Origin of the sequence: Flavobacterium sp. AJR (assembly GCF_002156885.1) — a bacterium.
Classification (GTDB): Bacteria; Bacteroidota; Bacteroidia; order Flavobacteriales; family Flavobacteriaceae; genus Flavobacterium.
In genome coordinates, this window is sequence record NZ_NCWQ01000042.1 from 1 (window position 1) to 57,671 (window position 57,671).

Below are 57,671 nucleotides of genomic sequence, written 5' to 3' on the forward strand. Positions count from 1 at the left end.
ATGATAAATAAAAATTATCAAACTAAAAACCTCCAAAGTCTATTGATTTTGGAGGTTTTAAAATTTACAGCCCTAAACAATCTGTTTATAAAGTCAAATATTTATTTACAATACATTTTCTTTTAAGCTGAAGTTTAGATAGAAAAAGAAATAAAATATCTTATTTTCGTACATACAAGTGGATGAAAAATTAGAATAATTATAGCGTTTCTATTTATCTATTTTCCTGTAAAGTAATTCATTTGAATAAGCTAAGTAGTCTTAGATTACTTTGAAACTAGGAGTAAAGCTTATGGTCTAATAAAAATTTAGAGAATTAAAAAATGAAAAAGCAACTTACTGAAATAATAAGGCAAGTTTATCATAAAAAAAATAGAAACTTATTTACATTTTTAACGGGTGCGGGAATTTCTGCCGATAGCGGTATACCTACATATAGAGGAGTAGATGGAATATGGGTAAAAGGAACTAAATTTCATAAACCGGAAGAATTTGGAACCTTTAAATATTTTAAAGAAAATCCCGAAGAAGTTTGGCAGTACTCCCTTTTTAGAAAAAAAATGTTCGAAAATGCCAAACCAAATGAAAGTCATCATGAAATAGTAGAAATTGAGAACCTTTTGCAAGATAAGTTTCATTTAATAACTCAAAACATAGACGATTTGCACAGACATGCAGGAACAAAGAAAATTTATGAAATACACGGAAAAACCAGAGAAATTAAATGTTCAAACGGTTGCAAAGAAATAGAATACCTTCCCACAGAAATTAAAGGCAAAGACATAGACGAAGATTTAACGGAAAAAGATATCGAATTACTTAAATGTAAAAATTGTGGTAGCTGGATGAGACCAAATATTTTATGGTTTGATGAGCGCTATGATGAAAAAACAAACAAAAAATTTAGTTCCTTAAAAATAGCTAAAAATTCAGGTATCCTTTTTATTGTTGGAACATCAGGAGCAACAAATTTACCAATGGCAATTGCAGAAACAACATTAAAATACGGAGGAACAATCGTTGATATTAATACAGAAGATAATTTATTTACCATGCTAATTAAAGACAAGAAAAATAAGATTATCATTCGCGAAACTTCAACCCAAACTCTAAAAACAATAAGAGAAGTATTGCAGAATATAATTACAGAATAAAGAATTCTATGTTGTTACATAACATTTAAACAACTATTTCTAATATAATACAGAAATTGATAATTAAATAGAAGATATCAGCTTGTTGGTATTAAAACCTATAACCTACATTTAGTGTGTTTTTAAGCAGATATAATTAGTTTTTTATTCAGCATGAAACATACTAGAAATCTCTGATATTTGTTTATTCAGAATGGCTTTTGTAAAAGTTAAATTTGCTTTTGAAGAATCGGCAATTAAGTAAATAAAGTAACTATTATTTTTCGAAATTTTTAAAAACTGATACTGATTCGTTAATGTTATAGTAATATCGTCTATGCTTTGATTCAGTTTTAGAAAATCATTAGCATTTAACTGAGCTCGAATCATTTCTAATGCAAATTTTGATGCTACTTCTATATTAAAGCTATCATTGATTTTTTTTGAATAATATAGATTTCCACTTTTCACATCAATAACACTCAAAGCTACAAATCCGGGCATTTCCCTAGATATATTTTCTCCGAATAATTTTAAAAAATCTGACATCTATAAAAATTTAAGAAGCAAATTTAATTTTTTTCTGCTTCAAATACTACAAAACCTTTTTTATTCTTCTAAATAGTTATTAATATAATAACTGAAAGGCTGAGTACATTAAACACATAAAAAACATAGTAAAATTACTTACAATTCACATCTTTGTTTTATTAATTTAAGAACGGCTTGAAATATAGTTAAATTCTTATGATTAATGTAATGCTGAAATTGTATTAAACTGTAAATCACATTAAGAGGTAAATTATATTTATCTAACATTAAAAAAAATCACTAACGAATTATATACTAAATAATTAAAGAAATATTCAGATGAAATCTTACATTTTATTCTTTAAAAATTGAGGTATGCTGATTTTTTTTTGTAGCTTCGCAGCCCAAAAACACTAGCAATTACGATGAAAGTGACATCCTAAAATTTGCTTTACAACTAACTTAAAAATCTTTCTTTTTTCATTCTCAAAAGATATGATATTTCTGCATTACTAAATCACTATAATAAATTACGGGATTTTAAATGTCAACCCGAGACAAATAAAACTTAACCTATGAAAAATCTAAAATTGTATTTTACACTATTTCTTTTATTTTTTATTACACCAATACTTTTTTCACAAGAAAATATTTTTGCTGGAATTGAAATTGGAAGTAAAGGAATTAAAATGTCAGTTATTGATGTTTACAACATTAAAAGAGGAGACTTCACTGTCAAATCATTTTGGACAGAAAATGTAGCTATAGCAAAAGGTATTTCTATAGATGGAAATATGGCACTAGTTGATATTGATAGAGCTATTGCAGTTATTACAGCTAACTACAACAAAATGAAGACGACTATGAAAGTCCCTGATGAAAACATTTTTATAGTAGGTTCTTCTGGAGTGGCTATGGCTCAAAACACTCAAATTCTTACCGATAAAGTAAAAGCTGCCACAGGTAAAGATCTTGAGTATATTGAAGTACAAATGGAAGGGAAAATGCTTCTAAAAGGTTGTATTCCTCCTGTTGATTATAAAAATTCTATAATACTAGACATAGGTGGAGGTAATACTAAAGGTGGTTATGTAGATGTTAGTAACAATAACACTTTTGTATTTTTCCCATTATCCCTTAATTACGGCAGTGTAACCCTTACAGAAAGTGTAAAAAAAATAGCTCGTAGTCAAGATATTGATGAATTCAACTCTAAATCATTCAGCTTCTTGCCAATCTTAAGAGAGCAGGTAAATGCGATGTACAAGTCTAGCCCTCAGGCTTTAGATAAAGATAAAGTCTATTTGTCTGGTGGAGCTGTTTGGGCATTTTATACTTTGTATAAAGGTGCTACTAAAGAAACATACAATCAGTTTAAACTTGAAGATGTTATAAACTATGATGCTATCTTAAAAAACAATTTCAAAAAATTTGAGGATCTGGCAAAAACAGATAATGAAGTCAAAAAAGTACTAGAAACATACTCGCAAAAATACTTAATTTCAGGTAGTAATATCTTATTGGTTAGCTTGGAAGCCTTTCCTGATATTAACAATAAAAAATTGTATTTTGCAAAAGAAGGACAAATAGCATGGTTAATATCTTATATTGCTGATCGTTCTAAAAGAGTAAAAAAAATCTACTAAATACAACGAACTCATATTTAATGAGTTATTTACTAAAACCCAAATAAATTGAAATTTTATGGATAAAATATGTCCAACCCCAATTGATAAAGAAGTTAAATGGGATACTACCAAAACTATTGTAAGTAAGGCAGACTTGTACGGAACTTTAGAGTACGTAAACGACACTTTTTCTAAAGTTTCAGGATATGATGAATCTGAATTGGTAGGTCAGCCACATAATATTATTCGTCATCCCGATATGCCTAAAGTGATCTTTAAAGTCTTATGGGATAATATTAAGATGGGAAGAAAGTTTCACGGTATCATTAAAAATTTAGCTAAATCTGGAGAATATTACTGGGTAATTACTGATTTTGATTATATAGTAAATGAAGATGCAAAAATCACGAAATATATTGCTCGCCGTAAAGCTATTTCGGCTGGAGTAGTAGAAAAAATCGAAGATTTGTATAAAAAACTATCTAAAATCGAACAAGTTAGCGGAATAGAGGCAAGTGAAAAATACTTAACTGGTTATCTTGAAGATCATAATCTTGATTATGTAGAATTGATTACAAAATTGATGATGGATGATTTAAATGAACAAATTAAATTAGAGTCATCTACTGAGGAAATTGAAGAAACTAAAAAAAGTTTCTTTGGTAGGTTCTTTGGAAATTAGTACTTCTTTAAAGTACTCAAAAAAATATATGCCCCAACTAAATATTTTTGAAAATGCTTAACCGTTATTTAGGGAATTTTAAAAATTTCCCAAGAGAAATATGGATTCTAGCCCTAATTACTCTGGTAAATAGAATAGGAGCTGTAGTAGTTCCTTTTTTATCTAAATATTTTAAAGACGAATTAAACTTAAGTTACTCAGAAATAGGTTGGGTTATGGTTTGTTTTGGAATAGGATCTTTATTCGGAACTTTCTTCAGTGGAAAATTATCTGATATTTTTGGGGCGTACAAGGTCATGGTTTTTAGTTTGTTTTCTAGTGGAATAATCCTTCTTTCACTGCAATTTGTAAAAACTTTTGAACTATTATGTCTTTCCATTTTTCTTTTAACGGCAATAGCAGATATGTACAGGCCTGCAATGATGGTAAGTCTAAATAGTTACGTAAATAACGATTCACGACTGCGAGCCTTATCATTATTAAGAATGGCAACCAATGTTGGTCTTGTCGTTGGTCCTGTTTTAGGAGGACTACTAATTATAAATTCAGAGTATAATACCTTGTTTATTGTAGATGGTTTAACTTCTATTATTTCTATAGTAATTTTTGTCATTTTTGTAAAAGAAAAGAAGCTATTATATAAACTTGAAATGAATACTGTAAATCAGGATAAATTTGCACCGCTAAAAGATTTTCCTTTTGTAATGAATTGGATAATTGCTTTAGTAACAGGATATCTCTATTTTCAGGTTTTTTCTATTGTACCCATTTATCATAAAGAAGCATATCATTTAACAGAATTTGATAGCGGAATGTTCCTTGGTTTTAGCGGAGTTATATTTGTCTTATTTGAAATGGTGGTGGTAAATTTTGTTCAAAAGAATAAAATCACTGATCTGGTTGCTATAATGATAGGATTACTATTAATAGGAACTTCATATCTCATGCTGTTCTTAGTACATCAGGCATGGGTATTTTGGATCTTTATGTTTTTAATGTCTTTTGGAAACATGCTAACTTTTGCTTTTGCTAGTGGTTTTGTTATGAATAGAAGCCATAAAAACCTAGAAGGGATATTTATGTCAACTTTTCAAATGAGTTATGGTTTTGCTCATGTATTTAGCTCTAAAACAGGTTTAACAATTATTCAAAATTACGATTACAATACAAATTGGATGTTTAATTATATACTTGCATTTGCTACAGCTTTTATTACTTATTTAATTTATTTAGTGGTTAAAAAAGAGCAAAAAAAGGTAAAAGAAGACATTGTGGTTTCTTTTTTTAAGTAATAAATTTTCTGGATTTTGCAATCCATTAAATTAAATGGAATTTAAAAATTTATAAGGAACATTTTACAAAACACGTAAAACTACGCGTACAACTTTGGTTTTAATTATTTTAATTTACTTATGTGTAGTAATGTAAAATACTTTAAAATGAAAAAAGAAATAATATTAGTATTACTGTTAATCACGACTTTAATAAGTTGTAAAAAAGAAGTTGAAAATCCAGCAGACCTTATTTATTTTGGCGGTGATATAATCACAATGGAAGGAGATCAGGCTCAATACGTAGAAGCAATCGCTGTAAAAAGTGGGAAGATTTTATTTGTTGGTTCTAAAGCTGAAGCTGAAAAATTAAAAGGAAGCAATACTGAAATGAGAGATTTGAAAGGTAAAACATTATTGCCTGGATTTATTGATCCGCACAGTCATTTTATGAGCTCTCTGGCCATGAATTCCCAAGCTAATTGTCAACCAGCTCCTGCAGGAGAAGCAAATAGTGTGGAAGGGATTATTAAGGCATTAAAAAAACTGAAAGAGGATAAAAAAATCCCTGATGGTGAAACAATAATTGGTTATGGTTATGATGATAATGCTATGCCTAATGGAAGATTATTGAATAGAGATGATCTAGATAATGCATTTCCAAATAACCCAGTGATGGTAATTCATGTTTCTATGCATGGTGTAGTATTGAATTCTAAATCGATGGCTATATATAATATAAATGACAAAACGCCAACTGTTCCTGGAGGTATAATCGTTAGAAAACCAGGCACAAATGAGCCTTATGGGCTGATTATGGAAATGTCATATCTCCCTATTTTTGCGGCAATGCCAAAACCATCTATAGAAACACAGCTTTCTCAATTAAAAGAAGGACAAATGTTTTATGCAGCCGCGGGAATAACAACAGCGCAAGAAGGAGCCACACACATGGACGAGGTTACAATGTTAGATCGAGGTGCCAAAGAAGGTAAATTGTTTATTGATGTTATTTCATATCCGTTGTTTACAGAAATGGATACTTTATTTAAAGTGTATCCGCCTAAAGTCTTTGGGAAATATAATAACCATTTTAAATTAGGTGGTATAAAAATTACGATTGATGGTTCGCCACAAGGGAGAACAGCATATTTTACAACTCCATATTTAACAGGAGGTCCGGGAGGAGAGACAAATTGGTGTGGACAACCCTCATTTAATCAGGATGAAGGTAATAAACTATTAAAACGTATTTATGATGCAGGTTTGCAATCAGGATTTCATGCCAATGGAGATGCGGCAATTGATATGTGTATTAAAGCTCATGAATTTGCTTCGGCTGGAAATCCAACAAAAGAGCGAAGAACAATTATTGTCCATGCTCAATTTGCCCGAGAAGATCAATTAGATAAATTTGTTGAGTACAAATTAATCCCGTCATTTTATACTGAACATACATACTTTTTTGCTGATACACATATTAAGAACAGAGGTAAGGATCAGGCATTTTTTATAAGTCCTTTTAAAACTGCACTTGATAAAGGACTTCGTCCAACAAATCATACTGATTTTAATGTGGTGCCAATAAATCAGATGTTTGTTATTTGGTCTGCGGTAAATCGTATTTCCAGAGATGGAGTTGTTATAGGAGCTGACCAAAGAATTTCTCCTTACCAGGCTTTGCAAGCTATTACAACTAATGCGGCATATCAATATTTTGAAGAAAATAATAAAGGTTCTCTTAAAGTTGGAAAACTGGCAGATCTTGTGGTTCTGGATAAAAACCCTATTAAAGTAGCCGCTATGGATATAAAAGGTATCAACGTAGTTGAAACTATTAAAGAAGGGAAAACTATTTTCGGAAAATGATTAGTTAAGAATATATAAAAACAAAACTCCAAAGTCATTTGATTTTGGAGTTTTTTTTGTATTGAAATTTATTTTGAAAATTCTATTGGCTTCAAATTATTTTGCTTCTGTCAGATTCATAATCCAATTTGTTATTAAATCCTTTGCCTGTTCTATGTATTGAAATTTGTTTCCAAACATATTAACTCCTTTAATTCCCCAACCGTGATCTCCCTGAGGAAATATAAATAAACTTGAATCTATCCCATTGTTTCTAAGTGCTTCATAATACATTATGCTATTAATGGGAGAAACAATGGTATCGTCATTACTTGTCAATATCAATGTACGCGGGGTATTTACAGACACTTGGTTTTCACAAGAAAATGCTTCGATATCCTCTATTGATGGTTGATTTCCTAAAAGATTTTCTCTAGTATTTATTTGTGTATTACTATTCATGGTAATAACCGGATAAAACAAAATAGAAAAGTCTGGGCGGTATTCCATACCATTTTTAGAGGATAAGGTAGAGACTAATGCTGCAAGATGTCCTCCGGCAGAAAACCCAGCTATACCTATTTTGTTATCATCTAAATTTAATGTTTTTGAATTTCTACGTACATAGCGTATTGCCTCCTTAACATCATCGAGAGGAATTTCTTTGTTTGCGTTTGGCATTCTATACTTTAATACGATTGCCATAATACCAATTGAGGATAACCATTCTGCAAAATCATATCCTTGAGGCGTAATTGCTAAACCAGCATAAGCGCCACCTGGACAAATAATAATTGCCCTTCCAGTATTTAAGGAAGGGGTAGGAGAATAGATAATAATCTCCGTTTGTGTAATATTACTGATTTCAATAACCTCATTAGGATGCAAAATTTCATCACCGATTAAACCACTATTTGTTGGCATATTGTTATTCCAGAGATTAACTCTTTTAATTGTTTCCATTTTTTATAATTACGTATTATTTATTTGCTAATGCAGCTCTTACTTTAGGAGCAATTTTTGTCCCAAATATTTCAATAGATTTCATGATATGACTATGAGAAGGCGCTCCTACATCCATATGAGCTGTAAAACGAGTCATTCTGTATAGTTCATGTGAATACAATATTTTATCGATAGCTTGGTTTTCATCTCCTACAAAAAGGGCAGCTTCTCTTGATCTTCCATAATCAAATTGGTTTTGACTAAAAGGTGACCATCCTCTGGTTTTTCCTATCCTATCCATTTGAGCAGCATATAATGGGAAGTAATATTTTGCTATGTCATTAGCATCATTACCAAATAGCGAATGAGAAAACATACCCACTTGAAATTTGGACATATCATGACCAAATGCTAAATAAGTCTCTTTATAAAACTCAAAAAGAGGTTTAAAGTTAATTAAAGGAGTTCCTGCTACAATTGCAAAAACTAATGGCAATCCCAAACGACCTGCCCGTTCTACAGACGCGGGAGTTCCTCCAGCAGCAACCCAGACTTTTAGGCTATTATTAACTGCTCTGGGAAGCACCAGCTGATCTTGCAAATCTGGACGGAATTCTCCCCTCCAAGTAATCTTTTCTTCGGCATTGATTCGAAGTAACAAGTCTAATTTTTCCTCATATAAAAGATTATAATCTTTCAGGTCATAACCGAATAAAGGAAAAGATTCTGTAAAGCTTCCTCTGCCAGCCATCAGTTCAGCCCTACCATTAGAAAGCAAATCGACCAATGCAAAATTCTGATACAATTTAACGGGATCCGAAGAGCTTAAAACAGTCACAGAACTAGTTAATTTTATATTCTTTGTTACTGTCGCTGCAGCTGCAAGTACAATCTCAGGACTTGATACCGCATATTCTTTTCGATGATGTTCCCCAATTCCCGCAAGATCTAAACCTACTTCATCAGCAAGTTTTATTTCTTCAATTAATTCTTGTAAGCGCACTTGCGCAGATTGTATTTTGCCAGTAGTAGGGTTAACATGTAAGTCCCCAAAAAGGCTAATTCCTAATTCCATATAAAGTATTATTATTTTTAAAAATGCTGTTAAGTAAGATTTATTACTGTATTATCCTCTTTTTTGTTTCCATACCTCCAAGTAATCATACGTTAGATATGCTTCGGAATTAAAGGCACCCCAAGCTCCCTTTTCGATGGCAAGATTTACTTCTCGTAATTGGGATGGAGCAAATCTAAGCGTGATTAAATGTCCAAGACCAACCAATACATTCCAACTCAGAACTTCTACATTAGGAGAAGGGAAAATTTGCCAGAATTTGTTATCCTCCAAAATCTCTGAAATGCTATCGAGATTTTTGTCTTGTTGATGCTTTAAGATGTAGCTAACTACTATTTTATTATTTTCTTCCATTATTATTACTATTATTATTTTTAAATATCACTTATTAGAACGATCGTTCTATTTTAAATCAAAAAAATATGGAGATTGTTTTTCTCCATTAAATAAGCTAATATGCTTTGATTATTAATTACATAAATATCATTTTAAACTTTCCAAAATACGTTCTGCCATTGCTTCGACCATGATTCTATCATTAAATAAAGACTGCATTTGCCAAAGTCCTGCAAAGCTTCCAACAATAAATTGAGCCGATTTTAATGCATTTTTTTCTGTTGAAATCTCACCAGCTTCCTGTGCTTTTATAATTAGATTCTGAAAAATTATAATTAGTCTTTGAGTGTGTTGTCTTAGTAAATCTCTCATGCTTTGATCTAGCGGAGCTAACTCAAATGAGGATTTAACAATCATACAAATTTTCTCCTTTTCAAACGAACGTTCAATTGCTTTTGATATAATGCCTTCTATGGCTTTTTTGGGTGATTTTTCTAATTGAGCAATGCTATTAAATTCACCATATGTTTCGATTGCATAGCTTTCAAGACTTTGAATAAACAACTCATGTTTATCTCCATAAGTGTCATACATACTTCTTCTATTAACTTGCATTTGGTCTACCAAATCCTGTATAGAAGTCACATGATATCCTTTTTTCCAAAAAAGATCTCTAGCTTTTACTAGTTTTTCTACTGGGTTAAATTGTTTATTTCTTGACATAATGCGGCAAAGTTATGTAATTAGAACGACTATTCTAATATAAATTAAAAATATTTAGCGCTTCACAGCTAGCATTGATTCTGTTTATAATTTTAAGCAGAACTTCTCTCAATACTGTTGCTGGTTTTAAGAGCTAATTTGTCAATTACTTATGCTTTAATAAAGCTCTCTTGAAGGATTTTTTTTGCATCATTTAAAAATGATAAATAGAAGACGATAATTACTTTTTTAAACTGCTCATTAACATAATCTACGAAGATATTAAAACAGGTATTTTTACGTGATAGTATATAATTTTCTTTTTTTAAATTTGGTAATTGCTTAGTTATCAATAGTTTGTTTCTTTATTGGACTTGTTTTTAATACAGGAACTAACCATCTAATTTTTATGGAGTTAATAAAACATATATCCCAATAAGGTAATTTTTTTGGTTTAATAGCAGGACTTAGACTTCTTCTTCTTAAAGAACTTTTTTTAAACCATTTAACCCTTGTGATTTTTATCATTTTTATTAGATAAATAACATATAATCAGTGTATTATTTGTCATTAGAGAATTATATAAGAATCAATGACAATAAATTGAACAGCCAAGACAACACATTAGTAAAGTATAAAGTGTTGTAATCTCACCTACAAGTCGATAAAGTTACCCTCATTTGCTTTTGCCTCAACGCATTAAATAATAAGAAATGAAAGAACAGACTAAAAAAAACTCTAACAATGAATTTCTCCAAACTGATGGAGGAAAAACTAAATCCAATGCAATAGAGGTTCCATCAATTTCTTTACCAAAAGGAGGTGGCGCTTTAAAGGGAATTGATGAAAAGTTTACTGTTAACGCTGTAAATGGCACATCTTCATTTTCAATTCAACTTCCGTTTTCATCTGCAAGGGGTACATCGCCTTCATTAAGTCTTTCTTATAATTCAGGTACCGGTAATGGTATTTTTGGATTAGGTTGGGGGCTAAGTTTAGGATCAATTAAGCGTAAAACAGACAAAGGACTGCCTCAATATCTTGATTTGATTGATTCGGATACTTTTCTATTTTCGGGTGCGGAGGATTTAGTTCCTGAATTTACAAAAGATCCGGATGGAAGTTTTCAGTTAGATGTTAATGAAGACTATATTATACACGAAAGAATCTCATCTGACGGACTATTTATTATAAGAAATTATAAACCCAGAATTGAAGGTCTTTTTGCTCGCATTGAACGCTGGACGGAAAAGGCGACTGGAAGAATTAAATGGCGGGTAATTTCAAGAGATAACGTTACGACTCTTTTTGGATGGACTAATGATTCTATTATTTCAAATCCAAAAGACCTGACAAAAATTTTTGAATGGTTTCCTGAATTTGTATTTGATGATAAAGGAAACTGCACTCAATATATTTATAAGAAAGAAAATGAGATTGGTTTTGATGATTCCTTATTGCATAACAAAAATCGATTTAAAGACGGTAAAATTACGTACACCAATCTTTATCTAGAAAAAGTTTTGTATGGTAATAAAACACCCTACAAAAAATTTGGTGATGCATTCTCAAGTGAATCTGATTATTTGTTTTCAACAGTTTTCGATTATGGAGAGTATAATGATGTCGCACCTTTCAATAAAATAAAAGATTGGACTTTCAGATTGGATGCTTTTTCAGATTACAAATCGGGATTCGAAATTAGAACGACAAGGTTATGCAACAGGATATTACTATTTCATCATTTTACCAATTCCAATGAATACGAAGGTTTGGTAAAATCCCTCAATATAGGATATGACCTTGCAACGGAGCAGGATTTTACATTTCTTAAATCCATAACTTCAATCGGCTATATTAAAAAAGGGGATGGTTCCTATTCTTCTAAAAAGATCCCTCCTATAGAGTTCGACTATCAAAGGCATGAATGGAATGATATTGTTAAATCCATAGATGCAGGAAATTTAGCTCATGCACCATCAGGCTTGGATGAACAGCAATATCAATTTACCGATTTATTTAATGAAGGATTGTCGGGTATTCTAACAGAACAAGCCAATGGATGGTATTATAAACACAATCTGGGAGATGGAAAATTTGAACATGCAAAATTAGTCTCTCCTAAACCCGCTTTTTCAGGATTGGGTAGTAGGATGCAACTAGTAGATTTAGATGCAGATGGTGGTAAACAACTAGTCAGTTTCAATACCGAACCTAAAGGTTATTTTGAATTGGATGACGATAATGCATGGCAGGGATTCCGCTCGTTTAAGGCGATTCCAAATATTGATTTTAACGATCCTAATACTCGAATGCTGGATCTGAATGGCGATGGTAAACCCGAAGTAGTTATTTCAGAAGATCAGGTTTTTACATGGTATGCTTCTGAAGGTAGAAATGGTTTTTCAGCTGCACAAAGAACACCTAAATCGTTTGACGAAGAAGCTGGCCCGCATATTGTTTTTGCCGATGCAAAGCAAACAATTTATTTAGCTGATATGTCAGGTGATGGTATGACTGACATTTTAAGGATTCGAAATGATGAGATCTGTTATTGGCCAAATATGGGTTACGGAAAATTTGGTGCAAAAGTAGCATTGGATAATCCACCAATTTTTGATAGTGAGAACGATTTTAACCCTTCCTTTATAAAACTCGCAGATATTGATGGTTCTGGAACAACAGACATCATCTATTTGGGTAAAAACAAATTTACTTGCTGGAAAAACCTAAGTGGCAACCGTTTTAGTACAACTCCGTTTGAAATAGACTCCTTTCCAGAAATCCATTCCCATGCTAAAATTACTGTAACCGATTTATTAGGCAATGGCGTTGCGTGTATTGTATGGTCCAGCATATTATCAAAAAACACTCCCTCTCCATTAAAGTATATTGACCTAATGAACAGTAAGAAACCACACATCATGGTTTCCTATAAAAACAATTTTGGGAAAGAAGTATCATTAGAATATACACCCTCGACTAAATTTTACATCGAAGATAAGTTGGCAGGAAAGCCTTGGATAACTAAATTGCATTTCCCCGTACATTGTGTTTCCAAAACCACCACCGAAGACAAAATATCAGGCTACAAATTTGTAAGCGAATACAAATACCATCATGGCTATTATGATCATTCAGAAATGGAGTTTAGAGGTTTTGGCATGGTAGAACAAATTGATGCCGAGAGTTTTGAACATTGGAAAAAGAGTAATGCCACTAACATTGTAGAAAAATCATTGCATCAGGAGCCAGTCGTTTCTAAAACCTGGAATCATACCGGGGCTTTTTTAGAAAAGGATAAAATTCTGACTCAATTTTCGAAAGAATACTGGTATGAAGAAATGTCTCGCAATGGATTTGATGTTATTCATCATGAAATTCCCCTGCAAGATGCCCGATTGATAGCCGCTCCCGAGGTTCAACCAACTATACTTAATCACCTTTCTGCTCAAGAATGGTGTGAGGCACTCCGAGCCTGTAAAGGCATGAGTTTACGCTCTGAAATTTTTGCAAAAGATGCTATTAATTTTGAAAACACAGCTGAAGCAAAAAGAAAAGAGCTTATTCCTTTTTCTGTAGCTTCACATAATTATGTTATTGAATTACTACAGCCCAAAGGAAAAAACAAACATGCTATTTTTATAGTTAAAGAAAATGAAGCTATAACGTATAACTACGAACGTAACCCAGAAGATCCAAGAATTGCTCATAATTTAAACATTAAGCTAGATAAATATGGTAATGTATTAGAGTCTGCTGCGGTTGTCTACCCGCGATTGTTAACTGATGTAACTCTTCCTGTCGAAACACAGCAAGAGCAAAATAAAACTGTTATTATCTATACACAAAATCAGTTTACAAATGATGTCATTAATGCTGATACACTTCGATTGCGATTGCCTTCAGAATCCAAAACATATGAACTAAAAGATGTGCCAAAAGCAAATGCATTTTATATACCCAATGATTTTGATGAAATACTCACTGAAGTAAAATCAGCAACAGCTTTATATCATGAAATAGATAAACCAACAGTTCCTGGTTTATCGCAAAAGCGATTGATAGAACACACAAAAACGATTTACAGAAGCAATGATCTGAAAAGTGCCTTGGCTTTGTATAAATTAGAATCCTTAGCCATGCCGTTTGAGAGTTATCAGTTGGCATATACTCCCGATTTATTGCAACATATTTACCATGAAAAAACAGATGATTGGGCACTACAAAATTTAATGTTAGAAGGCAAGTTTTCGCATGCATTAAATGAAAGTGGTTTAGAAGATGCTAATTGGTGGGTACGTTCTGGTACGATACAATTTCTAGCAGATGTAGAAGCTGTGATAGATGCAAGCAAAAGATTTTATGTCCCAATATCTTACACAGATCCTTATGGAGCCCTAACAAAAGTAAAATACTATGGGAATTATTTTCTGTTTATAGAAGAAACCGAAGATGCAATAGGCAATATTACTAAAGTAATGCTATTCAATTTCCGAACACTATCGCCTCAACGAATGAGTGATATAAATACTAACTTATCAGAAGCAATAACAGATGAATTAGGTTTGATAAAAGCTGTTGCAATAATGGGTAAGGGAAATGAAGCGGATGAATTGACCGATTTAACCGAAATAACAGATGCAGCCGAATTAATACTGATTAATAACTTCTTTCAGGCTTCCGATTCTGTAGATTTAACCAATATTGGGAAAGACTTATTGAATAAAGCAACGTCAAGATTTGTCTATGATTTTGATACTTATATCAATTTTGGTAAACCTGCTGTAGTAGCGTCAATAAGTAGAGAGCAACATTATAAACAAAACAACAATTCACCTGTTCAAATCGGCTTTGAATACTCTAATGGTTTAGGAGAAGTAATAATGAAGAAAGTACAGGCAGAACCTGGACTTGCCAAAAATGTTATTGTGCTTCCGGATAATACTATTACTATTTCGGAAACAGATACATCAGCAAGTCTACCTAAACAACTTCGTTGGATTGGCAACGGCAGAACCATCAAAAACAACAAAGGTAATGCTGTAAAACAATATGAACCTTATTTTTCGACAACGCATCAGTTTGAAGATCTAAAAGAATTGGTTGAAACCGGAGTAACAGCCATCATGTATTACGATGCAGTTGGACGATTGATAAAAACAGAAATGCCAAACGGTACATTGTCAAAAGTTATTTTTGATAGTTGGAAAGTAAGTATGTATGATCCTAACGATTGTGTATTGGAAAGTGAATGGTATAAAAAAAGAACCAATAATGCACATCCGGAATTTATCAATGACTTAAAAGAACAACAAGCAGCATTAAAAGCCGAAAAGCACGCAGATACTCCTAGCGTTCAGTATTATGACACATTAGGAAGACCAATTCTGTCAATTGAAAATAATAAAAATGGAGTAACAGGTGTCGACGAATTGCAATATACACGTGTAAAATTAGATACCGAAGGAAACCTGCATTACGTAACCGATGCACGTGGTAATATAGTAATGCGCTATAAACATGATATGCTGGGTAGCAAAGTATATCAACAAAGTATGGATGCTGGGCAACGTTGGTTATTAATAAATATTTTAGGTAAACCGTTACGCACTTGGGACGAACGCAATCATGAATTTCAATATTTTTACGATACACTACAAAGACCCTTATATAATAAAATTCTAGGAGGCGATGGAGATGTTAGTTTAAATCACATATTTGATAAAATAATTTATGGAGAAACCCAACCTAATGCGCAACTCAAAAATTTAAAGGGACAGGTTTGGAAACATTATGATACAGCTGGTGTAATGGAAACACCAAGCTATAATTTTCAAGGTAAACCAACAAGTACAAAAAGAACACTTTTTAAAAAATATAAAGAAGTCGCCAATTGGATCGATGATAATTTAGTCGATGATTTAGAAAATCAATCTTTTACTTTTATTACAGATACCGATGCATTGGGACGTATTACAAAACAAATTGCGCCTGACGGTAGTGTTATTACACCTTCTTACAACGAATCTGGTTTATTAGATGGAGAAAGCGTATTACATCCCGATAATGTATTATCAAATACCTACATCAAGAATATTGATTACAATGAAAAAGGCCAACGTAATAAAATTGTTTACGGAAATAATGTAACCACTAAGTTTTATTACGATAAAGAAACGTTTCATTTAAAACGTTTGGAAAGTAAACAGAATAATACCCCTTTGCAAGATTGGTTTTATACTTACGATCCAGTTGGGAATATTACCCATATAGAAGACAGAAATATACCTGTTGTATTTTTTAATAACCAAAAAGTGACGGGTATTTCAGAATATACCTATGATGCATTATATCGATTAATAACAGCAAGCGGGAGAGAAAATAATGCTGCACTAACACTCAATGGGCAAGACAATTGGAATGATACTCCTTTTATGCACCAATTAAATCCTGGTGACCCAATGGCAGTTCGAAATTATACTCAAAACTATCGTTACGATAAAGTAGGGAATATGATGCAGATGAAACATGTTGCAGCGGGTAATAATTGGACACGCGAGTATACCTACGAAACCAGTAATAATCGTTTAAAAATGACACAGGTAGGTAGTGAAATGTTTACTTACCCACATCATGTACAGCACGGTTTCATAACCACATTACCTCATTTGCAGGAAATGGGATGGAACTACAAAGAAGAATTAATCAAGACAATTAAACAAAAACGTACCGATGGCGGTACACCGGAAACGACGTATTATCAATACGACGGACAAGGACAACGTATTAGAAAAATAACAGAGAACACTGCCAACGAAGGAGAAACACCAACATTAAAAAACGAACGCATTTATGTATCGGGTTATGAATTGTATAAAAAGCATAGTGGTGCCGATGCCGGATTAGAAAGAATTAGTTTGAGTTTAATAGATAAAGGGCATCGTTTTGTAATGGTAGATATGGAAACTAAACCTAAATATATTTTGGGCATTCCCTTTGGCAGAACATCGATTGAATTTACTACACGTTACCAGTTATATAATCATTTAGGATCTTCTGCCTTAGAACTTAACGAAACTGGTGATATTATCTCTTACGAAGAGTATCATCCCTATGGAACAACCGCATATCAAGCTATAAATGCATCTATTAAAGCGGCAGCTAAACGCTATCGTTATACAGGCATGGAGCGTGATGAGGAAACTGGGTTGGAGTATCACAGTGCCCGGTATTATTTGCCCTGGTTAGGCAGGTGGATGAGTAGTGATCCTATTGGGATTGGGGATGGCGTGAATTTGTATGCCTATTGTAATGGCAACCTTATTATAAAAAATGATAAAGCAGGAACAGATGGATGGGATTTCTTAGAAGGTATTGCAATAGGCATTGGAACTGGTCTTGTAGTTGCTGCTGTAATTGCGACTGCCCCTATTACTATACCTGCTTCTGTCGCAACAGGTTTAGTTGTTGCTGGTGTTGCAGTAACTACTGTAACTGTTGTTCAATCTGCTAGACAAAGAGATTTATTTAATAATGAAATAACTCCTGCACAGGCAGATAGACAAATGGGCATGGCCTTAGGAGGGATTGTTGTTGGCGCTGCAGCTGGTCCAACTTCTACTCTAATGACTGAAACTGCCGAATCTTTTGCTATTCCGGGCATGGTCTTAGCAGAAGGGGCACTTGTAACTGGAGCAGCACCAGCAATTCCAGCAGTAGTGTCTGCTGCTCCTGGAGCAATTACAGCAACTGCAGGGCCTATACTCATGTCGATGAGTGGAAATGGAGGTTCAAATGAATCTGATAATAGAAGTAGTTCCTCAACCAGTAGAGGAAGTTCTTCTGGCAGTAGAAGTAGTCGATTACAGAATCAATTACCTGAAAGATTACCTGAAGAATTAGCTGCTGCTGAAAGTGTTGGCGTTAGACCAGAAATTGCCACAGCTGAAACCATAGAATCAGCTACTTTAGCATCAGACGTTGGAAATATTAAATGGGTTCTAACTGAAGAAGGGCAGTTAATTGTTGCTCCTCATACAGTTGAAGGAGTTGAAATTTCTCATGCTGTTCTTGCTGAAAATCAAGCCATTATAAGTGCTGGTGAAGCTAATATTGCAAACGGATCAATTGGACTTGATATTTCTAATAGTAGTGGACATTTTATGCCTCCAAATAGTACATTGAGTTCAGCATTAAGTGCATTCGAAGAAAGTTTAGGGATATGTTTTGATCCATCAAGCATAACATTAGTGGGAAGATAAACTTAAAGATATTGAATTTAATATTCTAAATTATTTAAACTAAATGCAAAGCTATTAATAGAATCATAATTATTTTTTGAATTAAACAAAAAGACAATCCATTCTTTATAGTTCATTTTGTGTATCAATCAAAAAAAAATAAAGAATGTAATGACCTTAAACTTTTTAGCAAAACATTTATTAACCATTTAAAAATTTAAAATTATGACAGCAAAGAAAAAAAGTGACGAAGAATCGATCTTCTTAGTATCCTTAGAAGGGCTTGATTTATCTAAAGATCAGAAGAAAAGAATTGAAGAAGGTATAAAAAGCCTTGTTTTAAAGGAAATCGCGGGAATAGATTTTGAAGGTGACATAAAAATCAGTAGGAGATTTACAGGAAAGCCTGGCTGGGAAGATTTATGGAAAAGAGGACAACTAGCAGGTTTCTGGATTGGAGGTTTCCCAAACTTCCCATCTGAGATCCCAAAATAATGGTATCAAGGTTGCTAAAATTCATAATTATGAATTTTAGCAACTTATAATTGTCATTTAAAAAATAAAGAAATGGAAAACAATAAAGATAACGACAATAGTTATTGTCCTAGTTATGCCGTTAAATCAGGTGCAAAACTTTATGGTATTGTAAATGAAAACGGCTTCATTAATTATCTAAAAAGTCCCATTGAAATCAATCAGGATTTTATTGAAGAAGCTTATAAAGGGAGAGAACCCGAAAAAAGATTCAGATTTGCTGGCAATTGTTCTAAATCTGGTTGTAATCAATGGAATGGTACTTCAAAAGAATGTGGTCTGGTTGATCAATTGATTGATATCATAGGGAATGAAGAGTCTATACAGTTACAGGATTGCCCAATTCGGTCAAAATGCAGATGGTTTAGTCAACGTAAAGGTCATGCTTGTGCTCAGTGTAATGAGGTGATTCGGGATATAGAAATGAAAATTATTGGGGTTGATTGACATAATCGCTTCAAATAACTGATTTTATAAAACTGTCAAAATTCTAAAGTTTTGGTTTTTTCGATAGCATGGATTTACACTCCATGTCACATCAAAGTATTTCTGCTAAGTCCAATAATTTAGGAAAAATTAGAGAATAATTTTAAAAAGTTGAAAATTATGAAACCTACAAACGACAAAAAAACACTACCCGTAAATGACAAAATATTTCAGGCAGTATATGATTCTCCCTCTTCATTACCGGGAAAGCAAAAATGGATAACAAAAGACGAAGATGTTCGCATAATAGAAAAATTATTAGGTATGCCGGACAAAACAATTGGTGCCCCGCTTTGGGTAAGTGGAGATAATAAAAAATGTCCAAAATGCAGACGCGAAATCAATTGGCTAGATATTGTTTCCTCTGCAGTAGATAGCATTCATGCTAAAGAAATGATTGCACAAGTTATTCTTGGCGAAACCAAATTTGTAAATATTGAAGTTCCAAGAGCTATAGCAAATCTACATTGCTTTAAATGTAAAACCGCTATTGAAAACCTTCGCAGTTTTAAATGCCACAATTGGGCTTATGCAAAACCAGCTTTGCTTAAAGTGCTGCAGGAAATGGAGAGAAAGCAATAACCGATTCAGAAACATATAATAACAATATCATGGCAACACAATCTGACAACCAAGATCCAAATAAAAATAAACTCAATTTTTTTAAATTCGATTTAAAAGCCGGAAACCAACTCAAAGCATTCGATGCTATTTATAAAATACATCATGGCAATTGGGATGAGGTAAAAAGTGAACTATCCAAAGACAAAAGTTTTACACCAATAGTGGTTAAGAATCTTGAGTTTACTCACTACTTGTCTAAATGGAGTAATGATAATAAAGCGGTTGTTGAGCTTTTTCAGAAAGATGATAAGTTGCTTTCGATGCGTGATATTGCTTTGAATTTTAATAAAGAGGCTTTTATCCAAAAAATAAAAAGTAGTTCACCGGCAAAATCAAATGACGATAAAAAAGCATTTGCCATTGATTTGCATCATAAGCTTTTTGAGTTTGAACCCACTGCGGTTGTCGTAAACATGATAAAAGACCCACAAGTAACAGTGTTAAATACTGCTGTAGGAACAAAAGTTGCTACATTATTAGAAAAAAATCCAGATTTTAATATCAGAACCACTTCGATATATGAAGTATTCAAAAATAATAAGGAATTCAAAAAAATCCCGGTCGAATTACAACAACCTGTTCAAACAGAATTAAAAACGTTACAAAGAATTGTTGCTATTAGTCCCATAGCCGATGCTATTCCGGTTTTGTACGATGCCAAAATTCATACTGCATTTCAAATTTCAAACGTGCCACCTGCGCAATTCAAAACCGCAATGAGTGGTAAAGGATTGGATGAAAACGTATTGTTGCAAATTCATACCAATGCGCAGCATTTACGTGTACGTAATGAACACGCTTTAATAGCCTTAAAAGAAGCCAGTCAGAATACTGGTATTGACATGATTGACAGAAGCTTGCGCCTGGGTAATGGGGCTGAAATAAAAAAGGGGCTGGGAGCAATGAAGACAGAGAGTAATACCATTATATTTTCTCCAGAAGAAGCTACAAAAGAGATTATAGAAAAAAATAATTTAACATGGGATATGCTTTTTGGTGATGCAGATATTTGCGAATGTGGCGAATGTACTTCTGTCTATAGTGCCGCGGCATATTATGTAGAGTTATTACAGTATTTGCGCAACAACAATCTTGATCCTCTTGCCACGGGAGATATTGCAAAAAAATCTAACCAAAAGAATATTTCCGGAACTCCGTTAGAAAAATTATTTAATCGTCGTCCAGATTTAGGCTGTTTAGAATTGACTTGTAAAAATACCAACACCATTTTACCTTATGTAGATTTGGCCAATGAAGTCATGGAAAGTTATGTGGCATTCAAACATTTAAAACCTTTTAATGTAGCCGATGAAACTAGTAGTGAGTTACTTGCAGAACCGCAGCATACAGAATATCAGGCGTATTGCATCTTAAAAAATGAAGTATATCCATTTACACTACCATACCATCAGCCCATTGATGCCACAAGAATATATTTGGATTATTTAGGAACAAGTCGCTATGAAGTAATAGATACTTTCCGAAAAAACAATAGTAGTAACAATGTCGAATTGACTCAATTAAAAGATGAGGTTTTAGACAGGGCTTCTGATTCTGAATTTTTAAATATTACTAAAGAAGAATATATCATACTCACAAAGGAATGCTTTGAAAGTAAAGCCCTGATGAATAAACTCAAAAATAAAACATTCACAGATTCAGAATATCAAGAACTGATTGGTGTAAAATCAGTAGGTGAATATTATGGCTATGATAATGATGCAACAATGTTGAGCGATAACGGACTCACATTAATCAAAAAAGAATTTTTACGACGCACAGGAATTGATTATTTTAACCTTGTTGATTTACTTAAAACACAATTTATCAACCCGTTTTTACCCAAAGGAAAATCAAAAAACATAACGGAAAGCCTGCATTTTAGCTATCGATTTTTACAAAACTATGCCAAAAAATACGGCATGGATAAAATGGCGGAAGATTTGGTAAAATTGGAAAAATTTGCTGATTTATTGCCAATGATTATAGATCAGATTGAAGTATTAACCAACAAAAAAGTACTAAGCTGCCCTGATACATGCAAAGATAAAGTCGAAATAAGCGATAAAGATATTATCTGTTGGGTGAAATGCCATTTTGAGAAAATAGGCAAAATGATAGTCATAGAAAGCGGTAGGGGATGCGTGAACGGGGAAATACTGTTTGCGAATAATAATAGTTTATTTGATAATGACTTCAGCATAAGGGTTGAAAATTGTAAAATACTTTATGATACAGCAAAAGAAAAACTTCCACTTGGGCAAATCGATAAAAAAACAGGAAAAGTCACTTTTTTGATTGATAATGGAGAAACGGATCCTAAAAGTTGGGAGCAAATAAAATTTGTAGGTGACAAGGGCGAAAAAGGCGTATTCTTAATAATAGACGGAGAAGTATATCTCATTTTCCTGGAACAAAAAGACAGTTGCGATTTAAATACGGCGCTATTGCAGCATTTAGACGGAACACCGCTGACTGTTGACGAATATGATCGTATACATCGTTTTATACGCTTGTGGAGAAAATTAGATTGGACAATTGATGAAATTGATAAAGCAATTATTGGATTAAGCATCCAGAAAACAGTAGATAATGAAGACGATGTAAGCGAGGATGATTCTATTTGTGATGATTGTGGTGATGAGTGCAATACTTCAGATTGTGATGAATGTGATTGCGATGATTGTAGCGAAGAATGTCATCATGATTATGCTATTTCAACAACCTTACTACATCAATTGGTAGCTGTAAAAAAACTATTGGATAAAACAGGAATTGAAGTAATAAAGCTACTTTCTTTTTGGACAGATATTAGCACAGCAGGAGAAAATTCGCTCTACAAAAAACTTTTTTTAACACACAATGTACTAGGAATCGATAAGGTATTTAAGGCCAATGCAAATGGCAATTATCTTACTGTAAATACTACAATTACCGAACATTTTCCGGTATTAATGGCGGCTCTAAATTATACAGCCGATGATTTGCAAACTGTCATGCAGGCAACAGCAATGACAGATGAAATGACTATCAGCAACCTCTCAACACTATATCGCTACCGATTGCTCTCAAAAGTTCTGGGCTACAAGATTCCTGTATTTATGGATATCGTTCCTTTATTAGGTACTATATTTAATGACGCATACAGTACACTTGAATTTATAGAGAATCTATCTAAAATAGATGATGCAGGTTTTACACCACAAGAACTCAATTATATCATTAGAGATTTTGATGATATTAAAAAACCGTTTAAACCTACACAGAAATCAATTTTAATTTTAGCAAAATCCATATACGATGGATTAAACACAATCGACGAAACTCAACAGGATTTGAAGCCTGATGATAAAATAGGTAATGCAGCATTAGAACAAATTAATCTCAAAGAAAAAGCAACGTCAGAATTTGTAAGAGCTAAAGCAAGTTTGCTTTTTGAAACGGATATTGTAGAAAAAGTCATCGGTATATTGAATGGTACAAATGTATTTATAACCAATGCTCCTAAAAACATAGCGTTCATTCTAGGAGAAGATAAAACGCTTCAAAATAAATTAAAATATGATAAAATAAATGGTAGTATCCAAATAACAGGGATCTTAACCGAAGCTGAAAGTATTGATTATAAAGCAATCAGTAACGACCCAGAGTGGATATTTGCATTGATTAGGGTTGAAAAACAGCAAAACAAGCAATTCAAAGAATTATTGTCTAAAATTTTTGAGACTGAAAAAACAAAAACAGACGCTCAAAAAGAAGCATTAGAAATAATAATTAAAGCAGGTGACATAAGTTTACCTATTGATAAAATACTTGAAGGAGATCCTGATATTAATACAGCTCCACAAAAAAGAATAGCATTTTTAGAAATTTTCATGCCTTACCTGCGTCAGGAACTGAGTCATCGTTTTATTGTAAACACTTTGTCTGGCATAGTAGGTTTACAATCTAATATTACTGACTTATTGATTTCTGATATACTAAAAATTGGTAATATACCAGTTTCGTTATTCAGTATTTTTGAAAAAATAAAAGAAAGTAGCAAGCCTGTTGAAAGCAATTGGAATGGATATCTAATTCCCGCAACAACTGCTACATATACTTTTGTTATTAAAGATAGTGATGCTCTACCCATACTCAGTATTGATGGAACAACATTGACTTTTACAGTTCAGGAAGATCCTACGAATGAATGGTGGAGTACTGATATTGTGCTCCAATCTGGCAAATTATATAAATTGTCAACTACTGGTGTCGAATTAAAAAAGATCCATTGGAAAACAACAGCCTCTGCTATTACAGCTGTTCCGTCATCGGCATTAATTCCCGACTTTGCCTCACAACAATGCGAGCCTGCATTAATTGCATTAAAAAAAGTGGCTATGCTGGTTACTGGTTTTGATTTGAGTGCAGATGAAATTCAGTTTCTGGAAAAAAACAAAGTTAATTTTGATAATCTGGATTTTAATAAATTAACACTAATTCATTGGTTGCGTTTAGAGGGATATACCAGATTGCGAAACTCTTTACCAGAATCTGAATTCAATATACTTGATTTTTGGAACTGGACTTACAATCCATTATCTGATGGCACATTATTGAGCAGTAAAATTGCGGAACTCTCAACATGGAAAAAACAACGAATTGATAAATTGATTGCATCTAATCATTTTAATATAACACAACTACAAGATTACAACAACGAAAAAAATCTATTAAAACTGCAGTCAGCTCTGGCTGTTGCCGATAAGATAAGTGTAGATATCGATTTGCTTTTTGAATGGGCAATCCCAACTTCTAAATTCAATAAATGCAGGGTAATAGCCGATAGTATAAAAAATGCAATTCGTGCCAAATACAATCAAACCGATTGGGAACAGGCTGTAAAACCATTGAGCGATAAACTGCGTAATAACCAGAAAGAAGCCTTAATTGGATTTTTGTTGCAACAACAAACATTAATAGATTGGGGGGTAACAGATGCAGATAGCCTATTTGAATATTTTCTGATAGATGTTCAAATGGATGCTTGCATGGAAACTTCACGTATCAAACAGGCTTTATCATCAGTACAATTATTTATACAGCGTTGTTTCTTGGGATTGGAAGAAGAATACAGCGGAATTGCACCAGATATATTAGATAGAGAACGTTGGGACTGGATGCAGCGTTACCGCGTTTGGGAAGCTAATCGTAAAGTTTTCTTATATCCCGAAAATTGGATTGAAAGCAATCTACGAGATGATAAGAGCCCATTTTTTAAAGAATTAGAGGGAGAATTACTGCAAAAAGACATCAACAAGCAAAATGTTATTGATGCGTTAAAATCCTATCTCTACAAAGTGGACGAAGTGGCTAATATGGAAGTAGTAGGTTTGTATATTGATGGCGAAAAAACATCCGAAAAATGGAATGAAGGAGCAAAATTACATGTGTTTTCCCGCACCCGCAATGCTCCTTATTTTTATTATTACCGTTATTTGGCCCTAGATGAAATGAATTGGTATCCTTGGGAAAAAATGCAGGTGGATATACCAGGTTATGATGTAGAAGATGCAACTGGGAAAGTTACAGATAATGGTTGTTTTTTAACAGCTGTGGTATGGAATGAACGCTTGCTGATTTTCTTTCCTCAGATTGCAAAAAAAGTAAAGCCAGCTAAGACTGGTAATGATTCAATGAAAACTCTTGGAGATACAACAGTTAACAGTAATTTACCTGTAGAATATTTTGAAATAAAAATGGCATGGAGTGAGTACCGAAATGGTAAATGGACACAGAAACAATTGAGCAAAGATGTTTTGGCTACAAGTCCTAAAGATAGTACTCATGATATTCCATTTTTTAAATTCATTCCTATTATAAGTGATGATAAAATACTAATTAATGTAGATGATCTTAAAGATGCTGATGGTGGTTATTTTGGTGCATTTAAATTTGAAGGGAATACCATAAAAGTAGGATCAGCGATAGGAACTGTACCAATTCCAATTGATCATTTTAATCAGTCAGACGGGAAAATGTATTCATGGCAGCTTAACAGTCCAACTTTTGCACGTCATCTTGATTTTTATTTTAATGAAGAATCATCAAAAGAAAATTTAGTTTGGGATTATGGAAGTTCAAATACGGTAAAATTCCATCATTCTTTTACACATAAACTAATGGGTAAAATTAATTCAGGGAAACTGGAAGAATTTTTTAATTGTAATCTAAAAATAGTTGATAAAGATGATGCTTTTGGTAAATATGACCATGATGGAGATGCAAGTACACCCGAAATATACAATGAGCTCAAACGCCCTTATTCTTTATACAATTGGGAACTGTTTCTGCATACACCAATGATGTTGGCAGATGCATTAAGTAAATCACAACAATTTGAAGAAGCCATGAAATGGTATCATTTTGTGTTTAATCCTATTGCCGAAGGTTCTGATGATAAACGCTTTTGGCAATTTGCGCCATTCAAAGAAACAAATAGTCAAAGAGTTTTAGAAAGCATTTTCAATAATCTGAAACCTAATAAGGCTGATCAAACCATTAACGAATGGCGTAACAAACCTTTTATGCCACACTTGGTAGCCCGTAACCGTCCGGTGGCATACATGAAATGGGTCGTAATGAAATATATCGATAATTTAGTAGCGTGGGGGGATTATCTATTCCGACAAGACACTATTGAAAGTATTAATCAGGCTACACAATTGTATATTTTAGCCATGCATATTATGGGACCTCGCCCCATGATTATTCCTAAACGCGGTATTACAAAACCGCAAACCTATATTGGTTTATTAGACAAATGGGATGCTTTTGGGAATGCCATGGTAGAGTTGGAATTAGCAGCTCCATTCAGCAATCAAACTACCTTACCTATTGGTGCAGTAAATAGCGAATTGGCCTTTGCAAATATATACGGTTTAGCTTCTTCGCTCTATTTCTGTATCCCGGACAATCCTAAACTTATGGGCTATTGGGATACGATTGCCGATAGATTATATAAAATACGTCATTGTGAAAATATCGAAGGAGTATTCCGAAAATTACCATTGTTTGAACCACCAATTGATCCTGCATTATTGGTAAAAGCTGCGGCGCAAGGATTAAGTATTGCCTCGGTAATAAATGATTTAAATACTCCAATGCCGAACTATCGTTTTTACTATTTACTCCAAAAAGCATTGGAATTATGTGGGGAATTAAAATCTATGGGAAATGCTTTGCTTTCCGTAATCGAGAAAAAAGACAATGAAGCCATTGCACTTATCCGATCCAGACATGAAAATGCAATGCATAATCTGGTAATGGAAATTAAAAAATTGCAACTGGAAGAGGCACAAAAAAATATGGATGGTCTGGAACAGAATCGCAAAAGCCCGGAGCATCGCATGAAGTATTACCTAAAATTAATAGGGGAGGACTTAGGCAAAGTACCAGGATTGGATGCTGAATTTGCTGAAATTGTCAATAGCATAGAAGCACCTGTGGATGAAAGCGGATTGAAACTCATACCTTTTGAGAAAGAAGATATGGATAAGGCCAGTGCTGCTGCCGATTGGCAAACTGGTATTGGAGTAGTAGAGACATTGGCTTCGGTTTTTCATGCATTACCAACGATAAATGGTCACGGAACACCTTTAGGAGTAGGAGTTGCTGTATCTTGGGGTTTCCCTAATTTGGCGAATGCTACATCAGCGGTTGCTAGAGGTTTACGAATTTACGCTGATCATCTTTCTTATCAGTCTTCATCAGCAGGTAAAAAAGGGAATTTCAAACGTGCTTTACAAGAACGAGTTATGCAAGCTAATGCTGCGGGTTATGAATTAAAACAAATAGACAAGCAAATAACAGCTCAAAAAATCCGTATCGACATTGCCAATCAGGAAATTACCAACCAACAAAAAATGATCGATAATGCACTGGAAATAGAAGATTTTTTAAAAAATAAATATACTAATGAAGAATTGTATACCTGGATGCGCGGCAGTCTTAAAACATTGTACCATCAGGTATATAGTTTGGCACATGAGCTGTCTAAAAAAGCAGAAAAAGTATATCGCTTTGAACGAGGTATAAGCAATTCCAATTTCATACAATCAGGCTATTGGGATGCTGGACGAGAGGGCTTACTCGCTGGAGAACAACTTTATGTTGGATTAAAACAAATGGAAGCCGCTTATCAGAACGAACGAGGTTATGATTATGAAATCACAAAACATGTTTCTTTATGTTTATTAAGCCCATTGGCACTTATTCAGCTTAGGGAAATAGAAAAGTGCGAGTTTGAAATACCCGAAGTATTATTTGATATGGATTATCCGGGGCAATACAAACGTCGTATTAAATCGGTATCGGTATCATTACCATGTATTGCTGGACCTTATACAGGTGTCAATGCCAAATTTAGTCTGTTGGAAAATAAATTCAGAAATAATGCGATCGGAGGTAAGACATATGAGGAGATTACAGATGATACAGATGACCGTTTCAGCACATACCGAATTCCAATTAATGCTATTGCCACCAGTACGGGTCAAAATGATAGTGGTATGTTTGAATTGAATTTTAAAGATGAACGTTACATGCCATTTGAAGGTGCTGGTGTTGTTAGTAAATGGCGTCTTGAATTACCAGAGATTCGTCAATTTGACTATGGAACAGTTACCGATGTTATAGTACATATTAGATATACATCTAACGAAGGTGGAGAACGATTAAAACTAAACGCTACAAAGACCGTATTTAAACAATTGGAAAATATTAAACAACAATTGAACGAAACTGGTCTCCATTTGGCATTAAACATGAAGCATGATATGGCTAATGAATGGCATTTATTAAAAAAATCAGGAACAGTTGAGTTGAATATTGACAAAGTACGATTGCCTTATTTGGCTCAGTCTATTAATTCAGTACATATTGAACAAGTTATGTTCTTGGCAAAAGTCAAAGACAATCCAGTTAGTTTTGTACTTAATATTGATGAAACCGAAACAATAGATCTTTCTAAAGTCAATGAATTGAATATGTGTCGTGGCATCAACTCGGATATTAAACTTAATATTCCATTTAGCCTATCTGTTGAAGAAGTCGATAGATTAAAATTGGAGGAATTGATAATGATAGTGAAATATGGTTTTTAAAGTTAAATGATTCTATATTTAGATGGAGAGGTAGTTGACCATGCCACAATATAATTGACTTTTTTTGTTGACTAAACAAAGACAGAGGATGGGTGCTTAGATATTTTAAATAAAGGTAATTGAGAATAATTGTAAACCAGATATACTAAATATTGATAAAAGAGGCTCAAATATCAGTACTGCCAGAGTTTATAGTAAACGTTTGTTTTCCAAAATAGCAATCCGACAGAACCTTATAATTTAACCATCATAAAATGGCGTCACTACAAAAAAAAATAATTTTTTTATAGTAAATAAGGGGAGGAGCTCCAATAAACACTTTCTATAAAAAGGCTGTAGACTCACTCGATAATGATGCGTATATTTGGAATTATAAATTATAATAATGCTATCTATGAAGAAAATAGGATTTTTATCGTTTGGGCATTGGGCCAATCATCCTTCCTATCAAACTCGTACTGCTGCTGATACACTGCTTCAATCTATTGATTTGGCCGTGGCTGCTGAGGAAATTGGTCTGGACGGCGCTTATTTTCGAGTGCATCATTTTGCTACACAGCTGGCATCGCCTTTTCCTTTACTTTCGGCCATTGGTGCTAAAACCAGTAAAATAGAGATTGGGACAGGAGTAATCGATATGCGGTATGAAAATCCGTTGTATATGGTGGAAGATGCTGGTGCTGCAGACTTAATTTCGGGAGGACGTTTGCAATTAGGAATCAGTAGAGGATCGCCGGAGCAAGTCATTGATGGTTGGCGTTCTTTTGGTTATGAGCCCATGGAAGGTGAAACAGATGCCGATATGGGACGCAAGAAAGCTTTGGAGTTTTTGGATAAGTTAAACGGTGTGGGATTTGCTGAGCCAAACCCATATCCGATGTTCCCAAATCCACCAGGTTTATTGCGCCTTGAACCACATTCTGAAGGTTTACGAGAACGAATCTGGTGGGGAGCAGCCTCTAATGCTACTGCCATTTGGGCGGCCGAAAACGGGATGCACCTGCAAAGTTCTACCCTGAAGTATGACGAAAATGGTAAACCTTTTCATGTTCAACAGGCCGAACAGATCAGGTTATATAAAGAAGCCTGGAAAAAAGCAGGACATAAGTACGAAGCACGAGTTTCGGTAAGCCGTTCTATTTTTGCACTGGTTAATGATCAGGACAAATACTACTTTGGAGATCAGGGTAAAGGATCAGATAGTTTTGGTAATATTGAGAGAGATAAACGAGCAATTTTCGGAAAGAGTTATGCTGCTGAGCCGGAGAAACTCATTGCAGAATTGGCACAGGATGAAGCTATTCAGGAAGCTGATACGGTGCTGTTGACCATACCCAACACATTGGGTGTTGACTACAATGTACATATACTGTCGGCTATATTAAAATATATTGCTCCAGAATTGGGCTGGCGTTAGTTTTTTATAAAAAGAGAACCTCCAAGATCAAATAATTTTGGAGGTTTTTTTGTTTCAAAAACTCTTAATACCATCGATTTATAAAAAGGAGGATATAAAATCACTTAGACTTTAAAAGCTTTGAATCTGCAAAATAGAATGTTATATAATATATAGCAATAGAACCTTAATTTACACAACTACAGTTACTTGATCTATTCTTAAAATCAAATCCAATAGTTAACATATGTGTTCCTGAGTTATGATTTTGAAGTTGATTTAAACTAATATTAAAGGAGTAAGCAGCATAAAACTTATTTTGTCTGAATCCTACTAAGGGTGCGATTGAATTGGGCTTAAATGATTGATCTGCTAACAATCGTAAGTTTATACCTCCCCAAATATAGTTTTCACCAGTCATTTTCCGAATCTTAAGGTTAAGATCAAGACTTGACCGACCATCACTTTCGTATATTTGATATAGAATAGATGGTTCATATTCTATAGAAGTAAATTTATTTTTTAAAAGAAATCCTGTATATAAATAATAGTTTCTAATATTCATTGGTTCTTTTAAGATTGTAGGTTTTACTGATTTATTTAAAATATTAACCGCATTGAAACTGACGAAAAAATTTTCTAAACGATATAAAAAGCTTAAATCAAAATTTGAGTTATTCACATTATAAGACTGGACACTCGGATCAGATGTGTTAATGTCGGATATATCAATATTAAAATTTGTAAACTTATATGAGAGCCCAAATGACAAATACTGATTATTAAACTCTGATAAAGTAATATGATGAGCATAAGTTAACTGTCCTCCCTTTTGAGAAGTATTCCTATTTTTATCATTAAAAAAAATGGCACCAATGCCTGAGCGATCTGCAATTCTGGCATCAAAGGATAATGACTGTGTTTGTGGTGCATCTTCTACTCCTAACCATTGTGTTTCGCCAGTAAGACGTATTTTATAAAATTCACCAATACCTGCGTAGGCTCCAGCAATAACATACGGATTATCTGCTAAATATTGGCTAGTTGGTGCTAGTTGTAATTCTTGCCCATAAGTGGGAAGACTAGCTATTATGAAAAGTAATAATACTATTTTGTTTGTTTTTTTCATTTTATCTAAATAAAGTCATTCCGCCAATAAATTCTCTTCTATCCTTATCATTATTAGTTTTAATAACGTACCAATAATCCCCAGTTGGCAAAGGTTTTCCTTGATATGTACCATCCCATCCCATTGTTGTATTCCCTTTAAAATTCATGATTAATCTCTGATATCTATCAAATATTGAAACTTCTAAATTTGGATAATCTTCTATTCTTGTAGGATACCAATAATCATTACTTCCATTTCCATCTGGCGAGAAAAATTTAGGAAATTCTATTCCTTCATAAGTTAAATATGCTGTTTCAGTAGAGAAACAACCTTTGTTATCTTTAACATAAATGGTATAATTTCCAGAGTGATCAATCTTAAAAATTGGATTGGAGGTATAACTATTAGTGCTATTAATGCTATATTGATAAGGAGCAGTACCACCTGATGCAACAATTGTATATTGATTAACTCCTGTTTCGGAAAAAGAAAAATCTGGATTCTCAATATTTTGTGTAACTAAAACAGTATCACTAGAAGCACATCCCAAAGTACTATTGGTGACTGTTAAAGTATAGACTCCACTGGAACTAACAACAGGGGTTAAAGTATTCGCACCACTATCGATAATTCCCCCAGTCCATAAATAAGTAACACCCGAAATATCAGAACCAGTTCCATTAAGCATAATTGTTGATGAAGCACAAGTAATTATAGCCGGACTACCTGCTTCTGCGATGGGAGCTGTTTGAATATTTAAGGTTACAATAGCAGTAGCGGTTTGGCTACAAGGCGAACTACTATTTACAGTATAAGTATAGATATTACCAACATTAGTCCAGATACCACTTGTATCTGGCGTTCCGCCTAACTGGGCAAACAATTGTGCATTGGTAGGAGTAGTTCCTGAGCATAAAGTCAACGTTCCGTTTGTTCCTGCATTTGGAGTTGTTTGCCTATTTATAGTTACAGTAGCTGTAGCAGATAGACTGCAAGGAGAAACAGCATTTACAGTATAAGTATAAATATTGCCAACATTAGTCCAAATACCACCTGTATCTGGCGTTCCGCCCAACTGAGCAAACAATTGTGTATTGGTAGGAGTAGTTCCTGAGCATAAAGTCAAAGTTCCATTTGTTCCCGCATTTGGAGTTGTTTGCCTACTTATGGTTACAGTAGCTGTAGCAGATAGATTGCAAGGAGAACTACTATTTACAGTATAAGTATAAATATTGCCAACATTAGTCCAAACACCACCTGTATCTGGCGTTCCGCCTAATTGGGTAAACAATTGTGTATTGGTAGGAGTAGTTCCAGAACATAAAGTTAACGTTCCGTTTGTTCCCGCATTTGGAGTTGTTTGTCTATTTATAGTTACTGTAGCTGTAGCAGATAGATTGCAAGGAGAAACAGCATTTACAGTATAAGTATAAACATTACCAACATTAGTCCAAACACCACCTGTATCTGGGGTTCCGCCCAATTGAGCAAACAATTGAGCATTGGTAGGGGCAGTTCCTGAGCATAAAGTTAAAGTTCCGTTTGTTCCCGCATTTGGAGTTGTTTGCCTATTTATAGTTACAGTAGCTGTAGCAGCTATATTGCAAGGAGAAACAGCATTTACAGTATAAGTATAAATATCACCAGCATTAGTCCAAACACCACTAGTATCTGGCGTTCCGCCTAACTGAGCAAACAATTGTACATTGGTAGGAGTAGTTCCTGAGCATAAAGTTAAAGTTCCGTTTGTTCCTGCATTGGGAACAGCTTGCGTATTTAAGGTTACAGTAGCTGTAGCAGCTATATTGCAAGGAGAAACAGCATTTACAGTATAAGTATAAATATTACCAACATTAGTCCAAACACCACCTGTATCTGGCGTTCCGCCTAACTGAGCAAACAATTGAGCATTGGTAGGAGTAGTTCCTGAGCATAAAGTCAACGTTCCGTTTGTTCCTGCATTCGGAGTTGTTTGAATATTGATAGTCTTAGTTATTCCTGTTAGAACCTGACTACAGATACCATCCGTAGTATTTGTTAAATTTAAGGTCGTATTAGAACTTACTGAAGGAATTGTTACCACTACAGAACCTGTTGTTCCTATTACAGCTGTTCCTGAAACTGCTCCTGTATAACTCACATTATCACCAGTTTTCCCAGTTATTGTAAAATTAGCATCCGATCCTAAGCAAATGGAATTTGGACCCGTTAATGTTGGAACTGTTGGTAATGAATATGCTCCTGTAACATTAACAGTTACCGGAAGAGAGCTACAACCTCCACCAGCTGTATTGGTTACAATTAACTTATAAGTGCCTGCAGCATCTACAATTGGGTTTAATGTTGTTGCTCCGCTGACAATTGAGCCATCAGTTGTTGTCCATTGATAATCGATACCAGTACCGGTTGTCGAGCCTGTACCGTTTAGTGTAACCGAAGGACTCAAGCAAGTAATTACGGCTGTAGTAACTACTTGTGCTACCGGAATGCTACAAGTTGGTGCTGTACTGGCTTGGCAACTATATTTTTCAACGTCAAAACAAGTACCAAGACCACCTACTGGAGTTACAAAAATATCGACATTATCAGATGGTTGTAATCCAGTTACACTATAGGTTAAGACATTACCAATGGCTCCAATATTTTGGATTAGATTAGTGTTTACTTGATAAGAAATCGTATAATCGGTAGCTCCCAAAACAGCATCCCATAGAAAAGATACCGCATTTTGTGATGGTACTCCGCATGAAATCTTAGGCTTTAATATTGAATTTATACCAACCTGTATCTGTTCTTTTTTGATAATGTCTGTACTACCATCACAATCCTTAACTGTACAGGTTACTTCATAAATACCTGCATTAATTGTTTGCGCATTGGTAATACTCGGATTTTGGGTTGTATTAGAATAGCCGTTGGGTCCAGTCCATGAATAAGTAGTACCTGTAGGTAAAGTTCCGTTTACTTTTAAATCGATAGTGCTGTTGGCACAAAGAGAAATTGGCGTAACAACGCTAGGCTCAAGAACCACGCTAGGAGTAACCACTAGTTCTTTGGTTCTTGTAATCAGGCAATCAAAAGAAGTAATTTCTAAGGTATAAATACCAGCATCTTGAGGTGTTACAGCGGAGATAGTATATTTATTAGATGTGGAAACGACTGTCCCCAATGGATTCTTCCATTTATAAGTAACCCTGGAATCTGTATCGAGATACTTTGGGAAATTATTTTCAACACTAAAATCTGCTTGGTATCCTTCGCACAATAGGGTAGGCATAGACTCAGTATAAAGTATATCTTCAAAATCATCTACATTAAACAAAAACATTTGCACCCCCGAAACAGTACTTCCGTATGTAATATTCCTGAAGCCTATTTTTTGAGGTTTAGAACAATCACTGTTTACATAAATAGCATGCACTTTTCCAGGTTTAGAATAGCGGGTATCAACTCTTCCTGCTTTAAATTGTGATTGGGTTTCGGCAATAGAAGTCCAAATTCTTGGAGCGATGAGAGTTCCGTTATTTATAGTAATAGCCGTTTCTTCTCCTGCTATTGGGCTCACAGTATTTTTTTGTTCTACGTACATTTTACCTAAAACAGGAGTATCATCATTATTGCGCACCCCAGCATATAAGCCATCTTTACCTATAAATCCATTACCATGTAATCGGTAGTATTTACCTTTAACAGCCCCTCCAGATTGAAATTCAATATTATAAATATATAAACCTGTCGTTTGTATCTTATAAATAATCCTGTCGGGATTAAGTCCCAATCCATTATACCAACTTCCATCGTTTATTCCCCCATTAGTGATTGCACGATCTGCAGAAGTTGTGTACAAGCCATGACCATCTATTCCTGTTGGAAAACAAGGCGTACCTGTTAAACTTGGTGGCAAACAAGGACCTTGATTAGGTCCATAATATCCAGCATCATTGTTTCTAAAATTTAGAGTGTTATTAACCGCTCCAGTAGTATAATTTACGATGTCAATTTTTCCAGATGAATTATTAAGTTGATGAAACCAACGTTGGGTAATATTACCAGAGTTATCTAATTTATCCCAGGACCACTCGTTTCCTCCAGGTAAATTTTGAGTTTCAATTAAATGGATTCTATTATCATGTCCCATATCGCGCACTCCATCGGCACCCTGAAAACTGAGCATATGCACTTTTTTCCCTGGGATCACTTTACAATCTAAAACACGTTGTTTGTCTATCCACAAATTGGTTTCTTTTTCTTCAACTTTAGGCAGTACCGTACTAAAAATGTCTACGAGTAAAGATCGCGATGTTAACAGCGTATGATCGGCATTCATTCTTCTGTAATATTCAGCATTGAATTTTTTGAAAACATCAGAATCTTCAACATACATTTTATAAAATGCAGCCGAACTCGTACCATAGCGTTCCCAATGTGCTCCAATGCCTTGATCACTTGACCAAAAATCAGTAGTGGTAAGTTGAGAGTGGTTCTGAAAATCATAATCCCAATCAAAGGCATAACCGTCCTCATGTCCCCAATGCTTATTTAGATAAGCAGTTCCTGCTGGGAAGTAATTAGGATATGCAGCAGCAAACTTGTCCATTACAATCTGTGCAACACATTCTGCCATACCTTCTTCAAAACCACTTAAAGTATTTTGGTAATGCCAAAGATTATCAGAAGACAAACACACATTATCACGCCAGGCATGCAAAAGTTCATGAACCATTAAGCGTGGTTGAGTCATCTTGCCAAAAGCATCAGCAGTATATTGAGTCGAAATCCAGTTAGGGCCATTATAAAATGTATTACTCCCAGAAGCATTACCATCATTCACTACATTTACTGTATAAGAGTGAGAAGACGGACCATATATTTGCGCTATAATGGGGATTACTTTACTGTAAAAATCCATCATATTGGTAGCTTGCCAATTGGCAAAACCTCCCAATCCATTGACTCCAAATTGCGTCTCTATAGTAACATTTACCATATTGCCAGCTGTACCCAAATTTTGCCATGTAAAATTTAACGGACCAATCACTGTGTCTGTACCGCCATTTAATAAGTGAAAATAAAAATTTTGCCCTTGCATAAATGTAGTTCCCAAAGCGAGAGCCGTTAAACGTAATTCTTCATAGCTATAGCCGTAAGTCGTCTTATCTGTATTATTCAAACCTTGACTCCAACGAATATTTTGCGAATTAGGACCATTAGGAACTGAGCCTGTTCCGATAGAGAAGCTTGTAAATCCTCCAGTTTGCCAGTTTACAAAAGCACTATGAATACTTTCTACATTTCCTGTTATTCCTGTGGCTGCTACAGCCTTTAATTTGCTTTGTAGGTTTGATTTAATCGGAACCGGAGCAGGAACATTTGCGGGTTTACATCCCATTGGCAATGTACCAGACTGTTGTACTTGAGCGACTAAAGTGAAGGAAAAAAAAGCAAACAAGGCTAGGATGTGTAATTTTTTCATTGCATAAAGTTGTAGGTTAATCGACAATGGACATGTTTTATCGAAGCACTACAAAATTAGTTTTGTCATGAAAAGAAAATAGTCATAAGTTATTCAGTATTGATATTAAATTAACATAAAAAATACACTTACAATAATTATTTACAATATATGTAGTATTAATCGTTGTTTTTGGTTTTCTGGGTAATGAGAGATGAGGTATGGTTTATTAGTTGATATAAGAGATTAAGCGTTATAATCTGATTTACACTTAGAACTAAATAAAAAATTAAAATAACGGCTGGGATCTCAAAGCCCGCTTCAAAAAAGTGATAAAAAAAATTAAATGACACTGTTTCTTTTTAGCTTGAATGTGGTCAACTCAAGAACTTTTATATATTTGTTGCGCCTTATAAATCAGTTTTTTATTGGGAATAAATGAACATTATTTATAAAATTATAACATATATAACAATGAATTTGAACACCAAATACGGGAAGAAAGAATTCCTGAAGCTATAAAAAATGTTTTTATTTTGAATGACCTGAACTAAGAGAATTACTTTATTTATTATCCATTCCATTGGAAGGAGTCTGAGAAGAATTGGATTTTAAGCAATATAAATTAATAGATTTTATCTTCAGAAGTTGTTCAGAATAAGCCGTTTTTATTTTGTGGATATTTAACTTAATTTATTAGAATGAGAACAATTTCTAAATTACTAGTTGCAAATAGAGGAGAGATTGCACTACGTATTTTTCGCGCTGCCGCGGAATTAAAAATTAAAACTGTAGCTATTTATACCTATGAAGATAGGTATTCCCTGCACCGCTACAAAGCCGATGAGGCGTATCAGATAGGCAAAGATACAGACCCCCTAAAGCCCTATCTTGATATTGATGAAATCATTAAAGTTGCCAAAGCTGAAGGAATCGATGCTATTCATCCTGGGTATGGTTTTTTATCAGAGAATGTACTATTTGCTACTAAATGTGCCGAGAATGGTATTTTATGGATTGGCCCCAATCCAGAAGTCATGGAACAATTAGGTGATAAAGTGGCTGCCAAAAAAATTGCACTTGCTGCCAATGTGCCTTTAATCGAAGACAGTAAAATAGACCTTTCTTCATTTTCTATTGCTCAGGAAGAAGCAAATCGCATTGGATATCCTTTAATGCTAAAGGCTGCTGCAGGCGGAGGAGGGCGCGGTATGCGAGTGGTTAGAAAGGCCAGCCAATTAGAAGCTTTGTTCAACGAAGCAAAAAGAGAAGCAAAAACAGCTTTTGGAGATGATACGTTATTCCTTGAAAAATTCATTGAAAATCCCAAACATATCGAAGTACAATTATTAGGTGATAATTATGGAAACATTGTCCATTTATTTGAACGTGATTGTAGTGTTCAGCGAAGATTTCAAAAAGTGGTTGAAATTGCTCCAGCCCCAAATTTAAAACAAGAAACAAAAGATAAGTTATATAAGTATGCACTTAGTATTGCAACTAAAGTAAATTACAATAATGCTGGAACGGTTGAATTTTTAGTCGATGCGGCAGAAAATATTTATTTTATAGAAGTAAATCCCCGCATTCAGGTAGAACATACCGTTACGGAGGAAGTAACAGGAATTGATATTGTTAGAAGTCAAATTCTTATTGCTTGTGGTCATAAACTCTCTAGTCCAGGGATTTACATTATGGGACAAGAAAGTTTAAAATGTAGTGGTTTTGCAATTCAATGCAGGATTACTACCGAAGATCCAGCAAATGATTTTACACCCGATTATGGGACAATTATAGCATATCGAAATGCTGGAGGTTATGGTATCAGAATAGATGAAGGAAGCTCATATTCGGGAGTTAAGATTTCGCCTTTTTTTGATTCTATGCTCGTAAAAATTACTGCCAGAGGAAGAACATTAGAAGGAACGAGCCAACGTCTTTTAAGAACGCTGAAAGAATTTACTATTGAAGGAGTAAAAACTAATATTCCATTTTTAGAAAATTTAATTGTACATCCCGATTTTCAGGCAGGAAATATCACGGTGAATTTTATAGGAGATAATCCGTCATTGATGAAAATCAAAAGAAAATCCGATAATGTGACCAAGAATTTGGCATTTATAGGGAATATAATTGTTAATGGTAATGCAGATGTTCCTTTTATCGTTCCTGATAAAAAATTTCTGACGCCAAAATTACCAATTCCAGCAAGTGCCTTTCATATTAATGGAACCAAACAACTACTAGATCAGTTAAAGCCAAAAGGATTTTCGAACTGGATCAAAGAGCAAAAACAAATTTTGTATACAGATTGTACTATGCGAGATGCACATCAGTCATTACTTGCTACCAGAGTGCGTACGATTGATATGATGCCTTTTGCAGAAACATTTACAAAAGACTTTCCGCAAATGTTTTCTATGGAAGTTTGGGGAGGAGCGACATTTGATGTTGCGATGCGATTTTTGAATGAATGTCCTTGGAGTCGTTTGGAACAAATGCGAAAAGCGATGCCCAATGTACTGTTGCAAATGTTGATTAGAGGTTCTAATGGAGTAGGTTATACCGCATATCCAGATAATTTGGTTGAAAAATTTATTGAAGTATCCGCTCAAAAAGGGATAGATGTTTTTAGGATTTTCGATTCATTAAACAGTATCGACAATATGAAAAACAGTATTAATGCCGTACTTACAAATACAGATTCCCTTGCCGAAGTATGTATGGGTTATTCAGGAGATATCTTAAATCCTGAGCGTCCAAAATTTAATCTTAACTATTATTTAGATCTCGCAAAGAGAATAGAAGATACAGGAGCTCATATTCTTTGTATAAAAGATATGGCAGGTTTATTGAAACCTTATGCTGCCGAAAAATTAATTACCGAGTTAAAAAAATCGATTGACATTCCAATACATTTGCACACGCATGATACAGCAGGAATCCAGTCTGCAACCTATCTTAAAGCAGTAGAGGCAGGGGTTGATATTATAGATGTTGCATTATCCTCTATGTCAGGACTTACCTCACAACCCAATTTTAATGTATTTGCAGAAGCCTTAAAAGGAACTCCTCGTGATTCGGGACTTGATGTCGAAAAACTAAATCAATACAGTAATTACTGGGAAGATATCAGGGAGTATTATTACCCTTTTGAGTCCGATTTAAAATCAAGTACGGCTGAAGTCTACAAGCATGAAATTCCTGGCGGACAATATTCTAATCTTAAACCTCAGGCTTATTCCTTGGGCTTAGAGACCAGAATGACAGCTATTAAACAAGCATATCAGGATGCCAATAGTTTGCTTGGAGATATTATTAAAGTAACACCATCCTCTAAAGTAGTGGGTGATCTGGCCATGTTTATGGTAAGTAGTAACCTGAGCAAGCAAGATGTTTTAGATCAAGGTACTACCTTGTCTTTTCCTAATTCTGTAAAAGGAATGCTTAAAGGAGAGTTAGGGCAACCAGACGGCGGATGGCCAATTGATTTTCAACAAATGGTTCTCAAAAAAGAAAAACCATTTTTAGATTTGCCCAATGCACATTTAACGCCTATAGATTTTGATAACGAATTTGAAGCTTTTCAGGAAAAATTTTCATCATCCTGTACATTAGCTGATTTTATATCTTACCAATTTTATCCAAAAGTTTTTGAAGATTATTTTAAAACTATCGAAAAATATGGAGATGTGAGTGTAATTCCTTCGACTACATTTTTCTACGGATTAAAACCTAATGAAGAAGTAATCGTTAATATCTCGGAAGGAAAATCTATTATTGTAAAATTCTTGTATAAGTCAGAACCTGATTTACAAGGTATCAGAACAGTCTATTTTAAGCTTAATGGCCAGACAAAAGCTATTGAAATAAAGGATAAGTCTATAAAGACAATGAATGTTCAGAACCGAAAGGCATTAACAGCTGCTGAAATTGGTGCTCCTTTACCAGGATTACTGAGTAAAATATGGATTAAAGAGGGAGAGGAAATTAAACAAGACCAACCTTTATTTACTATTGAAGCCATGAAAATGGAGAATACAGTATTAGGAAAGTCTGGAATAATCCATAAAATCCATCTCAATGAAAATAGTTTGGTAGAAAAAGGAGATTTACTTATTGAGTATCTTGTTGAATAACATACTTATGTCAACTTTCGGTTTCTTCTAAATAAAAAAGCTCTTTTGTAACAAAAGAGCTTTTTTTTATAATTGATTTTGACCAATTAACTTTTAAACAACCTAAATACTTATTATTCGATTCTGTTAGATGTGACAGAACTATGTTTTGTACGATTCCTTTTTTAACTTATCTTCGCTGTTTATACATTTGTGAGTACATTTAACTCATTTAAAAAATCTAATTTGTGAAAGAAAAACATGAAGACGTAAAAGAGAATCAGCTTAAACGTGGGCTGACTAACCGCCACATTCAGTTAATTGCCTTAGGCGGATCAATAGGAACAGGTCTTTTCCTTGGTATTGGTCCAGCAGCTGTATTAGCAGGGCCATCTGTTATTTTAGGATATGCTGTTGCCGGAATTATCGCTTTTTTTATTATGAGACAACTTGGCGAAATGGTTGTTGAAGAACCTGTTTCAGGAAGCTTTAGTCACTTTGCCTATAAGTATTGCGGTTCCTTTGCCGGTTTTGCATCAGGTTGGAACTATTGGATTTTATACATTTTAGTTAGTATGGCTGAACTTACAGCCATTGGTGTTTATGTACAGTTTTGGTGGCCTGAAATTCCGCTGTGGGCATCCAGTTTATTTTTCTTCCTGGTTATTAATGCTTTAAATTTTGCCTCTGTAAAAGTTTATGGAGAAACTGAATTTTGGTTTTCAATCATAAAAGTTGTCGCAATTATTGCAATGATCCTCTTTGGTACTTACTTGCTAATAAGTGGTACAGGAGGAGAACATGCTACAATTCATAATTTGTATAACGATGGAGGCTTCTTTCCAAAAGGGGTTTTTGAAAAAACGGGAGATGGTAATTTTCAGGGTTTATTATCAGCAATGGCTCTAATTATGTTCTCCTTTGGTGGTTTAGAACTAATTGGGATTACCGCTGCTGAGGCAGAAAATCCAGAAAAAAATATTCCAAAAGCAACAAATCAGGTTATCTACAGAATCCTTATATTTTATGTTGGTGCATTAGTAATTTTATTTGCTTTGTCACCTTGGCAACAAATTACTACAGATAGTAGTCCATTTGTAATGGTTTTTCAAAATTTAAACGGAATGGAGTTTGAGTTGTTTGGCAACAAAATATTTTTTACAAGCCTTATTGCTAATGTGCTTAATTTAATTGTATTAACTGCCGCTTTATCAGTATATAATAGTAGCGTATATAGTAACTCACGTATGTTATATGGTTTAGCAGATCAAGGCAATGCTCCTAAGTTTTTAATGAAGCTAAACAAACAATCGGTACCAATTAATGCTATTTTAATTTCTTCCTGCTTTGCAGCGATTTGTATTTTAATAAATAAGCTAATTCCAAAAGAGGCTTTTAGTATTTTAATGTCTTTAGTGGTGTCTTGTTTAATTATTAACTGGGTTATGATTTCTTATACGCATCTAAGATTTAGACGCTCAAAAGACAAGGAAGGTACAAAAACTAAGTTTGCTTCATTATTTTATCCAGTAAGTAATTACATCTGCTTTGTGTTTTTATTGGGTATTTTATCAATCATGTGGATTACTAATATGAAGTTATCCGTAGAGTTAATTCCTATTTGGTTAGGTATTCTTTTTGTATGTTATAAAGTTTTTAAAACAAAAAAATAAGTAGTTTTTACTACATCATTCTAGCTATCTGTGTACATCTGCTAAAATCTTTTAAAATCTGCGTGAAACAAAACTAATATCTTCTAAGTATGCAGATATTAGATTATTAAACTAGCAACTTTAATTAAAGGATTTAACACCTAGTCGACAAAGATTGGATTCGTGTTGCGGAGTTATTTACGAAGTAATTGGACCCAACGGGTTAAAAAAAAACAGATACAATTAAGATTTATAGTATAGTAAAAGAAAAAAAAACCTTGCTTAATTTTATTTAAGCAAGGTTTTTTTATTTATTATGGGCTTATTTTTTAGATTCTTCCACAGATACTTTTCTAAACTCTTTTAATAATTTTTCAATTTCTAAAGTTGATTTACGAGCTCTTGGTCCTGCTGCTTTCACACCTTTCTCGATTAATGATTCTGATTCAGTTTTGAATGTTTCGAATTCTGCATTGATTTTTGATACTAGATCTTTCATGATGTTATTTTTAATTTAAGAATCCAAAAATATTCTTTTTGCTCTTAATACATAAATTAGATGCAATTAATTTTACTCAATGCTTTTAATCTTTAAATCAATTACTTTAATTTCACCGTCGGTTAAGAATCCTAGTTTCCCTTGTTGGCTTAAATTGCTTTTTTCTATAGAACACTCTAATGTTTTTTCATTATTAACAGAGAAGTATAATTGATTGTTCGTTACCCTAATTTTTACCGAATACCATTTGTCATTTTCTAATTTCATTGGCTTATTAAACAAAGTTGGGCCGCCGCGTTTTTCGTATTCGTCACTTCCTTCTTTATAAACGCCTTTCCCTATTACAATATTCTGATCAATATTATACAAATACGTTCTTATATATTGTTCTTTATCAATGTTTAGCATTATTTCAAATAGAGATCCTTTGGTCATGTTTACTCTAAATTCGATTTCATAATTTTTTGAGAGTTTCTTTTTAGATTCTATAACTCCCCAATGCATTGGTCCTCCAGTACCTATCAAGGTATCTTTTTTTAGTAACCATTCTTTTGAGTTAAAATTCCAATTTGATTTCAGTTTAGAAGCTTGAACAATTTTATATTCTTTTTTTGCAGTTGAAATTGTGCTAGAACACGAAATCATAACGAGAGATAGTATCAATAAACCGAAATATTTATTCTTCATTTTTGTTTTTAGTAAATTTATAATTATTTTTTTTAAGTCTTTTAGAAAACATAATTTTTAAAGGTAATTACATAATTTTGTAATGCACGAAGCAACGAGCTTCTTAAATTATACTATGAGCAATACATTTTCTGACAGTAACCAAATTGGGATGGTACCAACTTTCTCTGAGCTTATACAGACCAGTTTCAAGGGAGAAATGAATGCGCTATGTTGGTTCAGAAATTTGGATGGAGATTTTAACGAGATTGTAACTCAACTAGGTTTAAAAGAAAATATAACCGAAGTTTATCCTGAAGATTTACTCGCACTCCAACTATCAGAAAAGGGGAGTATAGCAAGGGAAATAATCTTACAAGATTTACAATTATTAACTGATTTTGGTGCTTCGCCAGCTCTTAATTTACTGAAGTGTTATGAACGTGATGACGAATTTGATTTCATATCTACAGATGTGTATTCTTTTCATGTTGATCGTTCGCCCATTGCAACAGATACTTTTTTATGTACCTATCATGGAGCGGCAAGTGATATTGTTTCTAATTCGCAAGCAGCCCAAAAAGTTCTAATTCCGGAAATACGAGCCAAGCTAAAAGAGCTGCATGACGGACCAGAGGAAGAATTCGAAGACTTCTTGAAAGAAAATTATTTTGATTTGCATTATCAGATACACGACGATGCAGAACCTATTAATTTAGGTATAGGACATCTTTGGCGATTGGCTGTAGATCATCCAAAACAACAAGTACTGCCTTGTATTCATAGAGCACCAATAGAAAATGAAGGGGAGTATAGGTTGTTGTTGATTTGTTAGGGAAATTGTTGAGACAATGTAGTTGAGAAAAGCTTATTTAAATCCTTGAAAACCGAATAGATTTATGGCAATAAGTAAAGTAGCTAATCACGAAACCCCTTAATAATAGTGTTTAATTTTCTTTATTTTCCTGATCTCTATGGAATTTAATAGAGTCTGTCTTTATAGTTTTTAAAACAGAATCTATTTTTTTTCTCCGAGAATCTACATACTCCTTTTCGGAAATAAGATTAATGCTATCCATTTCTCTTTTTATTTTAAAATACTTCGTAGAGATAGCTCTATTAGTGTAATTCCAAACCATATTCATGTCGTTCAGAAATTTATTTCGAACATAAATAATTCCGTTTTCTTCTATATAATCTACTCTGGTATCACCCAAAACCCATCTTATGTTCTTATAGTAACTTGGAGAAATCTCATTTGGTTTGGCAAATTTGTAAAGATCATTGTCAAAATATATTAATTGTGGGGTGTGGTTTTCTTCTGCCAAAATTACGGGACGAAGTTCAACATACCTGTTTTGCCAATAATAATAAGAGGCATATAAAAGAACTATAACTATTATTGATATGTATATTTTCTTTTTCATTATTCTATTTTAATGAATAAATCCCTTAATAATACTATCTAATTTTTCTTTGCTTTCGTAATCTCCATTAATACTATCCATCTTTCTTTGCGATTTAAACCATTCGAGATTGTTAGTTTTAGTAGTATGGTTCCAAATCATTTCGTAATCATTCATGTATTTATATCTGATATAAATCACTCCATTTTTTACAATATATTCTTGATGTTCTCTTTCCAAAACCCACTTTATGTTTTTATAAAAATTTGGCGGAATTTCATTTGTTTTTGCGATTTTAAATAATTGATTATGAAATGTTTCTGAAAATAATACCGGTTCACGCAAATCCTCATTTACAAGTACAGGACGAAGTTCTACATATCTATTTTGCCAATAATAATAAAATGATAATAAAATAATTAGAATTGCTAAACCTATGTATATTTTTTTTTTCATTTTTTCTATTTCAATTTTATACTTAATCCTCCAAAAAATCCAGATTGGAAAGTTTTATTAAAACTTTGTTGCCATTGACTTCTCATTTCATACGGTCTTGCTCCGCAATGTTTTTCTACTAACAAAGCATCTGAGTCGTTAACATATCCAAAACCATTGATATAAGCATTTGCTCCTTTGTGCCAGTCGTACCTATCCCACCAATAATGAATTATTGTTCCTGATAATACAAAATTATTATTTACTCGGGTAATTTTAAAATCAGCCTTTGAGGTTATTGTACTTGTACCACAAACATAATATAATTCACGAAAAACACCGCCAACAAGTTGACGTTGCAATTCATTCTTATATTCTGAAAAATCTCCATTTTTAATTAATTTTTCATTAAAACGTTCAAGTCCAAGTCTTTCCTCGAATCGTTCAAGATTTACATTTTCTGCGGCAATAACCTCACTTTGCTTTCTCAACCAGTTAAAGTCTATGGTTTTTGTAAATCCTGTACCGTCTAACCACCATTGTAAACAATCTGCTGCCATATTGAAATTTCTTTCTCTGGCTTTTTTAATCATTTCAAGGTAATTCTTTTTTAACATTAAAGCTTTGTCTTTTTCGCTCAGCTGAAGATAGAAGTTTCTAGCTTTTGGACTTCCTTGTTCATTCCAAAAAGGATCTCCAAATAATTTTTTGTACTCTGAAGGATCTAAATTAGTTTTTGATTTAAAAATATCTTCATTCATATTTTATAATTATTTAATTATCTCTCAAATTTGAGATATCCAAATAACTACCATGCCTGAAATAAGATTTAAGAATGTTACTAAAAGTCTAAATATTGTTTTTTGTGTAAATCCGATCGCTCGGATATGCGCAACGAGAGCACGGAAAATCTTTCTGTGTCTATAAAGTAATTAGTTTCGTCAAAATTAGATTTAAGGGTATTAAATTATTGACTTCAAAATGGAATAAATTTTGTTTTTTTACATATAAATTCTCCCCTAAACAAAGAACTATGATAAGAAATTTTTTAATAGCCATTAGCTTTTTATTGTTATTGAGCTGTCAAAATACCACAGTTCCGGCAATGGCAGAGCCGGCTTCTGAAAATATCGAAAAGACTGTACCACAACAAACAATAAAATTAGAAAAGCATCACGATAGTAAGCCAGAAGATAATGAAGTTTATAATGCTTCTGCGGTAGAAACTCTGCCAAAATTCCCGGGAGGTATTGAAAAGTTTTATGCTTTTTTAAAGAAAAATTATGTTATACCACAAGAATTAATGGATGATGAAGCTTCCAGAGGCGGTGTTTTTGCAACTATAAAAATTGAAAAAGACGGCAGTTTGTCTGAAATAAAAATTCTTCGTGATTTTGGTTACGGATCGGGAAAAGAATTAGAAAGGGTTTTAAGATTATCCCCAAACTGGATTCCGGCAATCAAAGAAGGAAATCCAGTACGATGTTTATATAATATTCCGTATTATGTTCAATAATTAATAATAACTGTTGTTTATAATATTGTTTTTGAATTATTGAAACCACTGCTGCAAAGTCTCCCGACTTCTTGCCGTTCCGATATTCTATAATATGATGCTATTACTTTTTGAGACTTCTCTATGCGGGTGCGAAGTCAGGAGATCTTCGCACAGCTTTTCATAAGAACTCTTTGGGGAGCGGGTTTTATTTAGTTCTATAATATATCTATACGAGAGAGGGAGAACAGGGTCTGATAGTGTTTTGATTGCACTTTATCTTGTTTAATAGTGGCTGTTGTTTTTTTTTAAGAGCTAAGTTTTAAGCATAGTGCGATAGAAGTTTTGTTTGAGATTATACAATTTAGGATAATATAGTATTATTTGATGATAATATTGTATTTCTAAAATCGTATGAATTATTGTTTTTTTTGCTTAAAAATTAATTATGAATAATCATATATTTAAAAAGACTTCAAATACTATTTTGATTGCTAATGGCTATCATGCTTTAACATTATGAATGTAATAGAAGAAATAAGTAAATATAAACACTTGAGTTTTTTTATCAAACCAAACAGTGCAAATAAATATAAACCGAAAGATCATGGGAAAAGATGATTTTAATATCGAAGTTTCCCAATTTATTAATTTAAAATCCGCATAAAATGCATTCTAAACTTTTTAAAACCTGTTTCGTTGTGATGATATTTTTTACAGGCAAGGCTACTAGTCAGGAAACCATTACGGTATCTACTGAAAACACAGTTCTAGTACTGCAAACAGATAAAGACAGCTCTTTATTGGCTACCTACCTTGGGAAAAAACTAAAAAATACAGATGAATATGCGGTCATCAATTCGCTGGATAAGTTTAAGGTGGGTAATGATGATTTGTTTAACAAGCGGGAAGCCTACGTAGCATCCGGCTCGCTTAACCTGATGGAACCTGCCCTGTCTGTAACCCACAGCGATGGAAATAAATCCGCCGTGTTGAAGTATGTGAATCACGAAGTAAAAAAAATTGATGATAACCAGACGTTGACTACTATTGTGTTGAACGATGCGAGGTACAAATTCCAGGTTACATTATTTTACAAGGCCTATTATAAAGAAGATGTAATTGAACAATGGTCGGAAATAGAGCATAAGGAAAAGGGTAATGTTGTGCTGAATAAATATGCTTCTGCGAACCTTACACTCCAGGGTAAAAAGTTTTTCCTTAAAAATCATTACAGTGGCTGGGGGCGTGAGATGCTGTCGGAAGAACAACAGTTATTGCATGGCATCCGCACACTTGATTCAAAGCTGGGTACACGCAGCAACCTGTTGCATTCATCCTCCTTCATGATATCGATTAACAAGCCCGCAGGCGAAACAGAAGGTGAAGTAATTGCCGGTTCATTGGAATGGTCTGGTAACTTTAAAATTGATTTTGAAACCTTTGATGAATACTACTTGCGGGTAACAGCGGGTATCAATAATTTTTCATCGAATTACACATTAAAACCATCTGAGAAGTTCACTACACCACGTTTTGTTTACACTTATTCTGATGAAGGTAAGGGCAGGGCAAGCCGTAACTTGCAACGCTGGGCAAGAAACTATCAATTGGCGCAAGGCAGCGGCCAACGCCAAACCATATTAAACAATTGGGAAACCACTTATTTCGATTTCAATGACGAAAAACTGAGCGAGCTCACTAAAGACACAAAGAAACTAGGAGTGGATGTTTTTCTGTTAGACGACGGGTGGTTTGGTAATAAATATCCCCGTAACGGAGCCTCAGCAGGGTTGGGTGACTGGCAGTATAATAAACAAAAACTCAAGAATGGTATCAGCTCTATAGGTAAGGAAGCTACTGCCCATGGCGTAAAGTTTGGCATATGGATAGAACCCGAAATGGTGAATCCTAAAAGCGAATTGTATGAAAAAAATCCTGACTGGATCATCAGGCAACCAGGTATAAAAGAATTTTATATGCGCAATCAACTTGTGCTTGATCTTACTAATCCTGCGGTTCAGGATTTTGTGTACAACACTGTGGAGCAATTGTTTAAAGATGTACCTGAATTGGCGTTCATCAAATGGGATTGTAATTCGCTTATTTATAATGCTCACTCACCATTCTTAAAAAACCAGGATCACTTTTATATTGAATATGTTCGTGGTTTAAACAAAGTATTGGAAAGAGTAAGAGCCAAACATCCAAAAACACCCATGATGCTTTGTGCAGGCGGTGGCTCAAGAGTTGATTATGCTGCCCTGCAGTACTTCACGGAGTTTTGGCCGAGCGATAATACTAATCCGTTTGACAGAATATTTATGCAATGGGAATATTCGTATTATTTTCCTTCTATTGCAGTGGACAATCATGTAACGGATATGGGCAAACAATCCATCAAGTTTAAAACAGATGTTGCCATGATGGGCAAACTGGGTTTCGATATTCGGGTAAATGAATTAGATGCTAAGGATTTACTGTATGCACAAAATGCAGTGAAGCTGTATAATGGAATTAAAGATATCATCTGGCATGGCGATCAATATAGGTTACAAAACCCGGATGATGAAAAAGTGGCATCGATGGCATACGTAAAGGAGACTCAAGAAGAGGTAATTGTGTTCAACTATTATGTAGCCACTACATTCAATACCACCATTGGGTTGCCTATTAAAATGCAGGGACTGGACCCTAAAAAACAATATAGAATTGAAGAAGTAAATCTTTATCCCGAAACACAGTCACCCATTGATAGCTCCAAGATTTATTCGGGAGATTTTCTGATGAAGGTTGGTTTTAATCCTGAAGTCAATGCTAGAAGAACCAGTGTAATCTTGCAGGTGAAGGCTGTGAATTAAGTTAATTTTTATTTGTTTAGTCAAAAAAATAAGCTGCTGTGTGAAGTCAGGAGACCTTCGCACAGCTTTTCATAAGAACTCTTCGGGGAGCGGGGGATTGAAGCAAAAATGTATTTTATCCAATATTTAATAGATTTGAATCTAATCTGACATGCCACGATCGCCTCTACATTTAAACTGTTTTATTATTTAAGTTTTAATTAATTCTAAAAATGTATCATTTTTTTACTTTTTTAAGAGATAATTTTAACTTAGCAGGTGATTCAAGAGAATATGATAGAGTAGGGCCTTGTTATCAAAATTAATTTAAAAAAATGTCTAGGATTTTTAGCTAACATTAATCTTAACGCATTTTATAAAAGGAAATATAATAACATTTAAATAAAAATAAAACTAATATACATGGAACCAATTACTTCATTTACGATTGCAGGTTACGTCAGTTTAAAATTTCTTGATCAATTCACAAAAGAAGAAGGTTACGGTAGAATTAAAAGCTTGTTTTTTCCAAAAAAAAAATATAAAAATCAATTAATAGAAATTATTCTTGAAACGATAACGGAATTCCACCAACAGTATCCAGAAAGAGCAGCCCACTCTAAATTCTATTTTTTTCAATCTCAGGTAATATTTGAGGAATTGAATAAACATGTTTTATTTGCAAAGCAGACCATTAATTATGATAATTTACTTCATAGATTTCAAGAAAATACTAACATTATAGTTCCTACCAATGAAGAATTGGAATTTTTCTACGGGAGATTTACTTCCAAAATAAAAGAAGACCAAAAACTAAAGTCTTTGTTTATTGATGAAAACTATAAAACCAAAATATTTGAAACTGTTGAAAAATTAAATGATATTGAAGTTAAAGTTGATGATATTTACGAAAAGGTTACAGCTATAAATTCTTCATTGAATTTTGCTCCCGATGAAGTGTGGTTTAAAAATCAATGTGAAAAATCAATCCTTGTTCTAGGAAAGCGATATACTCCCGAGCTTAATTTCGTTCTTGAAGTGTCAAAAATTTTTGATGCTCTTGGTCGTACTTCTGATTTTAAAAAATCTATAATTGCTAACGTTGATGAGTTGTTGATTAAAGGAAGAAAAGTATTAGAAAAGAAAGAGGAAGTAAAAGAAAATATTGAATTATTAGAGCAGAAGCTTGATGAAATTTATCAGTTCTACTCTGCAATAGATTTTGAAAATAATGAAGAAATAAGATTTAGCAATTTTATAACTATTTTGGATTCAATTGAAGAAATTGCTCATAAATTAAAAGAGTATTATAGTCAGGAAGAACATAAATTACAAAAGGAAAAAAATGAATTTTCGTATTTTCATAAATATGGAACGGAACTTAGAAATCTTAGAGATTTTGAAAGCAGTATTTATAAATTTAGACATTTCATTGAAGATGATTTATGTGAAACAGCTAATAATCCTTATTTAATTTTAGAAGGCGAGGCAGGGATTGGAAAATCTCATATGCTAGGAGATATAGTGACTAAAAGAGTTAAAAATAATTATGAAAGTATTTTCCTTCTAGGGCAACAGTTTACCACAGAGGACAATCCATGGACTCAAATATTTAACTGGTTGCAGATAAAAAACACAACCTCGGAAGAGTTTTTAAATATCGTTAATGACAGAGCAAAAAAAACAAAAAAGAGAATTATAATTTTTATTGATGCTGTTAATGAAGGAAGGGGTAAGTACATTTGGCCGGAGAACATAAGGAGTTTTATTTCTGAAGTAAAAAAACATGAATACTTAGGTTTGGTTCTAAGCGTTCGCTCTTCCTATAAGGATTTAATATTTCCTAAAGATGATATTACAGAATTATGTCTTATTGAAAATAAGCTAAATGGATTTAGAAATAATGAGTACGATGCTTGTAAATTATTTTTTTCCAATTATGGAATCCAACTGCCTAATATACCTCTTTTACACCCAGAGTTTCACAACCCGTTATTTCTAAAACTTTTTTGTGAGGGTATATCTAAATCAGGTCAAAATAAAATACCTGACGGAGTTCAAGGAATTAGCTCAGTAATTAATTTTTTCATAAAGAATGTGAATGTAGTATTGGCAAGTTTTAAAAGATTTGAATATTCCACTAGTATTAATTTAGTTGATAGATGCGTAGAAGTTATTATACGTTACAAGTTAGATAACGATCTAAGATATGTCAGTTATGAAAAAGCGATAGAAATAATTGAAGAAATTGTTTCAAAATTTGTTACTAAAAAAGGAACTTTTCTGGATGAACTTATTTCGGAAGGAGTTTTTGCCAAAAATCTATTTTGGATTGACAAAGATAATTTTGAAGAAGGAATTTATTTGGCTTATGAAAGGTTTGAAGATCATCTCACGTGTAAATATTTACTGAATACAGATTTAGATTTGGGTACTGAATTTAAAGAAGGAGGAAGCTTTTTTAAATACATAGAAGACGAAAATGCTTTATATTTTAATAAGGGGCTAATTGATGCTTTTTCTATTCAGATTCCTGAAAAGATCAACAAAGAATTTTATGAATTAATCCCTAATTTAAAAGATAGCTATACTATAGCTGAATCATTTGTTGAGAGTCTTCTATGGCGAAAATATGAAACTATAAATGAGAGTTCAAAAGAGTATGTTAATAAGGTTGTGTTTTCCTATGATGAAACTTATAATTTGTTTTGGGAAACAATTATATCGTTAACTTCTGTGCCAGAACATTTTTATAACGCATACTCGCTACATAGTCATTTATCAAGTCACAGTATGGCAGATAGGGATGAAACATGGACGTATCTTTTAAAAGATAAATTCGATGATGATTCTTCTTTTAAAAGACTTATTGATTGGGGATGTAACCAAGAGAATAAACTTCACATCTCAGATGAATCAGTAAAATTAACAAGTATTACATTAGCGTGGTTTCATACTTCCACAAACAGAGAGCTAAGGGACAGCTCTACAAAAGCACTTGTAAACTTATTACAGAATAGAATTGATGTCTTGATTGAGGTTTTAACAAGTTTTGAAAAATGTAATGATCCATCAGTTTATGAAAGACTTTTCGCTGTCGCTTATGGATGTAGTCTGCGAACCAAACAGATAGAAAAACTTGCAGATTTAAGTGAATATATTTATAAAACAATATTCAAAGAAAAAGAGGAAATTTATCCTCACATTTTGCTACGTGATTATGCGAGAGGAGTTATTGAATATGCCTATTACTTAAAGCAGAAACTAACTTTCGATATGATAGATGTAAGACCGCCTTATAAAAGTTATTTCACAGAAACAGTACTGTCAAATGAGGAAATAGATGAATTGTATAAATTTGATTATAATGATCCAGGTTTCAAAAAAATATATTCGTCACAGAATAAGATTTTAAGTTCCATGACAACTGAATATGGAAGAGGTATTGCGGCATATGGTGATTTTGGACGGTATACTTTTCAAAGTGCATTGGGGACTTGGGATGTAAACCCAAATGAATTAAGTAATATTGCAGTTGACTGGATTTTTAAAAAGTATGGGTATGATGTCGAAAAACACGGAAAGTATGACAACAGTTTAGGATACAATGGAAGAAAAGCAGCAACAGTTGAAAGGATTGGCAAAAAGTACCAATGGCTGGCATTGTACGAAATTACGGCGAGAGTATCTGATAACTTTAAAAAATATGAAAGATGGGCAAATGATGGAAAGGAAGAACCGTATCAAGGCCCCTGGAATCCTTATATAAGAGATATTGATCCTACAATTTTAATAAAAAATACTGCAACTTACCAAGAAGATGATAAAAAAGATTATTGGTGGAATAGTAAAGATAGGTTTAATTGGGATTGTTCTTTGGAAGACTGGGTCAAGAAAGCTGACAATCTTCCAGTCATTGAAAATCTGATTAATATAAATGATAATGATGGTAGTGAGTGGCTTGTTTTAGAAGGACATGCTGGGTGGGCAGAAGTAAAAAAAATAGGCGAAGAAAAATGGGATAATCAACATAAGAGAATGTGGTGTCAAGTTAGAAGCTATATTGTAGAAGAAAAGGATTTTGATAATTTTACTAGTTGGTCATTAAATCAGGATTTTATGGGTAAATGGATGCCTGAAAATAGAGAAAAATACGAAGTTTTTAGCCGAGAATATTATTGGTCACAAGCTTATAAAGATATCTGTTATGGATTGGATTATGAGGATCAGAAATGGGACGTAGAAGACAGAAAAACAGGCAGATTTATTTCCTCAGTGCTCATACCAGTAGAGACGTATATGTGGGAAGAAGAATTTGATAAATCTAAAGATGAAACTATTAGTTTTATGAAACCAAGTTTAGGTATTTTTAATGGATTGAAACTACAATATTCCGATAAAGAAGGAGAATATCTCAATTTGAATGGTGATTTAACTTGTTTTGATACAAGCGTTAATAATAACTCGAATCCTTATTTTTTAATTAGAAAAGAGCTGTTTTTACAGTATTTGAAGGAGAATAATTTAAAGATTGTATGGACTATTCTTGGTGAAAAACAAGTGTCAGGCGGAGCTACATTTGGAAAAGAATACCTTGGAACGTTAGGATTTAGCGGTACCTATTACATAAAGGAAAATTCGATAACAGGAGTTTTAAATACAAGGCAGAGGTAACTTAATTAATGTAATATTTTTTGTAGTTAAATTAAATAAATACTGTCAAAACAAAATAAAAAAGAGACTCTAAAGTCTCTTTTTTAAATTAATATATCTTCTATAAATGATTATATATCGAATAATTTTTCAAGCCTAACGATCATTTCGTCTTTCTGTTCCAACATAGGCTGTACAAAGCAATTTTTTCTTCATTAAGTTGGATCAAAATTTCGATCGGATTAACATTAAATGTTACACTACGACCTGTATTTAAGAAAGATCTGTTATCAAACTCCTGTCATTTCCCAGATTATAAGCCACTGCTTCTTGTTTTATGTGAAGCATTTCTCTGAAGCGTTTTACGTTTCTTCCCTGATGTATTTTCTGTTCTATAATGAATATTAATTTTTCTGAAGCTTCAAATTCCAAACCATTTTCTGCAGGATTTGAAGAAATACACTGCATCCTTAACACTTAAAAAAGAGATTCTTAATATAGAATTCATTTTAAAAGTTCAATATTACCATTAATGTATAATATGTATATTTTCTTATTAAAATTTGTATTTTATGAGAAAAAAGTTTTAATTTTAAAGGAAATAAGGAATAAGATTAACCCAAATCTTACAATATTAACTTAAAACCTAAAAATTATGCAAGAAGCAAAATTAAAAACTGTAAAAAAAACCAGGCACGGTTATGCATTCAACACGCGCGGAAGACTCGCTTATGATCTGGGATGGTTACTCGATTGGAACATAAATCAATTTGAGGGAGGTAAATTTTTTACGACAATAGTAAGTTCCGGTTTAGATAAATATCCACAAGATGAACAAGGTGGTCCTCACACCAGACCTGTACCTCCGGATAATTATATAAATAGTGGAGGCTGGACAAACGAATCTGGATCTGATTGGGACATCGTAAATTGTACCGACCGTGAGTTGCAAGCAAAAAAAGGGCAAGTATGGCCAAAAACAAAAGTTAATTCGGGTCAAAATTTTAGAATGAGATGGAGTTATAATGCTCCTCATGCCACCAGAGGATATAATCACTGGATTACTAAAGATGGCTGGAATCCTGATGAAAGAATAACTAGAGATCAGCTTGAGCCTGTACCGTTTAATATGCATCATTATGCAACTCCACTTCCATATGGAGCAGCACCAACCGAAACCAGTGTAGTACTTCCTCAAAAAAAAGGGCATCATGTAATGATAGTAGCATGGATTGTCTCTGACACTGCTCATGCATTTTATCAAACATTTGATCTTGATTTTGATGATTCCGAAAATCCAGAACCTGCACCTATAGTAAATATTACACCTAATGAAGTAGAGGTAGAAAAAGGAAACACAGCCTTTTTTAGTTGTTCTGCAGAGGGAGAAGCTCCATTTACTTATTTATGGAACTTGCCTTCAGGATTAGGTTCTAGTGGCAATAGTCTTGATAAAGAGAATGTAACCTATACTACAGATAATGTGGTAGGTAATAAAAGATTTGATATTACGTGTAAGGTGACTGATAAAAATGGTAAAACTACCGAAGCTTATGCTGATTTAATAGTAAAAGATAGTTCAGTTCCGTCATTACCAACATTAGAGATTATGCCTGCTTTGCTGACTGTAAAAAAAGGTGTCGATGCTAAATTTAATGCAATGGTTTCAGACGGGGAGGGGCCATTTACTTATAAATGGAATTTACCTGATCCCTTGACATCTCCAGATATTGATCACAATATGTTTCATATCACTTATGTAACAGCTAATGTGGAAAATCATAGAGTATTTGATATTACATGTACAGTTACAGACAGTAAAAATCAGACAGCCACTGCTGTTGCAAAATTGACTGTATTACAAGATGACCCAGAACCGGGGAAATGTGTTGATGATACTGCAGGTGATTATCCGGTTTGGAACTCTACTATAGCTTATCCTGGAGAAAGAACCCATAAGGTAAGTTATAAAGGCTTAGTATGGGAAAACAAACATTATATTAATCCCGGAGAACTACAACCAGATATAAATGATGGCTGGAAGTTGATTAGTAATATAGCGACGATCTGGAATAATATAAGAAGTTATGAAACCAACAGTTATGTTAATCATAATCATTCTCAATGGAAAGCCAGTTATCAAGCTGAGCCAGGTAACGAACCTGGTAGTTCTACAGGCTCTATGTGGCAAAATCTTGGTTCAGAAGCATGTGAACCAAAATCATAAGACTACCTAAATTAATGATATTGCAATAAAGCCGACTCTTAAACAGAGTCGGCTTTTTTTGAAATTTTAATTAATCCCGTATTGAATATTATAAAACTAATTTTCCCGCAGCCTTTTTCCAATTAAGCCACGACACTATTAATTCTTTTTGAAGTTGATTATAGGCTAGTTCCAGATTTTGCAATTGAATCTCTTTATCATTTAGTTCATTAAACGATATTTGGTCAAACTTATATCGCTCCTGATAAACCAGTACCATTTCGGAAGTGAGTTTACTATTTTCACGTACCGTTTTTAACTGTTGCAAGACGTTATTATACGTAGCACTAGCATTCAGGGCATTGTATTTGTTTTTATTAACATCCTCAACAATTCGATTATTATTTTGCTCTTGCTGGAATTTTAATTGATCTATTCTTTTTGCCGTATTCTCTCCAAAAAAAATAGGTAACTTTAATGAGATACCAATATAACTATTCCCATACCAACTGTCTTGCTGAAAAGGGTTCATGTTTTCTGTGAACTGATCTGTTCCTA

Annotated in this window: 32 protein-coding genes (1 of these 32 running past the window's edge); 18 read left to right on the forward strand and 14 right to left on the reverse strand. The window is 33.5% G+C overall.

Annotation, left to right across the window (positions count from 1 at the left end):
- Positions 1-323 precede the first annotated feature (323 nt).
- Positions 324-1,154 (forward strand): Sir2 family NAD-dependent protein deacetylase, encoded by an 831-nt coding sequence (locus tag B8T70_RS12355; protein WP_086895041.1) that lies wholly within the window; start codon positions 324-326, stop codon positions 1,152-1,154.
- A gap of 144 nt (positions 1,155-1,298) precedes the next feature.
- On the opposite strand, the gene B8T70_RS12360 is transcribed toward B8T70_RS12355, so the two are convergent.
- A complete protein-coding gene (locus tag B8T70_RS12360) occupies positions 1,299-1,682 on the reverse strand; it encodes a hypothetical protein (RefSeq protein ID WP_039114132.1) in 384 nt (127 codons plus the stop codon).
- Positions 1,683-2,239: 557 nt separating this feature from the next.
- Here B8T70_RS12360 and B8T70_RS12365 point away from each other — a divergent pair.
- The 4 genes from B8T70_RS12365 to B8T70_RS12380 all read left to right on the forward strand — a co-directional run bounded on the left by B8T70_RS12365 (position 2,240) and on the right by B8T70_RS12380 (position 7,114).
- Positions 2,240-3,310 (forward strand): exopolyphosphatase, encoded by a 1,071-nt coding sequence (locus tag B8T70_RS12365; RefSeq protein ID WP_086895042.1) that lies wholly within the window; start codon positions 2,240-2,242, stop codon positions 3,308-3,310.
- 58 nt (positions 3,311-3,368) lie between these two features.
- Positions 3,369-3,974, forward strand: coding sequence for a PAS domain-containing protein (locus B8T70_RS12370; RefSeq protein ID WP_039114129.1), 606 nt, complete (start codon positions 3,369-3,371; stop codon positions 3,972-3,974).
- A 53-nt stretch (positions 3,975-4,027) separates the two neighbouring features.
- On the forward strand, positions 4,028-5,266 hold the full coding sequence (locus B8T70_RS12375; RefSeq protein ID WP_086895043.1) for an MFS transporter: 1,239 nt from the start codon (positions 4,028-4,030) through the stop codon (positions 5,264-5,266).
- A 147-nt stretch (positions 5,267-5,413) separates the two neighbouring features.
- A complete protein-coding gene (locus tag B8T70_RS12380) occupies positions 5,414-7,114 on the forward strand; it encodes an amidohydrolase (RefSeq protein ID WP_207621530.1) in 1,701 nt (566 codons plus the stop codon).
- Positions 7,115-7,210: 96 nt separating this feature from the next.
- Here B8T70_RS12380 and B8T70_RS12385 read toward each other — a convergent pair whose 3' ends face one another.
- The 4 genes from B8T70_RS12385 to B8T70_RS12400 all read right to left on the reverse strand — a co-directional run bounded on the left by B8T70_RS12385 (position 7,211) and on the right by B8T70_RS12400 (position 10,172).
- Positions 7,211-8,017, reverse strand: a complete 807-nt coding sequence (locus tag B8T70_RS12385; RefSeq protein ID WP_165763209.1) for an alpha/beta hydrolase — start codon at positions 8,015-8,017, stop codon at positions 7,211-7,213.
- A 55-nt stretch (positions 8,018-8,072) separates the two neighbouring features.
- Positions 8,073-9,113 carry an LLM class flavin-dependent oxidoreductase gene (locus tag B8T70_RS12390; protein ID WP_086895045.1) on the reverse strand — a complete coding sequence of 347 codons (1,041 nt, stop codon included), beginning with the start codon at positions 9,111-9,113 and terminating at the stop codon, positions 8,073-8,075.
- A gap of 51 nt (positions 9,114-9,164) precedes the next feature.
- A complete protein-coding gene (locus B8T70_RS12395; RefSeq protein WP_052259462.1) occupies positions 9,165-9,467 on the reverse strand; it encodes a hypothetical protein in 303 nt (100 codons plus the stop codon).
- Positions 9,468-9,596: 129 nt separating this feature from the next.
- Positions 9,597-10,172 (reverse strand): TetR/AcrR family transcriptional regulator, encoded by a 576-nt coding sequence (locus B8T70_RS12400; protein WP_086895046.1) that lies wholly within the window; start codon positions 10,170-10,172, stop codon positions 9,597-9,599.
- A 692-nt stretch (positions 10,173-10,864) separates the two neighbouring features.
- Here B8T70_RS12400 and B8T70_RS24415 point away from each other — a divergent pair.
- From B8T70_RS24415 to B8T70_RS12430, 6 genes are all read left to right on the forward strand, one after another.
- Positions 10,865-18,415 carry a SpvB/TcaC N-terminal domain-containing protein gene (locus B8T70_RS24415; RefSeq protein ID WP_086895047.1) on the forward strand — a complete coding sequence of 2,517 codons (7,551 nt, stop codon included), beginning with the start codon at positions 10,865-10,867 and terminating at the stop codon, positions 18,413-18,415.
- A gap of 204 nt (positions 18,416-18,619) precedes the next feature.
- Positions 18,620-18,889, forward strand: a complete 270-nt coding sequence (locus B8T70_RS12410; RefSeq protein ID WP_039116224.1) for a hypothetical protein — start codon at positions 18,620-18,622, stop codon at positions 18,887-18,889.
- A 72-nt stretch (positions 18,890-18,961) separates the two neighbouring features.
- Positions 18,962-19,375, forward strand: coding sequence for a hypothetical protein (locus tag B8T70_RS12415; RefSeq protein WP_086895048.1), 414 nt, complete (start codon positions 18,962-18,964; stop codon positions 19,373-19,375).
- A 159-nt stretch (positions 19,376-19,534) separates the two neighbouring features.
- Positions 19,535-19,996 (forward strand): hypothetical protein, encoded by a 462-nt coding sequence (locus B8T70_RS12420; protein ID WP_039118221.1) that lies wholly within the window; start codon positions 19,535-19,537, stop codon positions 19,994-19,996.
- A gap of 29 nt (positions 19,997-20,025) precedes the next feature.
- Complete coding sequence (locus B8T70_RS12425) at positions 20,026-29,184, forward strand: neuraminidase-like domain-containing protein (RefSeq protein WP_086895049.1); 9,159 nt, start codon at positions 20,026-20,028, stop codon at positions 29,182-29,184.
- A 394-nt stretch (positions 29,185-29,578) separates the two neighbouring features.
- A complete protein-coding gene (locus tag B8T70_RS12430; RefSeq protein WP_039116221.1) occupies positions 29,579-30,601 on the forward strand; it encodes an LLM class flavin-dependent oxidoreductase in 1,023 nt (340 codons plus the stop codon).
- Between the two features lie 166 nt (positions 30,602-30,767).
- On the opposite strand, the gene B8T70_RS12435 is transcribed toward B8T70_RS12430, so the two are convergent.
- Together B8T70_RS12435 and B8T70_RS12440 are read right to left on the reverse strand one after the other, a co-directional pair.
- Positions 30,768-31,709, reverse strand: a complete 942-nt coding sequence (locus B8T70_RS12435) for a type IX secretion system membrane protein PorP/SprF (RefSeq protein WP_086895050.1) — start codon at positions 31,707-31,709, stop codon at positions 30,768-30,770.
- A 1-nt stretch (position 31,710) separates the two neighbouring features.
- Positions 31,711-37,164, reverse strand: coding sequence for a T9SS type B sorting domain-containing protein (locus tag B8T70_RS12440; protein ID WP_086895051.1), 5,454 nt, complete (start codon positions 37,162-37,164; stop codon positions 31,711-31,713).
- 680 nt (positions 37,165-37,844) lie between these two features.
- On the opposite strand from B8T70_RS12440, the gene B8T70_RS12445 reads away from it, so the two are divergent.
- Positions 37,845-41,282: a pyruvate carboxylase gene (locus B8T70_RS12445; RefSeq protein ID WP_086895052.1), complete on the forward strand. Its 3,438-nt coding sequence runs from the start codon at positions 37,845-37,847 to the stop codon at positions 41,280-41,282.
- Between the two features lie 227 nt (positions 41,283-41,509).
- Positions 41,510-42,934, forward strand: a complete 1,425-nt coding sequence (locus tag B8T70_RS12450; protein WP_039116215.1) for an amino acid permease — start codon at positions 41,510-41,512, stop codon at positions 42,932-42,934.
- A gap of 301 nt (positions 42,935-43,235) precedes the next feature.
- Here B8T70_RS12450 and B8T70_RS12455 read toward each other — a convergent pair whose 3' ends face one another.
- Both B8T70_RS12455 and B8T70_RS12460 read right to left on the reverse strand, forming a co-directional pair.
- Positions 43,236-43,412 carry a histone H1 gene (locus tag B8T70_RS12455; RefSeq protein ID WP_035621526.1) on the reverse strand — a complete coding sequence of 59 codons (177 nt, stop codon included), beginning with the start codon at positions 43,410-43,412 and terminating at the stop codon, positions 43,236-43,238.
- A 72-nt stretch (positions 43,413-43,484) separates the two neighbouring features.
- A complete protein-coding gene (locus B8T70_RS12460; protein WP_086895053.1) occupies positions 43,485-44,099 on the reverse strand; it encodes a hypothetical protein in 615 nt (204 codons plus the stop codon).
- A gap of 115 nt (positions 44,100-44,214) precedes the next feature.
- Between B8T70_RS12460 and B8T70_RS12465 the strand changes: the two genes are divergently transcribed.
- A complete protein-coding gene (locus tag B8T70_RS12465) occupies positions 44,215-44,913 on the forward strand; it encodes a DUF1826 domain-containing protein (protein WP_086895054.1) in 699 nt (232 codons plus the stop codon).
- Positions 44,914-45,025: 112 nt separating this feature from the next.
- Here B8T70_RS12465 and B8T70_RS12470 read toward each other — a convergent pair whose 3' ends face one another.
- From B8T70_RS12470 to B8T70_RS12480, 3 genes are read right to left on the reverse strand one after another with little or no spacing between them, the layout of a single operon-like run.
- Positions 45,026-45,505, reverse strand: coding sequence for a hypothetical protein (locus B8T70_RS12470; RefSeq protein ID WP_086895055.1), 480 nt, complete (start codon positions 45,503-45,505; stop codon positions 45,026-45,028).
- 9 nt (positions 45,506-45,514) lie between these two features.
- Positions 45,515-45,940, reverse strand: coding sequence for a hypothetical protein (locus B8T70_RS12475; RefSeq protein ID WP_086895056.1), 426 nt, complete (start codon positions 45,938-45,940; stop codon positions 45,515-45,517).
- Positions 45,941-45,945: 5 nt separating this feature from the next.
- On the reverse strand, positions 45,946-46,680 hold the full coding sequence (locus B8T70_RS12480; protein WP_086895057.1) for a hypothetical protein: 735 nt from the start codon (positions 46,678-46,680) through the stop codon (positions 45,946-45,948).
- A gap of 272 nt (positions 46,681-46,952) precedes the next feature.
- Between B8T70_RS12480 and B8T70_RS12485 the strand changes: the two genes are divergently transcribed.
- The 3 genes from B8T70_RS12485 to avs2 all read left to right on the forward strand — a co-directional run bounded on the left by B8T70_RS12485 (position 46,953) and on the right by avs2 (position 54,928).
- A complete protein-coding gene (locus B8T70_RS12485) occupies positions 46,953-47,435 on the forward strand; it encodes an energy transducer TonB (RefSeq protein WP_086895058.1) in 483 nt (160 codons plus the stop codon).
- Between the two features lie 647 nt (positions 47,436-48,082).
- Positions 48,083-50,275, forward strand: coding sequence for an alpha-galactosidase (locus B8T70_RS12490; protein ID WP_086895059.1), 2,193 nt, complete (start codon positions 48,083-48,085; stop codon positions 50,273-50,275).
- 402 nt (positions 50,276-50,677) lie between these two features.
- Entirely contained in the window at positions 50,678-54,928 is a 4,251-nt protein-coding gene (avs2, locus tag B8T70_RS12495; protein ID WP_165763210.1) for an AVAST type 2 anti-phage system protein Avs2, read from the forward strand.
- A 252-nt stretch (positions 54,929-55,180) separates the two neighbouring features.
- Here avs2 and B8T70_RS24235 read toward each other — a convergent pair whose 3' ends face one another.
- Positions 55,181-55,375, reverse strand: coding sequence for a hypothetical protein (locus B8T70_RS24235; protein WP_242667469.1), 195 nt, complete (start codon positions 55,373-55,375; stop codon positions 55,181-55,183).
- A gap of 187 nt (positions 55,376-55,562) precedes the next feature.
- Between B8T70_RS24235 and B8T70_RS23810 the strand changes: the two genes are divergently transcribed.
- Positions 55,563-57,134, forward strand: a complete 1,572-nt coding sequence (locus B8T70_RS23810; protein WP_086895060.1) for a lytic polysaccharide monooxygenase auxiliary activity family 9 protein — start codon at positions 55,563-55,565, stop codon at positions 57,132-57,134.
- A gap of 88 nt (positions 57,135-57,222) precedes the next feature.
- On the opposite strand, the gene B8T70_RS12510 is transcribed toward B8T70_RS23810, so the two are convergent.
- Positions 57,223-57,671, reverse strand: partial view of a TolC family protein gene (locus B8T70_RS12510; RefSeq protein ID WP_086895061.1) — the final stretch only. The gene runs 898 nt beyond the window's last position; 449 of the gene's 1,347 nt are visible here — the last part of the coding sequence; its start codon lies off the right edge, out of view; the stop codon is at positions 57,223-57,225.

Coding starts and splice junctions, on each gene's coding strand:
- B8T70_RS12400 (WP_086895046.1), bottom strand. CDS start 10,172: ATGTCAAGAAATAAACAATTTAACCCAGTAGAAAAACTAGTAAAAGCT.
- B8T70_RS12420 (WP_039118221.1), top strand. CDS start 19,535: ATGAAACCTACAAACGACAAAAAAACACTACCCGTAAATGACAAAATA.
- B8T70_RS12380 (WP_207621530.1), top strand. CDS start 5,414: ATGAAAAAAGAAATAATATTAGTATTACTGTTAATCACGACTTTAATA.
- B8T70_RS12485 (WP_086895058.1), top strand. CDS start 46,953: ATGATAAGAAATTTTTTAATAGCCATTAGCTTTTTATTGTTATTGAGC.
- B8T70_RS12440 (WP_086895051.1), bottom strand. CDS start 37,164: ATGAAAAAATTACACATCCTAGCCTTGTTTGCTTTTTTTTCCTTCACT.
- avs2 (WP_165763210.1), top strand. CDS start 50,678: ATGGAACCAATTACTTCATTTACGATTGCAGGTTACGTCAGTTTAAAA.
- B8T70_RS12470 (WP_086895055.1), bottom strand. CDS start 45,505: ATGAAAAAGAAAATATACATATCAATAATAGTTATAGTTCTTTTATAT.
- B8T70_RS12490 (WP_086895059.1), top strand. CDS start 48,083: ATGCATTCTAAACTTTTTAAAACCTGTTTCGTTGTGATGATATTTTTT.
- B8T70_RS24415 (WP_086895047.1), top strand. CDS start 10,865: ATGAAAGAACAGACTAAAAAAAACTCTAACAATGAATTTCTCCAAACT.
- B8T70_RS12415 (WP_086895048.1), top strand. CDS start 18,962: ATGGAAAACAATAAAGATAACGACAATAGTTATTGTCCTAGTTATGCC.
- B8T70_RS12430 (WP_039116221.1), top strand. CDS start 29,579: ATGAAGAAAATAGGATTTTTATCGTTTGGGCATTGGGCCAATCATCCT.
- B8T70_RS12455 (WP_035621526.1), bottom strand. CDS start 43,412: ATGAAAGATCTAGTATCAAAAATCAATGCAGAATTCGAAACATTCAAA.
- B8T70_RS12395 (WP_052259462.1), bottom strand. CDS start 9,467: ATGGAAGAAAATAATAAAATAGTAGTTAGCTACATCTTAAAGCATCAA.
- B8T70_RS12475 (WP_086895056.1), bottom strand. CDS start 45,940: ATGAAAAAAAAAATATACATAGGTTTAGCAATTCTAATTATTTTATTA.
- B8T70_RS12445 (WP_086895052.1), top strand. CDS start 37,845: ATGAGAACAATTTCTAAATTACTAGTTGCAAATAGAGGAGAGATTGCA.
- B8T70_RS24235 (WP_242667469.1), bottom strand. CDS start 55,375: ATGCAGTGTATTTCTTCAAATCCTGCAGAAAATGGTTTGGAATTTGAA.
- B8T70_RS12385 (WP_165763209.1), bottom strand. CDS start 8,017: ATGCCAACAAATAGTGGTTTAATCGGTGATGAAATTTTGCATCCTAAT.
- B8T70_RS12480 (WP_086895057.1), bottom strand. CDS start 46,680: ATGAATGAAGATATTTTTAAATCAAAAACTAATTTAGATCCTTCAGAG.
- B8T70_RS12355 (WP_086895041.1), top strand. CDS start 324: ATGAAAAAGCAACTTACTGAAATAATAAGGCAAGTTTATCATAAAAAA.
- B8T70_RS12370 (WP_039114129.1), top strand. CDS start 3,369: ATGGATAAAATATGTCCAACCCCAATTGATAAAGAAGTTAAATGGGAT.
- B8T70_RS23810 (WP_086895060.1), top strand. CDS start 55,563: ATGCAAGAAGCAAAATTAAAAACTGTAAAAAAAACCAGGCACGGTTAT.
- B8T70_RS12375 (WP_086895043.1), top strand. CDS start 4,028: ATGCTTAACCGTTATTTAGGGAATTTTAAAAATTTCCCAAGAGAAATA.
- B8T70_RS12460 (WP_086895053.1), bottom strand. CDS start 44,099: ATGAAGAATAAATATTTCGGTTTATTGATACTATCTCTCGTTATGATT.
- B8T70_RS12435 (WP_086895050.1), bottom strand. CDS start 31,709: ATGAAAAAAACAAACAAAATAGTATTATTACTTTTCATAATAGCTAGT.
- B8T70_RS12360 (WP_039114132.1), bottom strand. CDS start 1,682: ATGTCAGATTTTTTAAAATTATTCGGAGAAAATATATCTAGGGAAATG.
- B8T70_RS12390 (WP_086895045.1), bottom strand. CDS start 9,113: ATGGAATTAGGAATTAGCCTTTTTGGGGACTTACATGTTAACCCTACT.
- B8T70_RS12465 (WP_086895054.1), top strand. CDS start 44,215: ATGAGCAATACATTTTCTGACAGTAACCAAATTGGGATGGTACCAACT.
- B8T70_RS12410 (WP_039116224.1), top strand. CDS start 18,620: ATGACAGCAAAGAAAAAAAGTGACGAAGAATCGATCTTCTTAGTATCC.
- B8T70_RS12425 (WP_086895049.1), top strand. CDS start 20,026: ATGGCAACACAATCTGACAACCAAGATCCAAATAAAAATAAACTCAAT.
- B8T70_RS12365 (WP_086895042.1), top strand. CDS start 2,240: ATGAAAAATCTAAAATTGTATTTTACACTATTTCTTTTATTTTTTATT.